This is a genomic window from Pseudomonas sp. GD04058 (genome assembly GCF_029836855.1).
GTDB lineage: Bacteria > Pseudomonadota > Gammaproteobacteria > Pseudomonadales > Pseudomonadaceae > Aquipseudomonas > Aquipseudomonas bharatica.
Genome location: NZ_JAOECN010000038.1, coordinates 1 through 43755 on the forward strand (window position 1 = coordinate 1; position 43755 = coordinate 43755).

Consider the following 43755-nt stretch of genomic DNA (forward strand, 5'->3'; position numbering starts at 1 on the left):
AATGAGGCCGGCACTGACAAAGATGTTGTCAGCTCTGGCCCTATCGCTGGCAAGCCAGCTCCCACAGAGATCTCCGCAAGTCTCTACAACTTCTATTAATACCCACCGGCTATAGCCAAAACCAATCACCAACATCATTTTTGCCAATGAGCATTGATCGGCTCTATTGGCTAGGATTCCTCCATCAAGTTTTTCCAACCCTGAAGGAGCGATACCGATGCCAATCATCAACAGCCAGGTCAAACCGTTCACCGCAACCGCTTACCACAACGGCAACTTCGTTCAGGTTTCCGACGCCGATCTGAAAGGCAAGTGGTCCGTAGTGTTCTTCTACCCAGCCGACTTCACCTTCGTGTGCCCGACCGAGCTGGGCGACCTGGCCGACAACTACGCCGAGTTCCAGAAGCTGGGCGTGGAAATCTACGGTGTGTCCACCGACACTCACTTCACCCACAAAGCCTGGCATGACACTTCCGAAACCATCGGCAAGATCCAGTACCCGCTGATCGGTGACCCGACCCACCTCATCTCGCGCAACTTCGACGTGCTGATCGAAGAAGCCGGCCTGGCTGACCGCGGTACCTTCGTGATCAACCCTGAAGGCCAGATCAAGATCGTCGAACTGAACGACGGCGGTGTCGGCCGCGATGCCAGCGAGCTGCTGCGCAAGGTCAAGGCTGCCCAGTACGTCGCTGCCCACCCAGGCGAAGTCTGCCCGGCCAAGTGGAAAGAAGGCGAAGCCACCCTGGCCCCATCGCTGGACCTGGTCGGCAAGATCTAAGCCGGTCATGACGAAGTCGAGGGCGGTCATCCGCACCTGATTGCAGTACCCGCCCCGCACAAACGCCCGGGCGCTTTCGCCCGGGCGTTTGCATTTACACCGATTGAAAAAAGGAATCGCCCGTATGTTGGACGCCACGCTTAAAACTCAGTTGAAAGCCTACCTGGAGCGGGTCACCCAGCCGATCGAGATCGTCGCTTCTCTCGATGACGGCGCGAAGTCCCGCGAACTCCACGACCTGCTGCGCGAAATTGCCAGCCTGTCGAGCCTCATTACCCTGCGCGAGGACGGCACTGACGCCCGCGTCCCGTCGTTCTCGCTCAATCGCCCCAATGGTGAAATCAGCCTGCGCTTCGCCGGCATCCCCATGGGCCACGAATTCACCTCCCTGGTCCTCGCCCTGCTGCAGGTCGGCGGGCACCCGTCCAAGGCCAGCGCCGAGCTGATCGAACAGATCGCCGGGCTGGAAGGGGAGTTCAACTTCGAAACCTACTTCTCGCTGTCGTGCCAGAACTGCCCGGACGTGGTCCAGGCGCTGAACCTGATGGCGGTGCTCAACCCCAACGTGCGTCATGTCGCCATCGACGGTGCGCTGTTCCAGGCCGAAGTGGAATCGCGCCAGGTGATGGCGGTGCCGAGCGTGTACCTCAACGGTGAAGTCTTCGGCCAGGGCCGCATGGGCCTGGAAGAAATCGTCGCCAAGCTGGACACCGGCTCCAGCGCCCGCCAGGCGGACAAGCTGAACGCCAAGGACGCCTTCGATGTGCTGGTGATCGGTGGTGGTCCCGCAGGTGCGGCGGCGGCGATCTATGCAGCGCGCAAGGGCATCCGCACCGGTGTCGCGGCCGAGCGTTTCGGCGGCCAGGTGCTGGACACCATGGCCATCGAGAACTTCATCTCGGTGCAGGAAACCGAAGGTCCGAAACTGGCCACGGCGCTGGAGGAACACGTCAAGCAGTATGACGTCGACATCATGAACCTGCAGCGTGCCGACGCCTTGCTGCCCGCCACCGACGGCGGCCTGCACCAGGTGCGTATGAACAGCGGCGCGACCCTCAAGGCGAAAACCGTGATCCTCGCCACTGGTGCCCGTTGGCGCGAAATGAACGTACCGGGCGAGAAGGAATACCGCAGCCGCGGCGTGGCCTACTGCCCGCACTGCGACGGCCCGCTGTTCAAGGGCAAGCGCGTGGCGGTGATCGGCGGGGGCAACTCCGGCGTGGAAGCGGCCATCGACCTGGCCGGTATCGTCGCCCAGGTGACCCTGATCGAGTTCGACAGCCAGTTGCGCGCCGATGCCGTGCTGCAACGCAAGCTGCACAGCCTGCCCAACGTCAAGGTCATCACCAGCGCCCTGACCACCGAGGTGCTGGGTGATGGGCAGAAGGTCAACGGCCTGCGCTACAAGGACCGCACCAGCGATGCCGAGCACGAACTGGCGCTGGAAGGGATCTTCGTGCAGATCGGCCTGCTGCCGAATACCGACTGGCTGAAAGGCACTGTCGAGTTGACCCCGCGTGGCGAGATCATCGTCGATGCCAAGGGCCAGACCAACATCCCGGGTGTGTTCGCAGCGGGTGACGTGACGACCGTCCCGTACAAGCAGATCGTGATTGCGGTGGGCGAGGGGGCCAAGGCTTCGTTGGCGGCGTTCGATCACCTGATCCGCACCTCTGCGCCAGCCTGACTGGCCTCATCGCTGGCAAGCCAGCTCCCACAGGGACCGCGTGCACCGCAGAACCTGTGGGAGTTGGCCTGCCAGCGATGATCTCCCAGACAATAAAAATCCCGGCCAATGGACCGGGATTTTTTCATTCAACGCCGCTTTTAATGTGCCTTGGCGGCCTTGTTAAGATCACCCTCCACACACAGGTATCCGCCCTCCCACAGCGACCGCGTGCACCGCTGAACCTGTGGGAGCTGGCTTGCCAGCGATGATCTCCCAGCCAATAAAAATCCCGGCCATTGGAGCGGGATTTTTCATTCATCGCTGCTTCAATGTGCCCCGGCAGCCTTGTTCAGATCACTCTCCTGCCACTCGGTATACACACAGGCATCCGCCACGGCCCAGCGCACTTTCACCTCGTCGCCCGGCTTCATCGACATGCCGGCCGCCGACAGGGCCTTCACCGTCATTTGCGTGCCGCCAGCCGTTACCACGGAGCAGGTCTGGCTCTCGCCGAGGAACAGCACCTCGCCGACCTTCGCCGTCACTTCGTTCCAGCCCGCTGGGAGTGCTTCCTGGGCAGCCTGCTCACCACTCAGGGCCAGCGCTTTTTCGGGCCGAACCATCAGCAACACTTCCTGCCCATCGCCCACACCCGAGGTCAGACGCATCGCCACCGGTTGCCCTTCGAAGCTCGCCGCTCCATTCCCATGGGCCTGCACCCGCAGGAAATTCGAGTTGCCGAGGAACGACGCCACGAAGGCATTCGGCGGATTCTGGTACAGGTCAAACCCGGTCCCCAGGCCGACGATCCTGCCGTGGCTGAAGATCGCGATGCGCTGTGAAAGACGCATGGCTTCTTCCTGGTCGTGGGTCACGTAGACGATGGTGATGCCCAGGCGCCGGTGCAACTGGCGCAGTTCATCCTGCAGGTCTTCGCGCAGCTTCTTGTCCAGCGCCCCCAGTGGCTCGTCCATCAGCAGGATGCGTGGCTCGTACACCAGCGCCCGGGCGATCGCCACGCGCTGTTGCTGGCCTCCGGAGAGTTGCGCCGGGCGCCGGTGGGCGAACTTCTCCAGTTGCACCAGCTTGAGCATCGCGTCCACCTGCTTGTCGCGTTCGGCGGCGCTGCGCTTGCGAATGGCCAGGGGGAAGGCGATGTTGTCGCGCACCGAAAGATGCGGGAACAGCGAATAACGCTGGAACACCATGCCGATGTCACGCTTGTGCGGCGGCACGTTGACCAGCGATTGCCCGCCGACCAGGATTTCGCCGCTGCTCGGCGTCTCGAAACCGGCCAGCATCGACAGGGTGGTACTTTTGCCCGAACCGCTGGAGCCGAGGAAGGTCAGGAACTCGCCGTCCTGGATGTCCAGGCTGATGTTGTCGACCGCTGCGAAATCGCCGTAATGCTTGTTCAGGTTGCGCAGGCTGACGAGGGTACGGGCCTGGGCGGTATCTTTGATCACTGCACTCATCGTTGTTCTCCAGGCGCTCAGGCGCTGACTTCGTTGCGCCGGCGCAGGGCGGCGGCGATCACCATGACCAGCACCGACAGGCCGATCAGCAGCGTCGAGGCGACGGCAATCACGGGCGTCAGGTCCTGGCGCAGGGTGGTCCACATTTTCACGGGAAGGGTCTGCAGGTTGGGGCTGGCCATCATCACGCTCAGCACCACCTCGTCCCACGACACGAGGAAGGCGAACAGCGCGCCGGCAATCATCCCTGGACGAATGGCGGGGAAGGTCACCTTGAACACCGCCTGCAGGCGCGAGGCGCCGCAGATCACCGCGGCGTCCTCGATCGACTGGTCGAACAGCTTCAGCGAGTTGATGATCGAGATGATGGTGAAGGGCAGGGCGACGATCACGTGGCTGACCACGAAGGAAAACAGGGTTCCGGTCCAGCCCAGCTTGAGGAACAGTGCGTACACCGCCACGGCGATGATCACCAGCGGTACGATCATCGGCAGGGTGAACAGACCGTAGAGCATCTCGCGGCCAGGGAAGCGCCCGCGCACCAGGGCGAAGGCCGTAGGCAAGCCCAGGGCCACGGCGCAGACGGTGGTCAGCACGGCGACCTTGAGACTGGCCAGGGCCGCGTCCATCCACTCGGCATTGGAGAAGAACTGGCCGTACCACTTGAGCGTCCAGCCTGGCGGCGGGAATACCAGCCACTGGGAAGAGCCGAACGACAACAGCACGATGAACACGATCGGCAGCAGCAGGAACAGCGCGATCAGCCCGGTCGTGGCATAGAGCCCGAAGCGCAGGCGCCGGCCCATGGCATTGGGAGTCAGGAGCATGGTCGCTTACCTCGCGTTGCCAACCGGGGATTCCGGTTGCAGCTTCAGATAGAAGTAGAACAGCACCAGGGTGATGACGATCAGCAACGCTGCGGCGGCGCTGGCCAGGCCCCAGTTAAGGAACGACTGCACCTGCTGGACGATGAACTCCGGCAGCATCATGTTCTGGGCGCCGCCGAGCAGGGCCGGGGTCACGTAGTAGCCCAGGGACATTACGAAGACCATCAAGGCTCCGGAGAACAGGCCCGAACGGCACAGCGGCAGGAATACCTTGAAGAAGTTGGTCCAGGGGCTGGCGCCGCAGATCGAACCTGCCTGCAGCACCATCGGGTCGATGGCCTGCATGGTCGCCTGCAGCGGCAGGACGATGAACGGAATCATGATGTAGCTCATGCCGATCACCACGCCCGTCAGGTTATGCACCATCTCCAGCGGGGCATCGATGATGCCCACGGCCATCAACGCCTTGTTGATCACACCCGATGCCTGCAGCAGCACCAGCCAGGAGTAGGTTCGCGCCAGCAGGCTGGTCCACATCGACAGCAGCACGATGTTCAGCAGCCAGCGGCCCCAGCCGCGGGGCACCAGGGTGATCGCCCAGGCCAGGGGAAAGCCGAGCAGCACGCTGATCAGGGTGACCAGGCCGGCCACCGAGAAGGTGTTGAACAGCACCCGGGCATAGGCCGAGTTGGCGAACAGTTGCTCGTAGTTGCCCAGCCCCGGCACCGGTTCCAGCACGCCGCGCAGCAGCAGGCCGACCAGTGGCGCGAAGAAGAACAGGCCGAGGAACAGCAGGGCCGGCAGCAGGTTGCGGCTACCGCGCCAGCGCTGGCGCAGGGTGGGCGAAAGGCTCATGGCCGCTCCCTGGGCGCCGGTACCGCTGGCACCGGTCGCCGATTGCAAGGCGTTGATGGCGACTTTCATTTGACCAGCCACTCATTCCAGCGGGTAGCAATTGCCGGACCGTTCTTCGCCCAGTAGGCGAAATCCAGTGTGACCTGATCCTGAGCGTAGGCGGTGGGCAGGTTCGGTGCGAGTTCGGGCTTGAGCAGGCTGACCGAGTCCAGGTTAACCGGGGCGTAGGCAGTCTGGTTGGCGAACTCGGCCTGGCCCTTGGCGCTGGCGGCGTTGGCCAGGAACTTCATGGCCGCATCCTTGTTTTTCGCGCCCTTGGGCACCACGAGGAAATCGGCCATGACCAGGTTTTGTTTCCAGCTCACGCCCACCGGTGCGCCGTCCTGTTGCAGGGCGTAGACGCGCCCGTTCCAGAACTGGCCGAGGCTCGCCTCGCCGGAAGCCAGCAGTTGCTGGGACTGGGCGCCGCCGCCCCACCAGACGATGTCCTTCTTGATGGTGTCGAGTTTCTTGAAGGCGCGATCCAGATCCAGCGGGTACAGCTTGTCGGCCGGCACGCCATCGGCCAGCAGGGCCAGTTCGAGCACGCCAGGGCTTGGCCACTTGTACAGGGCGCGTTTGCCCGGGTAGGTCTTGGTATCGAACAGCGCGCTCCAGTCCTGGGGCTTGTTGCCGCCGAGCTTGCCTTCGTTGAAACCGAGCACGAAGGAGAAGAAGAACGAGCCTACGCCGTGGTCGGAGACGAAGCGGGGGTCGATGCGGTCGCGCTGGATGGTGTTGAAATCCAGGGGTTCGAGCAGGCCTTCGGCGGCGGCGCGCAGGGCGAAGTCGGCTTCGACGTCGACCACGTCCCACTGCACGTTGCCGCTTTCCACCATGGCCTTGAGCTTGCCGTAGTCGGTAGGGCCGTCCTGCACGACCTTGATGCTGGTGCTCCTGCTGAAGGGCTCGGCCCAGGCGGCTTTCTGCGCATCCTGGGTAGTACCGCCCCAACTGACGAAGTTCAGGCTGTCGGCTGCCTGGACGACCTGGCATGCCAGGGTCAGCAGGCTGGCGGACAGCACTGCGGTTACACGTTTGTTCAACAGCATGGTTACGCCCTCGTTGCTTTTGTTATTCGAGGCGGGCTTTCTGTCGCCCGCCAATCAGTTCGGGGAGCAGCTTTTCCAAAGTGTCGGTTGGCCGTTTGTGATTGTAGGTGCCGGCCCTGCAGCTTTAAGGTCTACGGGATATCATATTATGGTATTCCAAGCTTTTCGCAAGAGGGACGGAGCGACCGGCCATCACTCGGGGGGTGTTTTCTGGTTCGAGGGTCTTGGGGGGAGTTGATGGCCTCATCGCTGGCAAGTCAGCTCCCCCAGGTTCTGGGAGCTGACTTGCCAGCGATGGGTGGCGTTCACGCCGGCTCAGGGGAACAGCGTCTCCCGGCCAGGCATCGGCAGGGCGACCAGTGATCTGCTTTCGGTTTCGCTGTCAGTCGCGGGCATGAATTTCTGAATGAGCACATTGGGCCCCGAGTTGGCGTCCAGTGTGTAACCGAGCAGGTCGAACAGCGAATCATCGAACTGGCGGATGGTGCCCTTGAACAGCTTGCGGCCGGTATCAGCCGCTTCCTGCAGGAGGGTGATGCCTGAGCCGGTGCCTTGTACCAGACCACCGACAGTCCCGGCAGCGTCATTGTTGAGGTAGGCCGCCTTGAACGCGTCGAAGCTCCCCGCCGCCTTTGCTTCGTCCGCGTGCTTGATCAACTGGGTCAGCGCTCTGCTGCGGGCTTCCTGGGCGATGCGCAGCTCGCTGGCGACCGTGTTGGGCCATTTCACCGGGAAACGCGTCGATGGCCCGCCACGCACGCGGAACCAGTTGCGCGGAAAGCTCTTGAGACCGTTTACGCCCATGCCAATCCCGGCCACCGCGCTGGCCACGCCGAAGGCCTGCCCCCAGCTTTCCAGGGTCCTCGACAGATCCGGATCGCTTTCCGAGATGATGATGGAGGCCAGGTCGAAGGCGAAGGACAGCGCCGCCAGCATCGTTGTGGCCACCGCCAGGAGCATGGATGTCCCCGCCGTGAAGGGCGCCAACAGCACACCCACCGCACCAACCACGATGCGGAACGCGGTGCTCTGGATAATCGCCGTGCCGAGCCAGCGCGAGTACTGGGCGATGACCTCGCGCCCGCTGGGGTCCGCATGGTTGACCGGGTCGGCATTGCCGAACACGTACCCCGCCACACCGCCCACACCGAACGGGCTCTTGGCGTCCCGGGAGAGGAAGTGCCCCCAGGCCGGGTCGTAGAGGCGATGGCCATTGCCCAGGTAATACAGGCCCATGCTGTTCAGCGGCTCACCCTTGAAGCCCAGCCAGTTATCCGCCTTGGCCCCTGAGTGCCGCTTGCCATAAGGCTCGTAGCGGAAGTAGGTGATGGCCTTGGTGACCAGGTCTATGCTCGCGAAGACCGTGCCGTTGGCGTCGCGCAGTTCGAAGGAGCGGCTTTCCCTTTTGTCGGTGATGGCGTCCTGCATCAGGCAGGCGCGGCTTTCATTGCGCAGCACCAGCGTGCGCTCGGCGAAGGCCGCGCCCTGGGCGGTATCATATTGGACCAGGGCATGCACGCAGTTGCCGCGGTAGTGATAGAACTCGGTCAGGGTGCCGTTACTGCCGCCGCGCACCCGACCATCGCTGTCATAACTGAACGTGTACAGGGTCGTGTCGCCATCGGTGGAATACGTATTGACCTGGCCGTTGTCGTGGTAACTCAGGCGCCGGTTCCCGTCGATGGTCAGGCTGCCCTTGGTGTCGTACGTGTTCGCCGTACCCGGTGCAGTGTCCGGAACCTTGTCGGTGGTTTTCTGGGTGAGCACCTGGCTGACCATGCCGGGCTTGCCATCGACGTAGTAGAACAGGTCGGATTTGCCGCTGGACGAGTTGGTATGGCTGATCGTGCTGCCGAGCAGGTCGTAGCTGTAGGTATCTGTCCGGCTGGAGGATTCCACCCATTTCTTCAGGCGCAGGCAGTCGTCGTATTCGTAGCTGTCGGCGGATTTCTCCGTACCATTTTCCTTGATGACGCTCTTGCTCAGGCGTCCATCCCCACGCAGGGTGCGCTCCACGCTGATCTCCACCCCCGTGCAAGTGAAGGTGCGCTTGATCTCCTGGCCGAGCCCGTCGTAGGCGTACTCCACCTTCATCACGAGATCGGAGGCTTTTACCGCCTTGACGGTTTCGCTGATGAGCAGGCCATTGTCGGCGTAGGTCCAACTGCACACACAGTGTTCATTCTCCGACCCGACCAGACGATCGAAGAAGTCATACTCATAGGTGGTAACCGCTTTGGTAAGGTCGGTAAAGCTGATCACCCGTCCTCCAAGGCTGAAACACAGCGACGAGCTCGTGTTTTGCATATACAGGTACTGGGTATGCTTGCAAACGTTCTGGTAGATGACGGATTCGTACCCCTTCATTGGGGGCGGTGCGGTATCGGGTGTCGTGCGTGTGCCCTTGGTCGACGCACCGCTGTAGCTGAACGAAACCGTGTTGTCTCCGGCACACTGCTCGGTGACGCGGCCGAGGAAGTCCACGCTCTGGGAGCCGAGCTTGACCTCCGTGGCGGTGTCACTCTTGACCCAGCCGCCGTTGGCGGCGGCCGCCAGGTTGCCCTGGCTATACGAGTTGCGCAGCACCACACCATCACGCGTGCTGGTCAGCAGACGCCCCGAAGCATCGTAGGTGTAGCTGGAGGCCGCTCCGATCTTGGGCGCAACCTTGGTCAGCTGGGCGTATTTGTCGTAGGTGAAGTCGATTTTGTCCTGCTCGGTTTCCTTGGTGGCGGACTCGACCCTGAGATAGCGCACCGACTTCATCAGCCCCTCGGGGGTCATGCTTCGCTCGATCTTGCAGCCCTCGCCACCGGTCAGTGAATACTGCTCCGTCATCAGGTGCTGGCTGGCATCGAACTGCCGATCGATGCGGAATTTGCCCTGGGTAAAGCTCTCGCCCCTGGCGTCGGGGGTGCGTTTGCGGATCACCTTGTCCAGTTCCTTGCCCGTGCTGTCCTTGAGCAGGTGGGTCGTGGTGACGGTGCCACTGGCGTCATAGCTCCATTGGGTCTCGCGATCGACAAGCTTTTTACTGAGCCCGTCGTAGTCGGTTTCCACCAGGCTGGCGCTGCGGCCAAGCTTGTCGTAGGCCCAGCGGTGGGTTTCCACATAGGTGTCACGCCCCTTCGGCCTGGCTGCCTGGGAGATCCTGCGCCCGATGGCATCGCGCTCGACCCGGGTAGTGGCATGGTGCTCAGTCATCTCGTACTGCCAGACCAGATTGCGTGCCAGGGTGCAGGTGGTCTTGCGCATATCCACGCCGTCCAGGCTGATGGTTTCGCTGAGCAGGTTGCCCAGGGGGTCGTAGCTGCGGACGGTCTTGTAGCCTTCGCTGTCGGTGCTTTCCAATAGCCGTCCGGTCAACCGCGAGCGTGTCTGGCTGGTGGTAACGGACCCCTTGCTGGCGTTATCGGTGACGGTAGTCTCGATGATGAGCTTGTCGCTATCGGCGGTATCCAGGCTGTAGGCATAGCGGCTGGTGGTGCCTATGGTGTCGCTGGCACCCTTGTCATCGACGAAACTGTGCTTGCAGGAAGCGACCATGCCGTAGCCTGGCTTGGTCTTGTCGATGTGGTAAGCGTAGGTTTCCAGGGTCATACCGGTCGTCTTCTTGCTGTTCAGCTTGAAGCTCTGGCTGTTGGCCTTGCTCTGCTCCTCGACGCTCTTGTTCAGGTCCTTCAGCATCTCCTCGTAACCGGGCTTTTCCTGCGGGTCCGCCGAACTGATCTGTTCTTTCAGGCTCTTGACGAAGGGGGCCGCGGCCTTGGTCGCCACGGCCAATTGCTCAGCGGTCACGTCCACCGAGCTGCAGTCGGGCTGGAGAATGGTCAGTTTCTGTTTGGCGCGGACGTGCCCGTCGAAGTTGCCATAGCCGAAGAAGGTCAGGCGCTGCGGCACTTCCTTGCCGTCGATCCTGCGGCTGACCAGTTCCGACTCCACGTCGCCGGAAAATGGTCGGTCACTGCCACAGTGGACGATATCCACCGGCAGGTCGAAGGCCTTTTTCGCATAGTCGTTGACGGCCGGCAGCATTTCGACCGTGGTATCCAGGCGGGTCCCCCAGGTCATGCCGCTGGAGCTGCCAACGGCAAAGACCGCGCCGAGGACGTTGGCATAGTCGATGACCTTGAACAGGCAGGCGAAGAAGCTCCAATCCTCGACGTAGGTCTCGGTTTCCGTGACCCGGAACTGCTGGTAATTGTTGTAGTAGGTCCATTGGGTGATTTCATCATTGTTGTCGCGTCGCGTCGGATTGCCGATGCCGTCCAGCGCAAGGGTCTGCTGGTCTACCAGCACATCGCCCTCCCAGGTTCGGCTCTGCGACACCAGCCACTTCTTCCGGGTATCCAGCATATGGGTCCGTTGCTTGCAGACCGGCGCGGTCTCGCTGCCATAGCTTTCCACGCAGCTCTGTTGGTTGTTGAAGTCGTGATGGCGCACGAACGCGGCGCGGGGTACTGCGTTTTTGTAGTAACCGACCAGAGTGGTCCTGGTATCTGAATAGCCATAGTCGTGTACCAGATCGTCCATGCCGCCTCCCGGAGACACCACATGGCGGGTGATCCTGTTGTCACCGTCGTACTCCAGGGTTTCGCGGTGCATGGCCTTGTCGACTGCAGTGTCGAATGCGTGCTGATGTTCGGCCTCGAAGCTGGTCAGGTTGCCTGCCCGGTCTCGCTTGATCAGGTACTGGACCTTGCCCGAGGTGGCGAAACCGTCCCCATGCAGGCTGGTTTGCTGACCGTTGCAACTTGCCCTGACGAAGGTGAATGTTCTTTTTTCAATCTTGCTGTCAGGGAAGATCACGATGGTTTTGGGCAGCCGCCACATGCCGGAGTCCTTGAGGTCCTCGAATGAATGCCAATCGACCTTCATCAGCACCTGCTCACCTTTGGTGACTTGCTCCAGCCCGAAGAAGTTGTATTTCAAATCCAGGCACAGGCCGGACGGCAGCCTGTACTGGGTCCAGTTCACCTGATGTTCACCTGCGGTCTGGATGAAGAATCTGAAGGTGTCACGGCTGCCATCCTTGTAGGTGACCACATAGCCCGCCGTAACTGATTGAACGCCATTGGACTCGGTCGCCACCTCCTCGCTGAATGGCCGGATGATGAAATCCCCGCCATTGAGCGAAATCGTGCCAAGGTTGACGCCGACAACCCGCCCATCCCTCAAGGTGATTTGCGCCTCGGTCCCCTCGGTACCGGTGACCAGTTTCACCCGATTCAAGAAACTGCCCACCTGCACATGCAAGCCGTTGGTCTTTTCGTATGAAAGACTGATCGCCAGAGGATTCTTCAGGCTGTCATCGGCGAACAACTCTGCCAGGGGGATGCGCAATACTCCCTCTCCGGTCCTGGCATCGACCGTTACATGCTTGCGCGACTCCATGCATTGCTCGAACAACTGCACTGTCTCGCTGCTCATTCCCGGCAACGGCTTGGCGATATCCTGAAGTGTCTGCATCTCTACTTCCAGCCCCGAGCCCTTTGGCGTCCAGAAGGTGTTCGCGTCCTTCTGGTGCCACGGCTCGATCTTGTCGTCCGTGGTGTTTTCCCGACCGGCACGGATGAACTTGCTGGTCTTGTTGATCATGCTGGCGAAATCCTTGGGCCACAGCGTCTGCGTCAAACGGTCTGCCTTGGGCGTGAACGCCAGCGTTTCCAGGATCCGCCCGCTCTTCTTGCCCTTGATGTTGACGACGACCTGTTCGTTCTCGACCAGATCGTGGTCGCCGATGACGGCCCCCTGGTCCCAGTTGCCCAGGCTGAGCATGGTATGGAATGCTCGCACCGTACTTGCACAGCCCCAGATCTTGTTCTGATAGCTGCTCCACGTCGGCACTGGAACGGCATCGCCGACTTTGTGTCCTGCAACCACGAGTTCCGTAGCCTTGTCGATCGCGGCGGCAAAGTCATGCGCCTCCGAATACTGTTCAGCGCGCCCGGCCGTTGGTGTGTAGGCGATTTCACGCAGGATCACATCGGTCTCGTCGTCCATCACATAGACATAGCTCTTCTCGCCCACCGCCAGGTCGTGATGCAAGGATATCGGCGCCAGCTCCCTGAGTTGGGTTTTCTCGAAGGTCACCGTGAGCATCGAATCCTGGGGTATCCAGATCACGTTGCTGCTGGCGTGCTCGGTCGGGACGATGGTCTTCTTCGTACTGTCCTTGACCCCGGCCTTGAGGTAAAGGCTGTGCTCGTTGATATAGGCCGCCAGGTCCTTGGCCCATTGGGTCGCGGCCAGGCGGGCGGGATCGGGGGTGAAGGTTACCGCTTCGCAGAAATTTCTCCGCGCCTGTGTCGCCACCTTGACCACGATACGGTCGGCGGCCGTCAGCGCGGCAGTGGCCGCGATCGTGGTGTCCTGGACCCAGTTGTCCAGGTGCAGGGCGGTGCTGAACAGGCGGAGATCGGCGTATTTCTGGCTGATCGCGGTGGCCGTGGCCGAGGCATGGGCGGACGAGTCGTTGATCAGCTTGGCCAGGGCGGCCGGCCACTTGTCTTTCGCCAGGGTATTGGCACTGGCCCGGGCGGTCAGGACGATATGCTCAAGGAAGTAGTTGGCATCCTTGTCGAAGGCGAAGAAGGTGATGCGCTCGCCTTCCAGTGCATCGCGGTCAGCGCTGATCTTGCAAGCCTCCGTCACCGCATCGGTCGTCCAGGATGCGCTGTAGTTGGCATTGGCAGGGATCCAGATGAGGTTCGAGCCCGGCGTCAGGTCAGGCTGGATCAGGCCAGGGTTGTCCGGGCTCTGCGCACCTGCACGGAGAAAATGGCTGGTGTTGTTGATGTGGCTCGCGAAATCATGGCCGCACGGCCCGGCAGCAGTACGGCCGGCAGCCGGGGTGAAGGTGATGGTTTCAAGCAGGCGGCGGAACTTGTTGCGCACATTGACGCGCAGCACCGCATCCGCGCCAACTGCCTGGGTGATGTTGATAGTCGGGTGGTGAATGCCATCCCAGTTGTCGACATGCGCCACCGTGGTGATGACCTCGAGCTCGCTCCGGGACCAGGTCCAGTATTTGTTCACGGCGTCGCCGAGCAGGATGTCCCAGTTGCCAGTGGCGTCTTGGGCGCCGGCGCGGATTAGCTTGAGGTTGCCGTTGACGTGCCGGCACAGGTCCGTCAACCAGATGTACTGGCTCAGGCGACCGGGCGTTGGCACGAACGTGGTCTGCTCCAGTACGGTGTCCGTAGCCTTGTCGAAGACGTTGACGGTGACCCGCTCACCCTCGGTCAGGTTGCGGCCCGCGCGGACGTCGCCCAGTTCGGTCCAGGTGCTTGACAGGTCGATCGACCAGTCCTCGTCGTGCTCGGTTGCGTGCGACGGGTCGATCGACCAGCTCACCCAGAGATCGGCGTTGAACGGCACCCAGATCCAGTTCTCTCCAAGCTGCAGGACGGGGTCGATCTGGTCTGCGGAGTTGAAGCCGGCCCGCACATACAGGCTGGTGCGGTTGATCTCGGCGGCGAAATCCCTGGCACACAAACCCCGGGTGCAGCGCCCCGCGACGGATTGGAAACTGAGGGATTCGAGCACTTGGCCCTGCGAATTGCGCACCTTGAGCTGGAGGGTGGAGCCGGCCTTGACGTCCTCGGTGAGATTGAGGTGAACCCGCTTGTCGGTAGCCCAGTTGTTCTCGCTGGCGGTCGTGGTAATGACCTGCAGTGCAAGGCCAGTGATGCCCCAGAATCTGTTGAGATAGCAACTGCCCGGAATCTCCAGCTTGTCGCCCCTGGGAACGCCGGCCCGGATCAGCTTCAACTCGGCATTGACCTGCTTGCACAGGTCCATCACCCAAGTGTATTGACCCAGACGTCCTGCCTTGGCGACGAAGGTAGCCTGTTCCAGCATCGTCTGCGTGGCGCTGTCGAGCACGCTGATCGTGACACGCTCCCCCACATCCAAGTCACGGCCCGACCAGACCTGACCGAGGTCCGTCCAGTTGCTCGGCGCGGCGAGCGAGTAGGGCACGGCCGCCTGCTCCGTCTGGGTAGTCTGGTTGGGGACCGGCGAGGCGCTCGACTGGTCGATCGAGAAGGTCACGGTGAGCTCGGCATTGAACGGAATCCAGACCCAGTTCCCCGTGATGTGCAAAGCGGGAGCAATCTGGTTTGCGCACTTGAAGCCAGCCCGGACATAGAGGCTGGTGCGGTTGATCTCGGTGGCGAAGTCCATGGCGCACAAGCCGCGGGTGCAGCGGCCTGCGACTGACTTGAAGCTGATGGTTTCGAGCTCCTGTCCCTTGGAGTTGCAGACCTTGAGCTGGAGGGTGGAGCCGGCCTTGACGTCCTCGCTGAGGTGGAGGTCGATCCGTTTGTTCGCAGTCCAGTTGTTCTCGCTGGCGGTCGTGGTGATGACCTGCACGTTGCGGTCAGTGATGCCCCAGAATTTATTGAGATAGCAACTGCCCGGGATCTCCAACTCGTCGCCCTTCGGAACGCCGGCACGGATCAGTTGCAACTGGGCATTGACGTGCTTGCACAGGTCCATCACCCAGGTGTATTGACCCAGGCGGCCAGCTTTGGAGACGAAGGTGGCCTGCTCCAGCAGCGTCTGCGTAGCCTTGTCGAGCACGCTGACCGTGACCCGTTCACCCTCATCCAGATCGCGGCCCGACCAGACCTGACCCAGTTCCACCCAATTGTTCGCCATTGCGCAAGCTCCTCGGATGAGCATCGGAGGACGGTTGCGGACATCGTCGGACCGACGCGAAAACCACAAGAAACGGAGAGATGCGCTTAACGGTAATGAGCGGGGGTTGGCGGCACAACTGACAGAAATATCAGGTGGATGGTTATCCACTGCCCGGGCTGGAGGGGCCTCCTTGCGGCGGCAAGAACGCCCTGGAGGGCCGTGGGGGCTGGCAAGGTCAGCCCACCATCCCTTCTTCAAACGGAATGCTCTGCACCACCTCCAGGTCATACCCGGTCAAGCCAGCATATTTCAGCGGCGGGCCGAGATGGCGCAGCTTGCCTACGCCCAGGTCCTGCAGGATCTGGGCCCCGGTGCCCACTTCGGAGTAGGTTCTGCTCGTGCCGCGCTGGTACGGCCGTGGCGGCTGGGTCAGGTGCGGTACCCGCTCCAGCAGGGCTTGCGACGATTCATGGTTGGCAAGAATGACCACCACCCCGGTGCCTTCGGCCGCGACCTTCTGCAACGCTGCCCATAAGGTCCAGTTCGCCGGCCCGGCGTACTCGGCTCCGACCAGGTCGCGCAGTGGATCGATCACATGCACCCGCACCAAGGTCGGCTGTTCGCGGCGGATGTCGCCCATGACCATGGCCATGTGCACACCACCTTCGATGCGGTCTTCGTAGGTCACCAGGCGGAACGTGCCATGCACCGTCGGCAGTTCCCGCTCGCCAATGCGCTTGACCGTCTGTTCGGTGCTCAAGCGGTAATGGATCAGGTCGGCAATGGTTCCGATCTTGATGCCATGCCTGGCTGCGAAGATCTCCAGGTCCGGACGCCGGGCCATGCTGCCGTCATCGTTCAATACCTCGACGATCACCGAAGCGGGGGAGAAGCCGGCCAGCCGTGCAAGGTCGCAACCGGCCTCGGTATGCCCGGCCCGGGTCAGCACGCCGCCTTCTCGCGCGCGCAGGGGAAAGATATGCCCGGGCTGGACCAGGTCGTTGGCGGTCGCACCCGGGGCGACCGCAGCCGCTACCGTGCAGGCACGATCGGCAGCGGAAATGCCGGTGGTGACCCCGCGCGCCGCTTCGATCGATACGGTAAAGGCCGTGCTGAATGCACTGCCATTGGCCGGCACCATCTGCTCCAGCCCCAGGCGCTGGCAGTGCTCGTCGGTCAGGGTCAGGCAGATCAGGCCGCGCGCCTCGCGGGCCATGAAGCTGATCGCGCCGGCGTCGCAACGCTCGGCGGCAATCAGCAGGTCGCCTTCGTTTTCACGGTCCTCATCGTCAACCAGCAGGACCATCCTGCCCTGGCGGTAATCTTCAAGGATTTCTTCGATGCTGTTGAAAGCCATTGCCGCGCGCTCACTGTGGTTCGTAAAAAATTATGGTATACCATAATACTAATATATTCCGCCAAGAGGAGCTTGACCCATGAAGGCCTACTGGATCGCCCACGTCGATGTAACGGATCCACAGCAGTACCAGCAGTACACCCAGCGCGCACCGGCGGCTTTCGCGGCATTCGGTGGCAAGTTGCTGGCCCGGGGCGGGCGCAGCGAGGCGATGGAGGGACGAGCGACCCCGCAGCGCAGCGTGGTGATCGAGTTCGACTCGTATGAGCAGGCCGTGGCGTGCTATCGCTCGGCGCAGTATCAGGAAGCCTGCAGCCACCGGCAGGGGGTGGCCAAGGCGGAAGTGATCATCGTGGAAGGCTACGAGCCCTGACTCTCCAGGGCTCGTAGTGATGCGGCTCAGGCCATTCCAGGCAGTTCGTGCGGTCGCAGGTCGAATACCAGCACTTCGGCATCCTCGCCATCGCGCAGTTCGAGGATCTGCTCGTGACGCAGGCGCACGCCGTCGCCTTCGTTCAGTTGCAGGCCGTTGAGCACCACGCTGCCTCGGGCCACATGGACGTAGGCATTGCGCTCGGCCGGCAGTTTCAGGGTGGCGCTTTCCTGGCCATCGAACAGGCCGGCATAGACCCGCGCGTCCTGGCGGATCTGCAGCGAACCGTCGGCGCCGTCCGGCGAGATAATCAGCTTCAGCCGACCGCGTTTTTCCTCGGCGCCGTAGTGCGCTTGCTGGTAGCGCGGTTCGGCACCCACCACCGCCGGAACGATCCAGATCTGCAGGAAGTGCACTGGCTCGTCATGGGAGTGGTTGAACTCGCTGTGGGTGACGCCACGGCCCGCGCTCATCAGTTGCACGTCGCCCGGGCGGATCACCGAGCCGGTCCCCATGCTGTCCTTGTGCTCCAGCGCGCCTTCGAGCACGTAGGAGAAAATCTCCATGTCGCGGTGCGGGTGCTGGCCGAAACCCTTGCCTTCGCTGACCCGGTCGTCGTTGATTACCAGCAGGTCGGAAAAGCCTTGCTCGGCCGGGTTACGGTAGTGAGCGAAGGAGAAGGTGTGGAAGGACTTCAGCCAGCCATGGTTGGCCAGGCCGCGGTCGGAAGCTTTGCGCAGGGTCAGCATGATGTATCTCCTTGTCAGGTCGGGGTTGCGAAAGAGCAACCGCGTTTTGATGGAGGTAGATTACTGTTTACCTCGGCGAGCAATAAGTAGGTTGAGATGGAATTACTGTCCTCTCATGGTGGACAATCTTTCGCCGTTTTTCGATCCGTCTGCAGGAAAGGTCATAATGCGTCGCACTGTTCTCCTGATCTGCGGTGACTTGTTTCGATGAAAAGCGTGGCCATGGTGTTATTCCCGGATTTTCTCCTGCTCGACATGGCGGGGCCGCTGGAGGTGTTCTCCATTGCCAACCGCTACCTCAAGCCCGAGGACCATTACCGGATCACCACCCTCGGGGCCGTGCCGGGGGCGATCCGTGCTTCGAACGGCATCAGTGTGCTGTCGGATGCCGTGATCGATCCCCGGCAAGGGCAGTGGGACCTATTGCTGGTTCCCGGTGGGCCGGGGGCCTACAACGAGATCTGTCCACCGCTGAGCCTGTGGCTGAAGGATGTGGCCACGCGTGCCCGGTGCTATGGATCGATCTGCACTGGTGCCTTCATTCTCGGGCATGCCGGGCTGCTCGACGGCTACCGCTCGACCACTCACTGGCACTACACCGAGCGGTTGATCAGGGCGTTTCCGAAAACCCGGGTGGAAACCGACCAGATCTTCGTGCGTGATCGCCAGTTGGTCACCTCCGGTGGGGTTACGGCGGGTATTGACCTGGCCCTGGCGGTGGTTGCCGAGGATCACGGCAAGAAGGTCGCCCAGGACGTGGCCAAGGTATTGCTGGTGGTGATGAAGCGCCAGGGTGGCCAGGCGCGTTTCAGCCCACTGGCGGGGGAGGTGGCCAAGGAAGAGACGCCGATCACCCGGGTCCAGAACCATGTACTGGCCCATCTCGACGAACCGTTCGGCATCGCGCGCATGGCGGCGCTGGCGGCTATGAGCCCGCGGCATTTTTCCCGGGTGTTCATGCGCGAGGTCAACATGACGCCGATGGCCTTCCTGCAGAACGCCCGCATCGACCGGGCCCGGGAGTTGCTGGAAAGCGAGGACCTGCCACTGAAGACCGTGGCCTGGCGCAGCGGCTTTGGCAGCGTGCGCTACATGCGCCAGGTGTTCAGCGAAAGGCTGGGCGTGACCCCCAGCGAATACCGTGAGCAATTCGGCTAGGACGAGTATCAAGAGCCGATCGCGGACCCTGTGGGAGCTGGCTTGCCAGCGATTACGATGGTGAATTCACTACAGCTATCGCTGGCAAGCCAGCTCCCACAGGGTTCCGTGTCAGTCCTGAGAGATTCATAACGAAAAAGGGGCGCCTTCTCAGGCGCCCCTCTTTTTTACGCAGCGGACTCTATCAAGCCCACGGGCGATCGCCGTTCTCGTCCTTGACCCGGGTCGGCAGACCCATCACGTCAAGGGCGTGCAGGAACGGTTCGGCCGGCAGTTCCTCGACGTTGACCATGCGCTGCACGTCCCACTGGCCGCGGGCGACCAGCAGGGCCGCCGCCACTGGCGGTACGCCGGCAGTGTAGGAAATGCCCTGGCTGTCGGTCTCGGCGTAGGCTTCCTCGTGGTCGGCCACGTTGTAGATGAAGACCTCGCGCGGCTGGCCATCCTTGGTGCCCTTGACCAGGTCGCCGATGCAGGTCTTGCCGGTGTAGCCGGGGGCCAGCGAGGCCGGATCCGGCAACACGGCCTTGACCACTTTCAATGGCACCACTTCCAGGCCTTCGGCGGTTTTCACCGGCTGTTCGGAGAGCAGGCCGAGGTTCTTCAGTACGGTGAACACATTGATGTAATGCTCGCCGAAGCTCATCCAGAAACGCACGTTGGGCACGTCGAGGTTCTTCGACAGCGAGTGCACTTCATCGTGGCCGGTGAGATAGAGGTTCTGCGAGCCGACTACCGGCAGGTCGTCGGTACGCTTCACTTCGAACATGGTGTTGCTGGTCCACTGGCTGTTCTGCCAGCTCCATACCTGTCCGGTGAATTCACGGAAGTTGATTTCCGGATCGAAGTTGGTGGCGAAGTACTTGCCGTGCGACCCGGCATTGACGTCGAGAATGTCGATCGAGTCGATGCGGTCGAAGTACTGTTGCTTCGCCAGCGCCGCGTAGGCGTTGACCACACCCGGGTCGAAGCCGACACCGAGAATGGCGGTAATGTTCTTCTGCTGGCATTCCTCGAGGTGTTTCCACTCGTAGTTGCCATACCAGGGCGGGGTTTCGCAGATCTTGCCCGGTTCTTCGTGGATTGCGGTGTCCAGGTAGGCGACACCGGTATCGATGCAGGCACGCAGCACCGACATGTTGAGGAAGGCGGAGCCGACGTTGATCACGATCTGCGATTCGGTCTCGCGGATCAGCGCCTTGGTCGCCTCGACATCCAGGGCATTGAGCGAAAAGGCCTGGATGTCGGCGGGTACCTTGAGGCTACCCTTGGCCTTGACGCTGTCGATGATGGCCTGGCATTTGGAGATGTTCCGCGACGCAATTGCAATACGACCGAGTTCGTCGTTGTGCTGCGCGCACTTGTGGGCCACCACCTTGGCGACACCTCCTGCACCAATGATAAGAACGTTCTTCTTCAATTCTCTATCTCTCCTTATCTGCCAGCTCAGGAAAGGCTGGACAGGTAGTCTTCGAAACCGAACTCACGAACCACCTCGACGCTACCGTCGAGTTGTTTCACTACGATGGACGGCATTTTCAGGCCGTTGAACCAGTTTTTCTTGACCATGGTGTAGCCAGCGGCGTCGATGAACGACAGCCGATCGCCGATGGTCAGCGGACGATCGAATTGGTACTCGCCGAAGATGTCGCCGGCCAGGCACGATTTACCGCAGACCATCCAGGTGTGCTCGCCATCGTTGGGGGCCATCTTGGCGTTGAGGCGGTAGATCAGCAGGTCGAGCATGTGCGCTTCGATCGAGCTGTCGACCACGGCCAGGTGCTTGCCGTTGTAAAGGGTGTCGAGCACGGTCACTTCCAGCGAGGCGCTGTTGGTGATCGCCGCTTCGCCCGGCTCCAGGTAGACCTGCACGCCGTAGGTTTCGGAGAACGACTTCAGGCGCGCGCAGAACGCATCCAGGGCGTAGCCCTCGCCGGTGAAGTGGATGCCGCCGCCCAGGCTGACCCACTCGACCTGGTGCAACAGGTGGCCGAAGCGCTCCTCGATGGTGCCGAGCATCTTGTCGAACAGGTCGAAATCGCCGTTCTCGCAATTATTGTGGAACATGAAGCCGGAGATCTGCTCGATCACGCCTTCGACCTTGACCGGATCCCATTCGCCGAGGCGGCTGAACGGGCGCGCCGGGTCGGCCAGCAGGTAGTCGGAGCTGCTCACCTGCGGATTGACCCGCAGACCGCGGACCTTGCCCTCGGACGCCTCGGCAAAGCGCTGCAACTGGCCGATGGAGTTGAAGATGATCTTGTCGCAGTTGACCAGCATCTCGTCGATCTCGTCGTCCGCCCAGGCCACGCTGTAGGCGTGGGTCTCGCCGACGAACTTCTGGCGGCCGAGCTTGAGCTCGTAGAGCGAGGACGAAGTGGTGCCGTCCATGTACTGCTGCATCAGGTCGAACACCGACCAGGTGGCGAAGCACTTCAGCGCAAGCAGGGCCTTGGCCCCGGATTTCTCGCGCACATAGGCGATCTTCTCCAGGTTGCCCAGCAGCTTTTGTTTGTCGATGAGGTAGTACGGGGTCTTGATCACTTCGAGGCTCCGGGTAGGCCAGCCAAAAAAAGAGCCGCATTGTGCCCGTACTCGATACATATCGAAAGGGCGGGATGCGCTTTTGCCGGTATCGATGGCCGGGAAGCGCACGGCGATGGCGTTTTGCTGAATAAGGGGTTGCGAAATGTTACGCGAGGTCTGAGGCGGGTGGGATGACCGTCGGGAAGTTCGCCGGGGTCTGTCTTAATCCCACCTTCGCAATTGCGGATAGCCCTGCAAGCGCGTTGCCATAAAGTGTTCAGGCTTCCGATGGAAGCTTGACCTGGCGATAGCTCAAGGGGAGCCCGAGCGTCTTCGAGAGGAAGTCGAGATAGCTACTGTCGGCTGCGTCGAGCGACGTTCTGCCTACTGCCACCAGTCGGGTGTTCCGATCAGCATGCGGCTCCCAGTACCAGGCGTACTCCAGCAACTGACCGATTGCCAGGCGCAATACGCGACGGGTCGACAAGTCCGACTTGACTTCAAACAGGATACGCTCGCTGGCGGTGACGACCGTGACGTCCACGTAGTTCTCTTCGCAAACGATCTTCGCGTCTGGATATTCCCGTTCGAGCTCCTGACACAGTGCGCTGCGAATCATGTCGTGTTCGGGCGAGCATTCGCGCCCCTCCGACCCGTTCCTGAAATAGTTACGCTGCTGCGGGGGGACGCTCACGCCAATCCTGACAGGACGTTTAACACCCGTTTCAGGCACCACATAGTCCTGATCCGGCGCGATCAATTGGTAACGATTCCAGTGCAGGACCGGATCACTGGATGTCGCGAGGGTATCCTCGGGAAACCATTCGACATCTTCCGGGCGAAAGCGGACATTCAGCATGTAACGGGCCCAGTTGGTATTTCCCAGGCTTTCCTTGACACCTTCGACCTTGTCGATCTCCTTCAACATCTGCTTGAACCAGCCATTCCTTTTATAGATTTCCAGCGCGGCATTGCTTTGCGCTTCGTCCAGGAACTCGATATGCCTGATTCTGGCTACGTAACGACGTCCGCGGGGAGTGATCGTGAAAAGAACCACTTCTCCAGCACGTTCTCCAGACTTGAGCCGGGTTTTACGCCCCTTGTTCACACCCTGAAGAAATCCGTACTGCCAACCGCCAATCTGCCACTCGAAGCGGAACAGCCATTCCTCGTGACCGTAACGATGCCGGGAGTAATAAGTCGTCCTGGCCTCCGTTGCGCTCCCGGTTGGATGCTGCCAGTTGGATTCGTTGTAACAAATTCGCGTTATGTAGGTCATTCGGGATATCGTCTGCGGTGATGGCTATTAGACATCGTCGCAGGATGGCAGAACCCAAACGATCAAGCGAGTAGGCGAAAGCCTGATTTCTACCGCGGAGTCCTGCCGTGTTTCTGGTCTGGCTCATGGTTTCTGTTCTGCACAGGCCGTCGTCTTTCAAGCAGCAACAAGCGCAAGGCCTTCGCCACCAAGGCCCCGAGAATGCACCCCGCCGCCGTACCGATGCCTTGCAGCAGCAGCCCCAGCCCTCTGGCCAGACTCGGGTCTCCGATGAAATGACCCAGCTCCGGCCACAACGCCAGCCACAGGGCGATAAAGCCCAGCACCAGGTCGTACCAACGCCCGCTTACGCCCGTCGGTCGATAACTTCGTACGAACAAAATGAACGCGCTGAAGGCCATGGCCAGCAGCACCAGGCCGAAGATCTGATGAAGCGCATCGGGGCCGGACATCAATCACGCCCTCCGTTTGCGCCGCGCAAGCGCAGGCACTGATGCCGGTGCAGCCCAAGGCACAGCTCGTCGAGCAGTGCCTCGGCACAGTCCAGCGCCCGTCGGGCCTCGCTGCCGATGGTCGTGGCCTCGCCACTGAAATCATCGACCCGCAACCCGGCTGCCAATGGCGGCATCTCCACCAGCGTCCAGTCCAGTCCGCTGGCGTCCAGGCTGCGCCGCAGCCCCGCACCCAGGGCTTCGTCGCCGCTGTCGTCGGAGTCCACCAGCCATTCCCAGCGGCCAACCAGGAACAACCCCGGCGCGCCGGCATCACCGAGGGCGAGCGCCCCGTCGATCAGGCAACCACAGTGCGCCGGCAGGTCTTCCTGGCGTTCCCCGCCAAGGCAGGCGAATACCCCATCCAGCCCGGCAATCGCCTGCTTGACCGTCTCCACCGACTCCAGGCTGCCCAGCTTGCAGCGCAAGCCGGGACGCGCGGTGATGCCGTTGAGATCGTCGAGCAGCGCGCTCACTTCGTGCTGGCGATGCAGCGCGGCGGCGATCAGCGCCTGGCCGAGGCTGTCCAGCGGATTGAACACGCCCAGCTTCAGGCGCGGGGTTTCGAGGTTATGCATCGGGTGCCTCCTGGCGAAGCGGCTGTCGATATGAGATTCGAAATACCGCGCCGGAGCAGAGTTCCACCGGCTTGACGGGCGTCAAGCCCGGAGTGCCGCGGCACGGTTAGTCTGGCCGGCACAATGAGGCCCCGCCATGATCTATCCCGTTCTGCTGACCCTGCACCTGTTCGCTGCCATCGTCTTTATCGGCACCGTGTTCTTCGAAGTGCTGTTTCTCGGCGGGATCCGTCGCCAGTTGCCCGATCGCATGATGATGATGCTCGAACACGCTGTCGGCCAACGCGCCCGGCGGCTGATGCCCTGGGTGTTGCTGGTGTTGTTCGGTGCCGGGGCCGGCATGGTCCGCGAGCGCTACATGGCGCAGTTGGCAACGCCCTGGACGTCGCCCTTAGGCACCTTGCTGGGAGTGAAGATCCTTGTCGCAGTCAGCGTGCTCGGGCACTTCTTCACCGCGCTGTGGCTGATGCGCAGCGGGCGCATGACGGCGCAGGCGGTTCGCTTCATCCATGCCAGTGTCTTTACTCATCTGTTGCTGATCGTGGTGCTGGCCAAGGGCATGTTCTATTTGAGCTGGTAAAGCAAAAACGACCTTTTCCAATCGGAACCGACCAGGAAGCGCTCAACAAACTGGCGCAATTCAGAATGCCGTGATTCTATTTGGCTATCACTGCTCACATGGATGTCGGCATGTCTGTTACTCGTACTCTTGTTATCGTCCTCATGGGGCTTTCGTTGACCGCTTGCTCATTCAGGAACCTGAAAGAGCCGGACTATATTGATCTCACGCCTGCGTTCGACAATAAGGAGCTCTTCAAGCAGCCGCAGCCGTTGTTTGCCATCCAGAGCCTGAAAGACCATTACCTCCCTTACATCAACGGTGCCGCGACCAACAGAAGTACCTTGAGCGCCCTGGCTTTGTTCGGGGCCGCCACGGCGGCGGTCGGCGCTGCCACCCACTCCGGATCCGACCTCTACAAATCCTCCGCAGCAATTATCGCCACCGCTTTCGGTCTGGAGGAGTGGGGAAACTACAAGGAGCAACGCAAGATCTACAAGGATGCGGTGGACTATTTGTCATGTGCGCAGAGGACTTCTCAGGTAATCCTTGCTTACGCGCCGAAGGGGGAGGCCGTCCAAGGGCTGTTGTCGCAAAAGGCCAAGCTTGCCGGGGAGCAGGAGACGCTGGTCGCCAGTTTCAGCACGAACCTTGCTCTCATCAAGGGTCTGCCCAAAAAGAATCGGCCGCAGGAACCGTCTCCAAAATTGATGATGATGGCCATGCACCAGATGCAAGCCGAGCAGGCTGATATCGAGGAAGCGCTCAAGCTGGCCAGCAAGCATAAACAGCGCGTGCTTGGCGATGTGGTCAAGCTGCAGTCGAACGTCAGCGACGCCATCACCAAGAGTTCGTTCGACACTCGCAAGGCGGTCGAGGCCCTGGTGCGCAAACAAGCAAGCGAATCAACGGACAAGACGTCGGAAAACATCATGCCGGGTACCGACATGACCGCGCTCGCCGCCGCGCATGCCGTCATCGATGCACACAATGAATATGCAACCTGCTGGGCCAGCACGGTCCAGCCCGCTACCGACTGATCGCGCACGACCGACAACAGGCCCTTGCACTCCGGTCGATCTCGAAATACTGTATGGATATTCAGTATTCGGGAAAGGCTCCCCATGCAACTCATCGCCAAGCTCGGCATCCTCGCCGATGCCGCCAAGTACGACGCGTCATGCGCCAGCAGTGGCGCCCCCAAGCGCAGCTCGAAGGGCAGCGACGGGCTTGGCGCGACCAATGGCATGGGCATCTGCCACAGCTATACGCCGGATGGGCGCTGCGTGTCGCTGCTCAAGGTGCTGCTCACCAACTTCTGCCTGTACGACTGCCAATATTGTGTAAACCGCCGTTCCAGCAACGTGCCGCGGGCGCGCTTCACGCCCGAGGAAGTGGTGCGCTTGACCCTGGATTTCTACCGGCGCAACTGCATCAGCGGGCTGTTTCTCAGCTCGGGCATCATCCGCTCGGCGGACTACACCATGGAGCAATTGGTCCGGGTGGCCCGCCTGCTGCGCGAGGAGCACGACTTCCGCGGCTATATCCACCTGAAGACCATTCCCGACGCCGACCCGCTGCTGATCGAGGAAGCCGGACGCCTGGCCGACCGCCTCAGCGTCAATATCGAGCTGCCCAGCGATGCCAGCCTCAAGCGCCTGGCTCCGGAAAAGCAGGTAGCCACCATCCGCCAGGCCATGGGCACCATCCATCGCGGGCAGCAGGCGGTGGCCGGCGAGGCGAGGGCGCCGCGTTTCACGCCGGCCGGGCAGAGCACGCAGATGATCGTCGGTGCCGACACCTCGGACGACCGCACCATCCTGCGCAATGCCGAATCGCTTTATCAGGGCTACGGCCTCAAGCGCGTGTACTACTCCGCCTTCAGCCCGATCCCCGACAGCCCCGATAGCGTGCCCCTGGCCGCACCACCACTGTTGCGCGAGCACCGCCTGTACCAGGCCGACTTCCTGATGCGAGGCTACGGCTACAAGGCCGGCGAGCTGCTCAGCGAGGCGAGCAACCTTGCCCTGGACATCGACCCCAAGCTGGCCTGGGCGCTGTCCAACCGCGAGGTGTTCCCGGTGGATATCAACCGTGCCGAGCCGGCCCTGCTGGCGCGTATCCCGGGTATCGGCCTGCGCAGCGTACAGCGCCTGGTTGCGCTGCGTCGCGAGCGACGGGTGCGCTACGACGACCTGATCCAGTTGCGCTGCGTGCTGGACAAGGCCAGGCCGTTCATCGTTACCAGCGACTACCGCCCGGCCCTGGCGGAAACCCGCAGCGGCCTGCTGCGTGCCCGCCTGCGTGACCCGGTGGCGCCGGTGCAGATGGGGTTGTGGGGATGATCGCCCTCGACTGCGATGATGACTTCGCCATCTGGCGCGATCAGGCGCGGGTGCTGCTTGGCCATGGCATCGATCCGGCGCAGGTGAACTGGGGGCAGGGCCCGATCCAGGATTTGCTCGCCGTGGCCGATGGCTTGCCCGACGGCCCCGGGCCGTTCCGGGCGAAGGTGCCGGCGGAACTGTTGGCGCAGTTGCAACTGGCCGCCCGCTATCACGGCGAGCAGCGCTGGAACCTGCTCTACGAAGTGCTCTGGCGGGTGGCCCACGGCGACCGCACCGCCATGCTCGCCGGCGATCGCCTGGGCAGTGAACTGCAACGGCGGATCAAGCAGGTTACCCGCGAGGCGCACCACCTGCATGCCTTCGTCCGTTTCGTGCCGTTGCCGGCGGCGGTTGCAGAACAGCTGCAACTGGACCTGGTGGCCTTCCATGAACCTGCCCATGACATTCTCCAAACCGCCAGCGGGCATTTTGCCGAGCGCCTGGGCCGCCAGCGCTGGTTGATCGCCACCTCACGCGATGGCATCCGCTACGACGGCAAGGATTTCGACTACCGCCGCCAGTGTCCGCCTGAATGGCGGCAGTGGGCGGAGCAGGCCGATGACCCTGATGCGGACCTGTGGCTGACCTATTACCGCCACACGTTCAACCCGGCGCGGGTCAATCCCGATGCCTTGCGCATGCATATGCCGGGACGCTTCTGGCGGCATCTGCCGGAAGGACCGTTGATTCCCCGGCTGGTGGGGCTGGCCAGGCAGGGCAAGCAGCGCGACGGACAGGCCCAGGAAGTGGCGGAGCAGGGTGGGAAAAGGATTTCGGTGGTGACCCGTTAGCGGGTGTCGTTGCTGAGGGCCGCACCGCAGCGATGAGGCCCGTAAGGACAACAGAAAAGCTCTTGATTCAACACGGACACGAGGTACCTCACATGCACAAGGCCGACCGCCTGTTCCAACTGGTGAACCTGATCCGCGTTCACCAGCCGATCACCGCCGAGCGCCTGGCCGAACGGGTCGGCGTGTCTGTGCGCTCCATCTACCGCTATATCGACGACCTGTCCCTGAGCGGCGTACCGGTCTATGGCACCACGGGTGTCGGCTACGCCCTCGACGCCGCTTTCGAGATGCCGCCACTGCGCCTGAGCCGCATCGAGGTGGACGCCCTGACCCTGGGCATGGAAATGCTCGCCGGCAGCGCCGACAACGAGCTCTCCAGTGCCGCCCGCACCTTGCTAAGCAAGGTCGCGGCCAGCGCGCCGCAACAAACCAGCGATCCGCAACAGAGCCCGACCCGCGCGCTGAACAGCAGCACCGCGGTGACCCGCGGTCACCTCAGCACCCTGCGCCAGGCCATCGAGCACAAGCGGGTATTGCAGATCACCTACACCAGCCTTGACGGTGCGGTCTCGCGACGCCTGATCCAGCCCATCGGCCTGTTCTACTGGGATGGCAAGTGGACGGTTGGCAGTTGGTGCAACACCCGCGCGGCCTACCGCGATTTCCGTGTCGACCGCATTGCCGCGATTCTCACCAGCGAAGAACCCTGGCGCGGTAGCCCGCAGATCGCTCTGCGCACCTATATGCGCCATCAGTCCACGGCGTCGCGTACGGACAGCTCGTTGTCACGATGATCTGCTTCCCCACGGATGCAACGTCCCCGACCAATGCCCCGCAACCCTGCTGTTATCAACGTTTCTGGCAGCTAGTATCAACAGTCCTGATACTCCGATTGCACATGCTGTTTCCCTGAATATGCAGCCGTACACTCGATCGTAATCCGGTCACAAACACCGGTCCCCACAACTAGAACAACAGGTGGAGATACGAATGAGCCAGGTAGCGTTCGAAGACCTTCCGTTGAGCCGTTTTCATATTCGAACGGTGTTCAGCGGAACAGGAGGGCAGTTCAGCGATGGATTCGTGTTGGGCATCATCGGCATCGCCGTGAGCATGGCGGCGGGGCCTTTGCAATTGACCGCGCTATGGATGGGGCTGCTCGGCGCGGCGTCGCTGGCCGGCTTGTTCATAGGCAGTCTGTTCGCCGGTCCGCTGGCCGACAGGTTCGGTCGGCGCACCATCTTCGCCTGGGACATGCTGCTGTTCGCGATAATCTCCGCGTCGCAGTTCTTCGTCACTTCTCCTGAGCAGTTGCTCGCCTTGCGCTTGTTGCTGGGCCTGGTGCTTGGCTTCGACTATGTCGTGTCCAAGTCGCTGGTCACCGAGTTTGCCCCACGACGTTATCGCGGACGTTTGCTAAGTGTGCTGGCGGCAGCCTGGGCGGCGGGTTACGTCGCGGCTTACCTGGTGGGCTTCGCCATACGCGATATCGGCCCGGATGCCTGGCGCCTGATGCTGGCGTTGAGCGGCGTACCGGCCTTGCTGGTCCTGCCGCTGCGCATGGGCGTGCCCGAATCGCCGATCTGGCTGATGGCCAAGGGGCGTAGCGCCGAAGCGCTGGCGATCATCCATGCCAGGTTCGGTCCTCACGTGACCTTGCCCGCCGCAGCGCCTGCCATGGCGAAGAAACGCGGTAGCCTCGGCGAACTGATGAGCAAGCGCTGGCGCCGCAATACCCTGGTCGGCTGTGTGTTCTACACCTGTCAGGTGATCCCGTTCTTCGCCCTCGGTACCTTCTCGCCCCGGGTGCTTGAAGCGCTGGATGTGCAGGACAAATTCGTCGGCGGCCTGGTTTACAACGTGCTGTTGATGATCGGCGCTCTGCTCGGCCTGCTGATCATCGATCGGATTTCCCGTCGCGCCTTCCTCGTCGGCACCTTCTACCTCAGCGCCATCGGTCTCGCCGTGCTGGCCTATGGCGGATTCGGCCCCCTGGGCACCATCCTGGCCTTCGGTTTCTTCGCCTGCGTACTGGCGGCGGCCGTGAACCTGGAATTCGTCTACCCACCGGAGCTGTTCCCGACCCACCTGCGCGCCTCGGGCATCGGCCTGGCGGTGGCCGCCAGCCGCTTCGGCTCGGCCTTCGCCACGTTCCTGCTACCGATTGCCGTGCAGCACCTGGGCATTCATGCCGCTCTGGGCGTATGTGTCGCGGTGCTGTTGTTCGGGGGAGTGTTCTGCCATCTGTTCGCCCCGGAAACCAGCCAGGAAGCCTTGGCTGCAGTGAGCCCGGAAGGCGAGGGCGAGCCCGCCCCGCTGGGCTTCGCCGACACCAAGTAACCCGAGAGGAGATGCCCATGCCAGCCGGCAAGCTTATCGATATGTACGCGGTGCAGGTGTTCGTCGCCGTGACCGAGGAGGGCAGCATGTCGGGGGCGGCAAGCCGCATGGGGATTTCCCAGTCGGGGGTGTCGCAGATGGTCCGGCAACTGGAGGACGATCTCGGCGTGATCCTGGTCGATCGCACCACCCGGCCGCTGACCCTGACGCCGTTCGGCCTGGCCTTGCGCAACCGCGGCGCGATCCTTAGCGAGGAGCTGTGCAACCTCAAGGCACAGGTGCTCGACGCCGGGCGCGGGGTCAAGCCCGACCTGCGCATCGGCCTGGTGGACTCCTTCGCCGCCACCTGCGGTTCGGCCTTTACCCGGCAGATGCTGGGAAGGGTCACGCAACTGTCGGTACGCACCGGCCTCAGCCCGCAACAGGGCGAGTCGCTGCTGCGCCGTGACCTCGACCTGATCATCACCAGCGATCCGCTGATGGACGCCAACGACGTGGTGCGCTACCGGTTGTTCACCGAGCGCTACTTCGTCATCACCCCGAAGGCACTGGACAAACCGCTGCAGGGTCTCGACGACCTGCGCGCCCTGGCCAACGTGCTGCCGGTGGTGCGCTTCAACCGCCTGTCCCAGGTCGGCCTGCAGATCGAACGGCATATGCGTGGGCTCGGCGTGCGCATGCCCAACCGCCTGGAACTGGACAACGCCGACGCCCTGACCGCCATGGTCGCCGATGGCATCGGCTGGGCCGTGACCAGCCCCATGTGTTTCCTCCAGGCCTGCACCTGGGTGGAAAACGTCACCGCCCACCTGGTGCCGCAATTGAGCCTGGAGCGCTCGCTGTACCTGGTGGCCCGTCGCAACGAATACAGCGCCTTCTTCGCCGATGCCTGCGAGACGGCGCGCAACGTAATCCTGGACACCTTCCTGCCGCGGCTGAGCGCCTTGGGCAAAGGTGTCGAAACACTGGTAACCATCGATGAGGAAGATTCCCGTGAGTATTTTTGAAAGCGTCGGCGAGCGGATCGAGCAAGACTACGTCGGCGAAGTGCGGATCCCCGCTGGCAAGCTGTACGGCGTCAACACCGTGCGCGGCTTCGACAATCTCAGCGTTTCGCCGCTGAGCATTGCTCATTACCCGGCGTTCCGCGATGCCTTTGCCCAATGCAAATGGGCCGCCGCCCTGGCCAACCTGGACTGCGGGGTGATTTCCCCGGAGCAGAGCGAGGCCATCGTCCTCGCCTGCCAGGACATCATCGCCGGCAACTGCGATGACTCGCTGATCGTCGACCTGCTGGAGGGCTCCGGCGGTACCTCGACCAACATGAACTTCAACGAGGTGGTGGCCAACCGTGCCCAGTTATTCATGGGCCACGCCACGGGCCGCTATGACATCGTCCATCCCAACGACCAGGTCAATGCCTCGCAATCGACCAACGATGTCTACCCGGCGGCGTTGAAGATCGCTACTCACACCATGCTCGGAGGCCTGATCGACGAGGTCCGCCAGCTTGCCGCGCAGTTCGACGCCAAGGCCGTGCAGTTCGCCGACGTACTCCACCTTGGCCGCACCTGCCTGCAGGATGCCCAGCCGATGCGCCTGGGGCAGTTGTTCTCCGGCTACGCCTCGCTCACCCATCGCCTGGCCGAAGAGCTGGTCGCGGTGCGTGCCAAGCTGCATACCCTGCCATTGGGCGGTACCGCCATCGGTACCGGCTTCGGCGCTCCGGCCGCCTATCGAGGTGCGGTGTATCGCCATCTGGGCGAGGTCACCGGCGTGGCTTACCGGGCCCCGGAAAACGCCTTCGATGCCATGCAGAACATGGACGTGTTCTCCCGCGTTTCCGCCGAGCTGCGCACCTGCGCGGCGGCCCTGGCGAAGATCGCCGGCGACCTGACCAAGCTGTCTTCCGGCCCCGTCGGCGGAGTCGGGGAACTGAAGCTGCCGGAAGCCCAGGCCGGCTCGTCGATCATGCCGGGCAAGGTCAACCCGGTACTGCCGATGGCGATGATCCAGCTCAGCTTCGCGGTGATCGGCAACGATGTCGCCGTGGCCCAGGCGGTGCAGGCCGGCGAACTGGAGATCAACCATTTCGAGCCGGTGGTGGCCTCGCGGGTGTTCGACAGCATCACCTTGCTTACCCAGGGGATCCAGCGCTTTCGCGAAAAATGCATCGCCGGTATCCAGGCCGATGAGGCGCGCAACCTGGCCCATCTCACCGACTCCATGGCCGTCGCCACCGCGCTGGTGCCGCGCCTGGGCTATGCCAAGGTCAGCAAGCTGGCGCGGCAGTCGGTCAATGAGGGACGCTCGTTGCTGGCGATCATGGCCGAGAGCGGAGTGATGGGCGAAGCCGAGGCCATGGCGGCGATCGAGAAGGCATCGCGGCCGGTGTTTGAAAGCTGAACGCGGAGGTTCTGCTTGGAAGGCGTTTTGCCGGGCACCGCTGATGCGGTGCTTTTTTTGCCCGAGCATTTTCCAGGTTGGCTGCGAGCCTCTCCCTCCTGCTTTTTCAGCCTTCCCCACTCCTTTGGGTAGTTACCTCCCGCGCGCCGATTGAATCAAATCCTTACCGACCCCGGAGCATTCCGGACGGTGTTTCTCCGGGGCGCCTTGCAGGCCTTATTGCCACGAGAAAAGGAGGATTCATGGCCATCAGCATGTTCATTACCGCGGCCCCGGTTGGTGCCGTACCCCGCTTCGTATCCTCTGTCGAACCGAAGTTTCTTGCCGACTCCAGCCTCGACGATGCCCGCGGCTTGTCCACGCAGGCACTCACCGAGGCCGGCTGGGAGGCGACCGGCGCCGGCGGTTTGCTCCTGAGCCCGGCAGCCAGCGAGAGCGCCACTGTGCCCTTCGCCTGGATCCGGCAGTTGGGATCGCGCCAACTGCAACAGGATATCGTCCAGGTCCTGACCGGTTCGGGCTGGACGGCCGACGACTCCGAGGCGCTGACCCAGACCGACCCGGCGCAATTGCCCTTTCTGCCACCGTCCCTGGTCCGGGCCATCGAGGCTGACCACTGCGAATTGCTGACGGCGCTGGCCGGGCGCGGCTGGCACCGTGTCGGCAGTGGCTGGTGGAATCCGTTGCGCGCGGCGTCGCCGTATGTGCCGGTGACCCCACAGGCAATCATCGATGCCGCTCGTGAGGCGGTGATCGAGGGTGCGGCCATCGTTCACCTGCATACTCGCGACCTGTCCGATTTCCGGCAACTGCCGATAGGGCCGATGGCCGGTACCCTTGCCACCGGCCGGCAACGCAACCTGATCGATGCGCAGCAATACGATGAAATCGTCCGTGCCCTGCATCAGCAGGTGCCGGTCGCAGTGCTCAACCTGTCCACCAGCGTGCGCGGCGGCAGCGACTACGACAGCCCGCTGCGCCGCGAACACCTGCGCGACTATGGCGCCGCGCAACGGGGCGCGGAGATGGCCTCGCTGAGCCCTGGCCCGGTGATCTTCCAGGCCGGTGGCAGCTACGACAACACGCCAGGGTTCCTCGACGCGCAATTGCGCCATTTCGCCACGGCGGGAGTCAGGCCGGAGATCGAGGTGTTCAATCGCGGCATCCTCGACAGCGCCCTCGGCGATTACGCGCCGCGCCTGCGCGAAACCGGCGAGCCGGTGCTGTTCATGCTGGTGGCTGGGGTCGATCAGTACCGGCGTGCCGTCGATGGCAGCCTGCACGACGACTCGCTGATTCCCGCTGCGGTGCGAAAGTCCGTCATTACCCAGGTGATCGACGGCAGCCCGGCGGCGCTGGCGCAGGCTATTGCCAGTACTGTGGAGTACCTGGGACCGCTGGTCCGGCGAATTCGCCAACAGCTGCCGGGTGCGCAGATTTCTGCCCTGCTGCCGGGGCCGCTGTTGCGCATCCTGCCCGAGGTGGCCGTGCATCTTGGGCTGGATGGTGTACGGGTCGGTCTGGAAGACGCGCTCACTGTGCCCGATGAACAGGTACCCGGCGGGGTGCGCAAGGCAACCACTGCCGAGCAGGTGCGTTATGCACGGCGGCGGCTAGAAGCCTTGGGCGTACAGGTGCTGACGGCGGAACAGACTCGCGAGCGCCTGCACATGCCCTTGCCCGAGGTGGCGCTGTTCCGCGCCGTGGCTGCGGCCCTCAAGCCGTTCGCCAGCAGTGCGCCGCCCAACGCTCCGCGGGCCCTGGCAGAACAAGTGCTGGAAGCGTTGACGCCTTTTCGCCAGGACTATCTGGCGCGCGAGCGGCGGTTGCTCGACGCCCTCGATGTACACCTCGCTGGCCAGGCAGTACCGCCATCCGACTGGCTTGGCGAACTAGCCGTGCGGGCCATCGCCGACGCTGGCCTGCATGTGCGCTATTTCATTGAGGAGCGCGACCGTTATCCCCGGCCGCTGGCCAATTTCGGCAAGCGGCTCTATGCATTGCAGGCCATCAATTTCGTCCGCGAACTGCTGGTCGAGGCGGGTCGTCCGACCCTGGCCTGGGACGAGGCCCTGGCGACGCTGGCCGCCAGCGATGGTCTGCCGCCCGACAGCTATCGGGTCGAGCGCAGCCAGTTCAAGGGCGCGGATCTGCGCCTGCTCGAATACCTGGCCTCGATCCCTTGCCGCTACAACCGCTCGCGCACCCTGGCGGTGAATACCGAACTGCGTTTCGACGCCGACTACAGCAGCACCATGGCAATTCTGTTCGAGACCATTCATGAGCATTTCAGTGCCTTGCGCCGGCGTGCCGGCAGCGATGTCGAAGCCAAGCAGGCCGGTACCCGGCTGTACCGGGTGCGTACGGTCGAGGTCGAGGAGGTCGAGCAGGGGCGCTTGCCCGCCGAGCTGGAGCAGCATGCCTGGGTCGTGCTGCCGAGCACGCCGACCACCAACTATCCCGAGGGCATTGCCTTGGGCAAGGGGCTGACCGCGACCTTCGGGCGCTTTCTCGCCGAGGTCGCCGGGCGCCCGGTCGGTGTGGCCGGGCTGATCCACTCCGGCATCGACGGCCAGGGCAATGCGGTGGTCGAGGCGACCATGCTGCACAATCGCTTTGCCCTCAATACTCCTTGGCATGAGCAGATCATTGGCCACAGCGCCGGGCTGATCTACGACCAGCTCCTGCTGCCGCGCATCGTCGAGCATGGCCAGCACCTGGCCCGTGATGCCAGCGGTGCGGTGCGGCGCGACAGCACCGGCTTGCCCTTGTTGGACGATGGCCGGATAGCCAAGCGCCTGTCATTCCAGGGCATCGACGACCTGCCGCGTCTGCACCTGCTGGCTCATAGCTCCGGTATTTCCACCCTTCAGCAACTGGACAACGCCTTGCGCCGCGACATGCAGGCCCTGGGCTATTCGGCTATCGAGCAGGAGGAGATCTTCAACCGGGCAGTGGGAATCTCCTTCGGCTCGGCCAGCGATATCAACCTGGAACTGCCGGGAACGCCGGTGGTGGACATCACCGCGTACAACGATATCCGCAGCCTGGCCGGTACCACCACGGCGGATTACCTGCCGAAAACCGATGCCGAACGGGATGCCACGGTCTACCGCCTGCATGCCGGCCTTGGCGGCGCTCATCGCTATTGCCATGGTCGCTGGGTGCATTACCGCAAGGGGCCGGCACGCCGGGTGTTGCGCCTGAAGGGGGTCGTGCTGCGGGAGGACCCGGTACGCCTGCACGACGGCCACTCGATCCGACGCTATCTGGAGGGTGCGCCGACATCGCTGATCGAACTGATCCAGAGCTTTCTCGGGGCGCCCGGCAATATCCGCGCCGACATGATCATGCGCGAATTCCATGGCGCCTGCCGTAGCGGCGCCTGAGGCGCGCAGACCCAACAGGGAGTTTGATATGAACATCGCACTCATCGGCGGCGGTTGCAGCGCCGTACTGATTTGCAAGGCGCTGGCCGCCCAGGCTGACCAACTCGCAGGTAGCGAAGTGGTCATCTACGAGCAGAGCGGCCGTTTTGGCCCGGGTATTCCCTATGGCCAGGACAGCACCATCGACGACTTCATCCTCAACATGGCCAGCTTCACCTTGGGCACCGAACCCGATGTGCCCGACGGTTTCGCTCGCTGGCTGCAGCGCCAGCCCGGGCAGTTGGTGGAGCAGCGCGCCGGCTACGTCGGCCGGCGCCTGATGGGCCAGTACCTGACGGAGGAGTTGGCGGCCGCCAGCAGGGTTCTGGCGCGGCACGGTGTACGGGTCAGGACGCAGGCCGAGACGGTGCACGGCATCGATAGGATCGGCGAGGTTTACCGGGTACGCAGCGACGCGAGCCAGGCAGCGTTCGGCAAAGTGATCCTGGCGGTTGGCCATGTGCCCAAGCGTGACCACTTCGCCGAGGTGCCGGGCTGTTTCAGCAACCCCTATCACGATCTCGAACGTCTGAAGGCGAGCATCCGGCCGGGAGCCCATGTCGGCATCCTTGGTTCCAAGCTGACCGCCATCGACATGGCCTTGCTCGCCGACCGGCTGGGGGCAGGGCATATCTCCCTGTATTCCAATTCTGGCCGGCTGCCCTTGGTGCGCGGGGTGGTCGACGAGCAGCAGGCCGAGGCGCCACCGGGCGAGCCGCGGGTCAGCAGCCTGGCTGGTTTCCTCGCCTGGTTCCGCCAGGCGCGGAACTGGGCGGGCGAATACCCGGGGCTGCTGGCACCGATGGCGCCGTTGCAACGGTTGCGGGCGGAGATCGCCAGTGCCGGCCAGCGGCGTGACTGGCAGATCGCGCTGGATGCCACCAAGGGCATGATCGACGGGTTCTGGACGCGCCTGGACAGCAGCGAGAAGCGCCGGTTCTTCCGCAAGTACCAAGGCTTGTGGATGAGTTACCGGCACCCGATGCCGTTGCATAACGCGCGCCGTATCGAAACGTTGCTGGCCAAGGGGCGCCTGAGTATCCATCGCGGCTACCGGTCCACGCGGATCGCGGCGGACGGGCGGATTCTGGTCGACCTGGGTGAACAGACCCTGAGTCCAGACTGCGCTATCGATGCCACCGGCTTTTCCGGCAACCTGGCGCGCCTGGCGTCGCCCCTGATCGAGCAACTACTCGATGCCGGGATCGTCCGCCAGCATCGCCATGGCGGCATTGCGGTGGCGCCCGAGACCCATGAGGTCGAGGGCCAGCATGGGTTTTACGCGATCGGGCCGCTGACCCAGGGCAGCCTGTTCTACGTGTCGGCCATCGAGCGCCTGGTGGTCCATGCGCGGGAGATCGTCGGCCATCTGCTGGAGGCGCAAGCGCGGCAGGCGCGGCTAGTCGAAGGAGGGCTCAGGGCAGGCAGCCAAGCGTGAGGGCCAGGGCTACTGCCGCGGTCATGTTCCGTGCACCCAGTTTGAGCAGGGTGTTGCGGACATGAAACTTGACCGTGTTGATCGAGATGCCGAGGGATCTGGCGATTTCCTTGGCGGTCTTGCCGGCAGCCACTTCGCCCAGGACTTCACGTTCCCGTGCGGTCAGGGGGGCGGGTGGCGCCGGGTTCATCGAGGGGGAGATCATGCTCCGCTGCGCGGAGGCATTCCAGTGCAGGTGCTCGCCGTCCATGAGGTGTTCTGCTCCATGTGGGTTCCTGTGGGCATGGCCTTGCCGCCCCTTGCGGCAGAGGGAGATGCGAAAGCGTGGGCAGGCCAGGCGCGCGACGACGCCTGGCGCCGGGATCAGGCCAGCAGGTTGGGCAGTGAAGAACTCAGCAGGGCGATGCCGGAGGCGGTCAGCAGGCTCAGCACCACCTGGCGGAAGCGCACGTCGCTGATGCCGAAGTAGAGACGGGTCCCGAGGAAGGTCGGGATCAGCATGGCCGGGGCGACGATGGCGAACATCGGCCACATGTCGCGGGTAACGATGCCCGAGCCCAGGTAGGTGGCCATGGTCACCAGCAGCATCGACAGGTTGAAGTTCTGGATTATCGAGCGTTGTGTATCTCGATCATAACCGCGCAGGGTGCACCAGAGGGTCGGCAGGGTGCCGGTGAAGCCGCCCAGGCCGCCCATGATCCCGCCGGCAAAGCCGACCCCGCCGTTGGCCACCCGGCCGCCGAAGGCAATCACTGGCAGGTGCTTGGACATCAGCATGATCGGGCACCACAGTACCAGCAGGGTGCCGAGAATTGCCTTGAACCAGTCCATGTTCAGTTGCGGCAGCAGCGCTACGCCAAGGGGAATGCCGAGTAGGCCGCCGAGGACGAAAGGTGCCAGTTGCTTGATATCAAAGCCACGGCGTACCGAAATGGCCGCGACCAGTTGCCCGAGCAGGGCACCGAATACCGCAAGGGTTGCCGCCAGCTTGGGATCCAGCACCCAGGCCCAGAACGACATGGCCACCAGGCCGAAGGCAAACCCGGAAAGCCCCTGCACGAATCCGGCGACCACGGCACCGAGGGCGACAACCAGATAAATCGAATCCATTCCTTGCTCTCCTGAGTAATTGCACCAATAAGGTGCGTTTCCTGGCTCCATTATGGTGTGGCTGCGCACAAAGGGGGAAATTCGAACTTGTGATCAGCTCATACCAAAAAACTTATCCGCACGCCCCGAAATAGACGCGCTTCCCGGATTCACTGGGTGGTCAGGGCGATTTCCTGGGCGGCGATCTTCAGCGCCGTGGCGAAAAGCTGCTGTTCCTCGTACTGTGCTCCGCTGACGCGCTGGAACAGGCTTACCGGGGGAAGGGTCCAGCCGAAGCGATGGCGCAGGATCGCCACCCCGGCGATGCGTGCCAGCTCCTCGGCGACGTCTGCGGGCACGATGGACACCGCCGATTCGTTGGCCGCCACCAGTTCGCCGATCACTTTCGCCGACAGGCTCTCGACGATCGGCACGGGTGGCGTAACCCCGGCGCGCATGAAGAAGTCGGTGATCTGTTCGCGCATCGGCGTCTGCCGGGCGCCAAGTACCCAGTCCAGTTCAGCCAGGGCATGCCAGCGCAGTGGCTTGTCGGCCAGACGCGTGGCCAGCTGGCGATGGGCGATCAGGCGCGGCTCCTGCTGGTAGAGCACATCGTGGCGCAGCTCGGTCATGTCCAGTACCGCCGACGCGCGTCCGATCACGCAATCGAGCTCGTGATTACGCAGGCGTTCAAGCAGGTGGTCGCTGGTGTCTTCCTGCAGGGTGACGGTGATTCGCCGGCCATGGGGACGGGTGCGGTTGATCGCCATGGCCAACAGGCGACCCGGCAGGAAGGGAATCACCCCGACCTGCAAGTGGGTCGCACGGCCCTGGTTGAGCGCCTCGATATCCCGGGCCCAATGGCCGAGGTCGGCAATCATCGCCTGGGCCCGGGCCAGCACCAGCCGGCCCAGCTCGGTGGGCAGCATGCCGCGCGGGGAGCGTTCGAACAGCGGGCCGCCAAACAGCAGCTCCAGGTCGGCGAGCATCTGGGTCACGGCGGGCTGGCTGGTCGCCATGTGCTGGGCGACCTGAGTCAGTGAACGGTGTTCTTCGATCGCCTGGAGGATCAACAGGTGACGCATGCGCAGGCGCTGCGCAAGTTTCTGCGAAAGCGTGGTTTCGACCACGGTGGAGGGTGGGGTTCTGCTCATTGCAAGGCTCTTATTACTTATTACTTATGGGTTTTTATCGGATGTATTAGATTTCCTTATGTTAGCGATAGTTCGCGGATTGGCAGCCGTCGCAAGCAGAATGATGGCTGAAGGCGCGATTAGCCGATGATGGTCAGCGCGCGAAAGCCAGGAGCCAGTTTCAGGATTTCAAGAGTGGATATTGGGAGTGACGGCGATCATCGGGCCTCGCCCGGTAGCGGGCTGGAGGAGGGCGAGAGCTTTCGCGACCCTGATGAAGGTGGTCATGGGCTATGGGCGTGTGGCGGATGCCAGGTGGATTCGTTGGTGATCGTTCAGGCCTCATCGCTGGCAAGCCAGCTCCCACGGGGTTCAGCGGCACCGCGGCCCCTGTGGGAGCTGGCTTGCCAGCGATGAGGCCCTTCAGGTCGCCGCCATCCTCAGGGTCTTGACCAGCAACCCCTGCAACCGGTCCACCGGCTGCGAGCCCTGCGATGCGCGGCTGCGATACACCGCCACTTCCATCGGCTCCAGCGGCCCCAGACCATGTTCGGCGCCCAGGATCTCCAGGTGTTCCGGCACACTGCAGCGGGTCAGCACCGCTACCGCCAGGCCACTTTCCACCGCGGCGATCTGCCCGGCCAGGCTCGAGCTGTTGTACACCACCCGGTAATCCCGGCCCTGCAAGGCCAGCGAGTTGATCGCACAACGCCGTGCCAGGCTGGTGCTTTCGTAGGTGGCGATGGGTAGCGGGTCGCGACGCCAGATGTCGAACTGCGGCGAGCCGACCCAAACCATCGGCTCGTGGAACAGCAGGGTCCCGCGCCGAGGGTGGTCGCGGGAGATCAGCGCCAGGTCCAGGTCGCCCTGTTCGATCCGCGGGATCAGCAAGGTCGATTGTTCGCAGTCCAGCTCGATCTGCACCGCGCCATAGCGCAGGGCGAAACGCTTGAGCACCGGGGTCAGGTAACGCGCGGCGTAGTCGTCCGGTACGCCGAGACGCACCCGCCCGGTCAGTTCGGCGCCGTGGAATGCCTGCTGTGCATCGCTGTGCAGGTCGAGGATGCGCCGGGCGTAACCCAGCAGCACCTGGCCGTCCGGGGTGAGCTGCTGCTGCCGTGCATCGCGCACCAGCAACTGCCGGCCCACGGCAGCTTCGAGCTTCTTCAACTGCATGCTCACCGCCGATTGCGAACGATGGACTTCCGGCGCGGCATTGGACAGCGAGCCGGTATCGACCACCGCCACAAAGCATTTCAGCCAGTCGATTTGCAGGTCCTGCATGGGCATGTACTCCGTTGCATTCGATAAGCGAATGGGTTGCCCGCGTAATATGCGCTTTTCGCGATGACGTGTCTGCCGGATAGTGGCCGGCGTCCGTACATGCACGATTGAAAAACAGGAGAGTGTTTGTGTTATCGGTAGCCAAAGGCTCCACGCAGCTGGGGTACAACGAGATCCGCGACGGCTTCCGGCTGTTGTTGCCGATCTCCCTGTTCGTGGTGGTGTTCGGCCTGGCCTTCGGCCTCGCCGCTGCCCAGGTCGGCCTCGACCAAAGCACCATCCTGTGGATGAGCACCCTGGTCTTCGCCGGCGCCTCGCAGTTCGCCGCCCTTGACCTGTGGGGCGCACAGGTGCCGCTGGTGCCGTTGATCGTCACCGTGTTCGCCATCAACGCCCGCCACCTGCTGATGGGCGCGACCCTGTATCCCTGGCTGCGTGAGCTGCCGGTCGCGCGGCGCTTCGGGATCATGCTGGTGGTTTCCGACGCCAACTGGGCGATGTCGATGCAGGCGCTGTCCGCCGGCAAGCCGGGGCTCGGCATCCTCTTTGGTGGCGGCCTGGCGCTGTGGTCGACCTGGATCCTCGGCACCTGGCTCGGCCTGTACTTCGGCAACCTGGTAGCCGACCCGGTGAGCTGGGGCCTGGACATGGTCATGGGCTGCTTCCTGCTGTCCATGGTGGTGGGCGGCAAGAAAGACCTGCGCATGCTGCTGATCTGGGGCGTGGCCGCCGGCTCGGCACTGCTCGCCTACCGCTACCTGCCGGAAAACAGCCACGTGGTGGTCGGCGCCCTGGCCGGCGGAATCGTCGGTGCGATCTGGATGGAGAAGCACAAATGACTATCGAAACCGCGGGCCATGGCCCGCTGATCCTGGTCCTGATCATGGCCGTCGTGACCCTGGCCACCCGCTGGGGCGGGGTCTTCGTGATGTCCTTCGTACCGATCAGCTACCGCGTGCAGCATTTCATCGGCGCCATGTCCGGCTCGGTGCTGGTAGCGGTGCTGACGCCCCTGGCGGTGAGCGGCGACAACGGTGCCCGGCTAGCCCTGGCGAGCACCGCGGTGGTCATGCTGCTGGTGAAGAAGCCACTGCCGGCGATCGCCGCAGGAATCATCGCTGCCGCCGTATTCCGCCACCTTTGAACCGTCCGGCGCCCTTATGCGAAGGCGCTGGATTTCCGCCAGCGGCCTATTACGCTTAAACCTGCGTGCAACGCGAGGCCGTCCGCCTGTTCCCCCAGGCCCGGCGCAGTCCGTGATCCGATGTCATCAGCCTTTTGAATGGCCAGAGTGCGTATGGATTTATCAGCGGGATGCTCCGGCCTACAAGAACAATACGGAGAACGTTATGGCGGTCACTTACGGCACTTCAACGCCCACGCCGGGCAGCACGTCCGGCAAAGGCATCACCCAGGACGAGCGCAAGGTGATCTTCGCCTCGTCGCTGGGCACGGTCTTCGAATGGTACGACTTCTACCTGTACGGCTCCCTAGCGGCGATCATCGCCAAGCACTTCTTTGCCGGGGTCAATGAAACCACCGCGTTCATCTTCGCCTTGCTGGCCTTCGCCGCAGGCTTTGCGGTGCGCCCGTTCGGTGCCATCGTGTTCGGCCGCCTGGGCGACATGATCGGGCGCAAGCACACCTTCCTCATCACCATCATCATCATGGGCGTGTCCACTGCCATCGTCGGCCTGCTGCCCAGCTACGCCGCCATCGGGGTGGCGGCGCCGATCATCCTTATCACCCTGCGCCTGTTGCAGGGCCTGGCCCTGGGCGGCGAATACGGCGGCGCGGCGACCTACGTGGCGGAACATGCGCCACCCGGCAAGCGCGGCTTCTTCACCTCGTGGATCCAGACCACCGCGACCCTCGGCCTGTTCCTCTCGTTGCTGGTGATCCTCGCCTGCCGCACTGCCCTGGGCACCGAAGCCTTCGAGGCATGGGGTTGGCGGATTCCGTTCCTGCTGTCGATCCTGTTGCTGGCGGTATCGGTGTATATCCGCCTGCAACTGCATGAGTCGCCGGTGTTCAACCGGATGAAGGCCGAAGGCAAGGCGTCCAAGGCGCCCCTGACCGAATCCTTCGCCCGCTGGGACAACCTCAAGGTGGTGATCATGTCGCTTCTCGGCGGCACCGCCGGCCAGGCGGTGGTCTGGTACACCGGGCAGTTCTATGCGCTGTTCTTCCTGTTGCAGACCCTGAAGATCGACCCGCAGACCGCCAATCTGCTGATTGCAGGTTCCTTGCTGATCGGTACACCGTTCTTCGTGATCTTCGGCAGCCTGTCCGACCGTATCGGCCGCAAGAAAATCATCATGGCCGGGTGCATCCTGGCCGCGCTGACCTACTTCCCGATCTTCAAGGGCCTTACCGAGTTCGGCAACCCGGATATCTACACGGCGCAGCAGCAGAATCCGGTGACGGTGATCGCGGATCCTGCGCAGTGCTCGTTCCAGTTCGACCCGGTGGGCAAGGCGCGCTTCACCAGTTCCTGTGATGTGGCCAAGAGCCTGCTGGCGAAACGGGCGATCCCCTATCAGAACGAGGTAGGCGAGCCGGGTGCGGTGGCGCAGATCCGCATCGGCAGCAAGATGATGCCGAGCTTCGAAGGCAGCAGCCTGCCGGCGGCAGAATTCAAGGCCGCCAACGACGGCTTCACCGCATCCCTGGGCGCTGCGCTGAAGGAAGCCGGCTACCCGGAAAAAGCCGACCCGGCCAAGACCAACTATCCGATGGTGCTGCTGCTCCTGACCATCCTGGTGATCTACGTGACCATGGTCTACGGCCCGATCGCCGCCTGGCTGGTGGAGCTGTTCCCGGCGCGGATCCGCTACACCTCGATGTCGTTGCCGTACCACATCGGCAACGGCTGGTTCGGCGGTTTCCTGCCGACGGTGGCCTTCGCCATGGTCGCGGCGACCGGTGACATCTACTACGGGCTCTGGTACCCGATCGTCATCGCGGTGATGACTGCGGTGCTGGGGATCTTCTTCATGCCCGAGACCAAGGATCGGGATATCAGTCATACCTGATGTGTTTTTG

The 43755-nt window shown here is 62.9% G+C and carries 34 protein-coding genes; 17 read left to right on the top strand and 17 right to left on the bottom strand.

Going from position 1 to position 43755, the window contains the following annotated elements; genetic code table 11:
• The coding region (locus N7650_RS23155; protein ID WP_279900190.1) for a hypothetical protein at positions 1 to 243 on the bottom strand (243 nt) is incomplete at its 3' end.
• Between N7650_RS23155 and ahpC the strand changes: the two genes are divergently transcribed.
• On the top strand, positions 218 to 781 hold the full coding sequence (ahpC, locus tag N7650_RS23160) for an alkyl hydroperoxide reductase subunit C (RefSeq protein ID WP_009407126.1): 564 nt from the start codon (positions 218 to 220) through the stop codon (positions 779 to 781). The two genes, N7650_RS23155 and ahpC, sit on opposite strands and share 26 nt — an antisense overlap.
• Positions 782 to 905: 124 nt before the next feature.
• Positions 906 to 2468 (top strand): alkyl hydroperoxide reductase subunit F, encoded by a 1563-nt coding sequence (gene ahpF, locus N7650_RS23165; RefSeq protein WP_009407125.1) that lies wholly within the window; start codon positions 906 to 908, stop codon positions 2466 to 2468.
• Positions 2469 to 2776: 308 nt separating this feature from the next.
• On the opposite strand, the gene N7650_RS23170 is transcribed toward ahpF, so the two are convergent.
• The 6 genes from N7650_RS23170 to ribBA form a co-directional block, all read right to left on the bottom strand.
• On the bottom strand, positions 2777 to 3925 hold the full coding sequence (locus N7650_RS23170) for an ABC transporter ATP-binding protein (protein WP_279900191.1): 1149 nt from the start codon (positions 3923 to 3925) through the stop codon (positions 2777 to 2779).
• Between the two features lie 17 nt (positions 3926 to 3942).
• Positions 3943 to 4752, bottom strand: a complete 810-nt coding sequence (locus tag N7650_RS23175) for an ABC transporter permease (RefSeq protein ID WP_279900193.1) — start codon at positions 4750 to 4752, stop codon at positions 3943 to 3945.
• Between the two features lie 6 nt (positions 4753 to 4758).
• Positions 4759 to 5676 carry an ABC transporter permease gene (locus tag N7650_RS23180; protein WP_009407113.1) on the bottom strand — a complete coding sequence of 306 codons (918 nt, stop codon included), beginning with the start codon at positions 5674 to 5676 and terminating at the stop codon, positions 4759 to 4761.
• Positions 5673 to 6698 carry an ABC transporter substrate-binding protein gene (locus tag N7650_RS23185; protein WP_009407111.1) on the bottom strand — a complete coding sequence of 342 codons (1026 nt, stop codon included), beginning with the start codon at positions 6696 to 6698 and terminating at the stop codon, positions 5673 to 5675. Before N7650_RS23185 ends, N7650_RS23180 begins: the two co-directional genes overlap by 4 nt.
• 315 nt (positions 6699 to 7013) lie before the next feature.
• Positions 7014 to 15362, bottom strand: a complete 8349-nt coding sequence (locus N7650_RS23190; protein WP_279900195.1) for an RHS repeat-associated core domain-containing protein — start codon at positions 15360 to 15362, stop codon at positions 7014 to 7016.
• 217 nt (positions 15363 to 15579) lie between these two features.
• Positions 15580 to 16701, bottom strand: coding sequence for a bifunctional 3,4-dihydroxy-2-butanone-4-phosphate synthase/GTP cyclohydrolase II (gene ribBA, locus N7650_RS23195; protein WP_009407106.1), 1122 nt, complete (start codon positions 16699 to 16701; stop codon positions 15580 to 15582).
• Between the two features lie 79 nt (positions 16702 to 16780).
• Between ribBA and N7650_RS23200 the strand changes: the two genes are divergently transcribed.
• A complete protein-coding gene (locus N7650_RS23200) occupies positions 16781 to 17074 on the top strand; it encodes a DUF1330 domain-containing protein (protein WP_009407104.1) in 294 nt (97 codons plus the stop codon).
• Positions 17075 to 17100: 26 nt separating this feature from the next.
• Here the strand turns inward: N7650_RS23200 and N7650_RS23205 are convergent, their stop codons facing one another.
• Positions 17101 to 17823, bottom strand: a complete 723-nt coding sequence (locus N7650_RS23205; protein WP_279900196.1) for a pirin family protein — start codon at positions 17821 to 17823, stop codon at positions 17101 to 17103.
• A 207-nt stretch (positions 17824 to 18030) separates the two neighbouring features.
• Here N7650_RS23205 and N7650_RS23210 point away from each other — a divergent pair, with 207 nt between their 5' ends.
• The gene (locus tag N7650_RS23210) at positions 18031 to 18981 is read left to right on the top strand and encodes a GlxA family transcriptional regulator (RefSeq protein WP_279900197.1); all 951 of its coding nucleotides are present in this window, start codon (positions 18031 to 18033) and stop codon (positions 18979 to 18981) included.
• Positions 18982 to 19165: 184 nt separating this feature from the next.
• Here N7650_RS23210 and N7650_RS23215 read toward each other — a convergent pair whose 3' ends face one another.
• The 5 genes from N7650_RS23215 to N7650_RS23235 all read right to left on the bottom strand — a co-directional run bounded on the left by N7650_RS23215 (position 19166) and on the right by N7650_RS23235 (position 23855).
• Positions 19166 to 20401 (bottom strand): saccharopine dehydrogenase family protein, encoded by a 1236-nt coding sequence (locus N7650_RS23215; RefSeq protein ID WP_009407100.1) that lies wholly within the window; start codon positions 20399 to 20401, stop codon positions 19166 to 19168.
• A gap of 26 nt (positions 20402 to 20427) precedes the next feature.
• A complete protein-coding gene (locus N7650_RS23220; protein WP_009407099.1) occupies positions 20428 to 21525 on the bottom strand; it encodes a carboxynorspermidine decarboxylase in 1098 nt (365 codons plus the stop codon).
• A 259-nt stretch (positions 21526 to 21784) separates the two neighbouring features.
• Positions 21785 to 22786, bottom strand: coding sequence for a hypothetical protein (locus tag N7650_RS23225; RefSeq protein ID WP_064304150.1), 1002 nt, complete (start codon positions 22784 to 22786; stop codon positions 21785 to 21787).
• Between the two features lie 89 nt (positions 22787 to 22875).
• The gene (locus N7650_RS23230; RefSeq protein WP_279900198.1) at positions 22876 to 23238 is read right to left on the bottom strand and encodes a hypothetical protein; all 363 of its coding nucleotides are present in this window, start codon (positions 23236 to 23238) and stop codon (positions 22876 to 22878) included.
• Positions 23238 to 23855, bottom strand: a complete 618-nt coding sequence (locus tag N7650_RS23235) for an NAD(P)H-binding protein (RefSeq protein ID WP_279900199.1) — start codon at positions 23853 to 23855, stop codon at positions 23238 to 23240. Before N7650_RS23235 ends, N7650_RS23230 begins: the two co-directional genes overlap by 1 nt.
• A 136-nt stretch (positions 23856 to 23991) precedes the next feature.
• On the opposite strand from N7650_RS23235, the gene N7650_RS23240 reads away from it, so the two are divergent.
• The 10 genes from N7650_RS23240 (at position 23992) to N7650_RS23285 (ending at position 37204) form a co-directional block, all read left to right on the top strand.
• Complete coding sequence (locus tag N7650_RS23240) at positions 23992 to 24435, top strand: hypothetical protein (RefSeq protein ID WP_279900200.1); 444 nt, start codon at positions 23992 to 23994, stop codon at positions 24433 to 24435.
• A gap of 110 nt (positions 24436 to 24545) precedes the next feature.
• Positions 24546 to 25454 (top strand): hypothetical protein, encoded by a 909-nt coding sequence (locus N7650_RS23245; protein WP_279900201.1) that lies wholly within the window; start codon positions 24546 to 24548, stop codon positions 25452 to 25454.
• A gap of 84 nt (positions 25455 to 25538) precedes the next feature.
• Positions 25539 to 26759, top strand: coding sequence for a putative DNA modification/repair radical SAM protein (locus N7650_RS23250; RefSeq protein ID WP_009407089.1), 1221 nt, complete (start codon positions 25539 to 25541; stop codon positions 26757 to 26759).
• Positions 26756 to 27592, top strand: a complete 837-nt coding sequence (locus tag N7650_RS23255) for a TIGR03915 family putative DNA repair protein (RefSeq protein WP_279900202.1) — start codon at positions 26756 to 26758, stop codon at positions 27590 to 27592. Before N7650_RS23250 ends, N7650_RS23255 begins: the two co-directional genes overlap by 4 nt.
• Positions 27593 to 27684: 92 nt before the next feature.
• Entirely contained in the window at positions 27685 to 28386 is a 702-nt protein-coding gene (locus N7650_RS23260; protein ID WP_279900203.1) for a YafY family protein, read from the top strand.
• A 196-nt stretch (positions 28387 to 28582) separates the two neighbouring features.
• Entirely contained in the window at positions 28583 to 29932 is a 1350-nt protein-coding gene (locus N7650_RS23265) for an MFS transporter (RefSeq protein WP_279900204.1), read from the top strand.
• A 17-nt stretch (positions 29933 to 29949) separates the two neighbouring features.
• Positions 29950 to 30939, top strand: coding sequence for a LysR family transcriptional regulator (locus N7650_RS23270; RefSeq protein ID WP_279900205.1), 990 nt, complete (start codon positions 29950 to 29952; stop codon positions 30937 to 30939).
• Positions 30926 to 32338, top strand: coding sequence for an aspartate ammonia-lyase (locus N7650_RS23275; RefSeq protein ID WP_279900207.1), 1413 nt, complete (start codon positions 30926 to 30928; stop codon positions 32336 to 32338). The genes N7650_RS23270 and N7650_RS23275 overlap by 14 nt, the downstream gene beginning before the upstream one ends.
• Before the next feature lie 242 nt (positions 32339 to 32580).
• Positions 32581 to 35727: a 3-keto-5-aminohexanoate cleavage protein gene (locus N7650_RS23280; RefSeq protein ID WP_279900208.1), complete on the top strand. Its 3147-nt coding sequence runs from the start codon at positions 32581 to 32583 to the stop codon at positions 35725 to 35727.
• A 28-nt stretch (positions 35728 to 35755) separates the two neighbouring features.
• Positions 35756 to 37204, top strand: a complete 1449-nt coding sequence (locus N7650_RS23285; protein ID WP_279900209.1) for an FAD/NAD(P)-binding protein — start codon at positions 35756 to 35758, stop codon at positions 37202 to 37204.
• Here the strand turns inward: N7650_RS23285 and N7650_RS23290 are convergent.
• The 4 genes from N7650_RS23290 to N7650_RS23305 all read right to left on the bottom strand — a co-directional run bounded on the left by N7650_RS23290 (position 37182) and on the right by N7650_RS23305 (position 40716).
• The gene (locus N7650_RS23290) at positions 37182 to 37454 is read right to left on the bottom strand and encodes a helix-turn-helix transcriptional regulator (protein WP_009407073.1); all 273 of its coding nucleotides are present in this window, start codon (positions 37452 to 37454) and stop codon (positions 37182 to 37184) included. The two genes, N7650_RS23285 and N7650_RS23290, sit on opposite strands and share 23 nt — an antisense overlap.
• 113 nt (positions 37455 to 37567) lie before the next feature.
• The gene (locus tag N7650_RS23295; RefSeq protein ID WP_279900210.1) at positions 37568 to 38314 is read right to left on the bottom strand and encodes a sulfite exporter TauE/SafE family protein; all 747 of its coding nucleotides are present in this window, start codon (positions 38312 to 38314) and stop codon (positions 37568 to 37570) included.
• A gap of 149 nt (positions 38315 to 38463) precedes the next feature.
• Complete coding sequence (locus N7650_RS23300) at positions 38464 to 39447, bottom strand: LysR family transcriptional regulator (RefSeq protein WP_279900211.1); 984 nt, start codon at positions 39445 to 39447, stop codon at positions 38464 to 38466.
• A gap of 402 nt (positions 39448 to 39849) precedes the next feature.
• On the bottom strand, positions 39850 to 40716 hold the full coding sequence (locus N7650_RS23305; RefSeq protein WP_279900212.1) for a LysR substrate-binding domain-containing protein: 867 nt from the start codon (positions 40714 to 40716) through the stop codon (positions 39850 to 39852).
• A gap of 122 nt (positions 40717 to 40838) precedes the next feature.
• Between N7650_RS23305 and N7650_RS23310 the strand changes: the two genes are divergently transcribed.
• The 3 genes from N7650_RS23310 to N7650_RS23320 all read left to right on the top strand — a co-directional run bounded on the left by N7650_RS23310 (position 40839) and on the right by N7650_RS23320 (position 43745).
• Positions 40839 to 41549: an AzlC family ABC transporter permease gene (locus N7650_RS23310; protein ID WP_279900213.1), complete on the top strand. Its 711-nt coding sequence runs from the start codon at positions 40839 to 40841 to the stop codon at positions 41547 to 41549.
• Positions 41546 to 41854, top strand: a complete 309-nt coding sequence (locus N7650_RS23315; protein WP_279900214.1) for an AzlD domain-containing protein — start codon at positions 41546 to 41548, stop codon at positions 41852 to 41854. Before N7650_RS23310 ends, N7650_RS23315 begins: the two co-directional genes overlap by 4 nt.
• A gap of 205 nt (positions 41855 to 42059) precedes the next feature.
• Complete coding sequence (locus N7650_RS23320) at positions 42060 to 43745, top strand: MFS transporter (RefSeq protein ID WP_009407067.1); 1686 nt, start codon at positions 42060 to 42062, stop codon at positions 43743 to 43745.
• Positions 43746 to 43755 lie beyond the last annotated feature (10 nt).

What these genes read in the sequence shown, in the direction of transcription:
- N7650_RS23270 (WP_279900205.1), top strand. Translation starts at nt 29,950, where the DNA reads ATGCCAGCCGGCAAGCTTATCGATATGTACGCGGTGCAGGTGTTCGTC.
- N7650_RS23175 (WP_279900193.1), bottom strand. Translation starts at nt 4,752, where the DNA reads ATGCTCCTGACTCCCAATGCCATGGGCCGGCGCCTGCGCTTCGGGCTC.
- N7650_RS23315 (WP_279900214.1), top strand. Translation starts at nt 41,546, where the DNA reads ATGACTATCGAAACCGCGGGCCATGGCCCGCTGATCCTGGTCCTGATC.
- N7650_RS23200 (WP_009407104.1), top strand. Translation starts at nt 16,781, where the DNA reads ATGAAGGCCTACTGGATCGCCCACGTCGATGTAACGGATCCACAGCAG.
- N7650_RS23210 (WP_279900197.1), top strand. Translation starts at nt 18,031, where the DNA reads ATGAAAAGCGTGGCCATGGTGTTATTCCCGGATTTTCTCCTGCTCGAC.
- N7650_RS23205 (WP_279900196.1), bottom strand. Translation starts at nt 17,823, where the DNA reads ATGCTGACCCTGCGCAAAGCTTCCGACCGCGGCCTGGCCAACCATGGC.
- N7650_RS23225 (WP_064304150.1), bottom strand. Translation starts at nt 22,786, where the DNA reads ATGACCTACATAACGCGAATTTGTTACAACGAATCCAACTGGCAGCAT.
- N7650_RS23290 (WP_009407073.1), bottom strand. Translation starts at nt 37,454, where the DNA reads ATGGACGGCGAGCACCTGCACTGGAATGCCTCCGCGCAGCGGAGCATG.
- N7650_RS23240 (WP_279900200.1), top strand. Translation starts at nt 23,992, where the DNA reads ATGATCTATCCCGTTCTGCTGACCCTGCACCTGTTCGCTGCCATCGTC.
- ahpF (WP_009407125.1), top strand. Translation starts at nt 906, where the DNA reads ATGTTGGACGCCACGCTTAAAACTCAGTTGAAAGCCTACCTGGAGCGG.
- N7650_RS23235 (WP_279900199.1), bottom strand. Translation starts at nt 23,855, where the DNA reads ATGCATAACCTCGAAACCCCGCGCCTGAAGCTGGGCGTGTTCAATCCG.
- N7650_RS23260 (WP_279900203.1), top strand. Translation starts at nt 27,685, where the DNA reads ATGCACAAGGCCGACCGCCTGTTCCAACTGGTGAACCTGATCCGCGTT.
- N7650_RS23295 (WP_279900210.1), bottom strand. Translation starts at nt 38,314, where the DNA reads ATGGATTCGATTTATCTGGTTGTCGCCCTCGGTGCCGTGGTCGCCGGA.
- N7650_RS23245 (WP_279900201.1), top strand. Translation starts at nt 24,546, where the DNA reads ATGTCTGTTACTCGTACTCTTGTTATCGTCCTCATGGGGCTTTCGTTG.
- N7650_RS23265 (WP_279900204.1), top strand. Translation starts at nt 28,583, where the DNA reads ATGAGCCAGGTAGCGTTCGAAGACCTTCCGTTGAGCCGTTTTCATATT.
- N7650_RS23230 (WP_279900198.1), bottom strand. Translation starts at nt 23,238, where the DNA reads ATGTCCGGCCCCGATGCGCTTCATCAGATCTTCGGCCTGGTGCTGCTG.
- N7650_RS23300 (WP_279900211.1), bottom strand. Translation starts at nt 39,447, where the DNA reads ATGAGCAGAACCCCACCCTCCACCGTGGTCGAAACCACGCTTTCGCAG.
- N7650_RS23185 (WP_009407111.1), bottom strand. Translation starts at nt 6,698, where the DNA reads ATGCTGTTGAACAAACGTGTAACCGCAGTGCTGTCCGCCAGCCTGCTG.
- N7650_RS23250 (WP_009407089.1), top strand. Translation starts at nt 25,539, where the DNA reads ATGCAACTCATCGCCAAGCTCGGCATCCTCGCCGATGCCGCCAAGTAC.
- N7650_RS23170 (WP_279900191.1), bottom strand. Translation starts at nt 3,925, where the DNA reads ATGAGTGCAGTGATCAAAGATACCGCCCAGGCCCGTACCCTCGTCAGC.
- ribBA (WP_009407106.1), bottom strand. Translation starts at nt 16,701, where the DNA reads ATGGCTTTCAACAGCATCGAAGAAATCCTTGAAGATTACCGCCAGGGC.
- N7650_RS23320 (WP_009407067.1), top strand. Translation starts at nt 42,060, where the DNA reads ATGGCGGTCACTTACGGCACTTCAACGCCCACGCCGGGCAGCACGTCC.
- ahpC (WP_009407126.1), top strand. Translation starts at nt 218, where the DNA reads ATGCCAATCATCAACAGCCAGGTCAAACCGTTCACCGCAACCGCTTAC.
- N7650_RS23180 (WP_009407113.1), bottom strand. Translation starts at nt 5,676, where the DNA reads ATGAAAGTCGCCATCAACGCCTTGCAATCGGCGACCGGTGCCAGCGGT.
- N7650_RS23280 (WP_279900208.1), top strand. Translation starts at nt 32,581, where the DNA reads ATGGCCATCAGCATGTTCATTACCGCGGCCCCGGTTGGTGCCGTACCC.
- N7650_RS23305 (WP_279900212.1), bottom strand. Translation starts at nt 40,716, where the DNA reads ATGCCCATGCAGGACCTGCAAATCGACTGGCTGAAATGCTTTGTGGCG.
- N7650_RS23190 (WP_279900195.1), bottom strand. Translation starts at nt 15,362, where the DNA reads ATGGCGAACAATTGGGTGGAACTGGGTCAGGTCTGGTCGGGCCGCGAT.
- N7650_RS23285 (WP_279900209.1), top strand. Translation starts at nt 35,756, where the DNA reads ATGAACATCGCACTCATCGGCGGCGGTTGCAGCGCCGTACTGATTTGC.
- N7650_RS23255 (WP_279900202.1), top strand. Translation starts at nt 26,756, where the DNA reads ATGATCGCCCTCGACTGCGATGATGACTTCGCCATCTGGCGCGATCAG.